Genomic DNA, 55404 nt, shown 5'->3' with positions numbered 1-55404 from the left:
GCAGCGCGCGCGGGTCTCCTCGTCCGGCCAGCGGGCGTACGCGACCCAGGTGCCGTCGTCCGCGCGGTGGAGCCGCGAGCCGTAGCTGCCGCAGTCCCGCAGGATCGCCTCCGTCACCCGGCGCCAGCCCTCGCGGAACTGTTCTTCCATGCCCGGCCGCAGCCGCCACCGGTATATCACCGCGAACACGTTTCCCCCGTTGCTGCCGTCAGGCGCCGCCGGTCACGCGGCCTTCCGGGCACAACCGTACGGTGCGGGGAGCCGGCAGCGGCTACGGCGTCACGCCCCGGTGAGCGGGGGCCGGCCGCCGCGGCGCCGGCGGATGCTCACCGCCGCCGCGGCGACGAGGAGGCCGAGCGGGACGGGCCCGGTGAAGCGGTCCCAGCTCCAGACGGGCACGCCGAGGACGGCCAGGGGCAGTGCCGCGAGGAGGACGGCGGGCGCCGTGCGCAGCCGGGCGAACGCCGGCCGCCCGGCCAGGGCCAGTCCGGCCACCGCCGGTACGGCGAAACGGAGCACGCCGGCCCAGTCCCCCAGGGGCCCCAGGGTCAGCGCCGCGGTCAGCAGCGTCGTCCACAACACGACGGCACCCAGCCCGGTCGCCGTACGGACGCGCAGCTGCGGGCGCAGGTCCGCGGGACAGAGCACGGCCGCCAGTGCGGCGAGGAACAGCGGAGTCCGCACGAAGAGCACGAGATCGAGGCCCCCGCCCAGCCGGAACACGTCGACCACCGCGGTCGCCGCGCAGCCCGCCAGCACGGTCCAGGTGCCCACGGCCCAGCGGCCGCTCAGGGCGATCGCGGCGCCCAGCACCATGACGAGGTGGGTCACCGCCAGGAGGACGAACGGGACGGCGATCTCCGCGGGCAGGGTGGATTCCCTGGCCGCCGGGAGCATCAGCCCGGCCCACCGGACCGCACTCGCCCCGACGGCCGCGACGGCGAACGGCGCCACCGCCGCCAGGAGCCGGCCGGGGCGGCCCGCCGAGCCGAGCCCGAGCCGCATGCGCAGCGCGTGCCCGGTGACGTCCAGCGCCTCCCGCGCCCGGGCCGCCCGGCCGGCGTCGCGGGTGGCCTCGTGGTAGGCCACGGCTATCTCGTCACCGAACTCCCGCCGGAAGCCGGCCGGGTAGAGCCTCAGCAGGGCGGTCATGCCGTCACCGTCCCGCCGGAGAAGCCGGGCAGGCCGGGCGCGGCCTGGACGCCGAGGCCGAGGCGCCGGGTGGCCTCCTCGGCGGTGCGGGCGATCCGGGCCGCCTCGGCGGCCAGGACCTCGCGGCCGTGGGGGGCGAGCGCGTAGCTGCGCCGCCTGCGGCCGTCGACCACCTCCTCGTCGTGGACGGCGATGAGCTGCTGTTCGAGGAGCCGCTCCAAGGCCCCGTACAGCGTTCCGGTACGCATCTTCGTGCGGCCTTCCGAGATCTTCTCGACCTCCTGGGCGATCGCGTACCCGTGCCGCGGGGCGTCGGCGATCGCGGTGAGGATGAGCAGAGTCGGCTCGCGCAGAGCTTGATCGTTCACGAGCCCCCCGATAGCTCGGACGCCGACATATGTCGATGACCGAGCTATACGGCGCCCAGCGGCAGCACCGGGAAGCCGTGGTCCCGCCAGATCAGGCGCGAGGGCTCCTCCGGGTAGGCGGCGACGGCCGGTTCCGCGCCGAAGACCCGCACGAGACGCCGGCCGGCGTCGTACGCGGGCCAGCCGGGGTCCCCGTGCGCGGCGAACGAGGTCCACGCGGCGCGCATGGCGGCCGACACGGCCTCCGCCTCGGGCGAGGCCGGGCCCTCGCCGATCAGCAGGGCGGGCTGGCCCCGGTCCAGGTTGCCGAAGACGAGCGGTACGTCCAGACCGTGGCAGGCGCCGAGGACACCGCCCATGCCCGGGGCCTGCCAGGTCAGCTCGTACACGTGCGCGCGGCCGCCCGCGCCCGCCTGGGCCTCGGCGAGGTGCAGCGTCGGCATGCGGAACAGCCAGTCGGAGCGCACCAGTTCGTACAGCTCGTCGGGGCCCGCCGAGGGAAAGGCGTCCCGGTAGCGGCGCGCGCCGTCCGGGCCGGGGGCGAAGGCCCGCAGGGCGTCGGCAGCCTGCTCCCCCGTCACCTGGCCGAGCAGACCGTCGAGCGCGGTGAGCAGGCGCTGCTCGTCGCGAGTGTGGCCGACGAGCAGCTCCACGCCGCGCCCCGCGCCGGCGCGCAGCGCCTGCCAGGGCGTGACGGCCAGGGTCTCGCCGTCGACGACGGGGGCGAAGGGGATCTTCGCGGGCGCGGCCCGGCCCCAGCTGTCCGCGCGCCCCTCGATCCCGGCGGTGAGCGCGTCCCCGGCGGCGGGCAGCCGGTGCGGGGCCACGCCGGACAGGTCGGCCGCGGTGGGGCGCAGCCCCAGCTCGGCGGCGCAGGCGGCGGCGATGTCGGCGGCGAGCTCCGGCGAGAAGAAGGTGCCCTGCGCGCTCTGGGCGACGGCCCGCCGGAAAAGCCCGGCCGCGGAGTCCATGGCCAGCAGCGCGGCGACCGATCCGCCGCCGGCCGACTGGCCGAAGACCGTGACGCGGCCGGGGTCGCCGCCGAAGGCCCGGATGTTGTCGCGCACCCATGTGAGGGCGGCGACCTGGTCGAGCAGGCCCCGGTTGGACGGCGCTCCCTGGATCTGCGCGAACCCCTCGGCGCCCACGCGGTAGTTGAACGTCACCACGACGACGCCGCCTTCACGGGAGAGCCGGCCGCCGTCGTACTCGGGGAGGCCCGACATGCCGACCGTGTACGCCCCGCCCTGGATCCACACCATCACCGGCAGTCCGGCGGCCGGCCCGGGTTCGGGCGTCCAGACGTTGAGCGTCAGCCAGTCGTCGCCCGCCGCGCCCCGGGCGGCGAGCGCGTCCATGCCGAGCGCCCCGGCCTGCGGGGGCGGCGGCCCGTACGCGAGCGCCTCCCTGGTTCCGCTCCAGCCCCGTACGGGCCGTGGCGCGGCGAAGCGGAGCGCGCCGACCGGCGGCTCGGCGTACGGGATGCCGCGGAACACCGCGACACCCGCCTCCCGGCCGCCGCGCAGCACCCCGGCCGCGGTGCGGACCTCGGGCCGGTACCCGGACGGATCGGACTCGGCGACGGCCATGAGGACTCCCTGGGCGGGGTGGGCGTGGGCGGCCGCGGGGGTTCGCGGCCCCCGGACACCGCGGATCCTGCCGCCCGGCGGGGATGGCGCGCCACCGGTTATCCGACGGGCGCCCCCTGGACCACCGCGCCGCCGGCCGGCGGCGCGGCGTCGGGGTGCGGGGCGGCCTCGGCCGCGGTGTAGGAGGAGGCGAAGGTGAACGCGCGGGGGGACGGGCCGTGCCCCCTGAGGTCGGCCAGCCGCTCCAGGGCCTCGCCGACGCCCGGGACGTGCCCGGCGGGGACCCACCACAGGACCATGTGCGCCTCGACGTGCCGTTCGAACCAGTCACGGCGGCCCCGCATCACCTCCAGGTGCCCGCTGCGGTAGGCGAAGTCCCACAGCGCCTCCCGGCTCTCCCACACGGACATGTTGACGATGACGTCCTCGCCCAGGGGGCGCAGGGCGGTGGCGTCGCCCTCCCCCTCCTCCGTGAGCCGCCACACGAACCCGGGCGCGGCATCGGCGGCGGAGTTGACCGGGTCGAGCATCTCGACGAACGGAGCCAGGCGCGGGTCTTCGAGGGGGTAGCGGAGCGTCGCGACGTTGAGCTGGGCCAGGTGGACGGCGGCAGGGCCGTGCGGGGATGCGGTCATGGCCTCATCCCAGCACGGGGCGCATTTCTATGTCAATGAGTATTGTTTTTAGAAGACTCCACCACCACGCAGCACTCCCCCGGCCGGGCGTCCATCCGGGCGCGGACGGGACCGTCCGCACCGAGCAGCCCCTCCAGCAGGGCGAGGTTCATTCCGCAGACGAGCGGCGGGAAGCGCTCGGCGACGGCATGGAAGGGGCAGTTGCGCATACGGACGACGGGCGCGGCCGCCCCGCCCTCCCCCGCGGCGTCCTCCAGGTGCGGTTCGTAGCCGCGGGCGGCCAGCACCTCCATCGCCTCCTCGAGCCCGCCGCAGGGCGCCGCCGGACCGCGCAGCGCCTCACCCCGGCGGCGCGCCGCCTCGCAGAGCCCGGCGTCCAGCCCCGCCCGCTCGGCGGCCTCGGCCAGCAGTTCGGCGGCGGTGCGGTAGTCGCGGGCCGGCAGGGACACCGACCACTCGGTCCGCGCCCGCGTGTAGACCTTGGCGGGACGGCCCGCCCCCGGCCCCGAGCGGCCGGTCAGCCGGCGGCTGCCGCTCTCCAGCAGGCCGGCCCCCGCCAGCCTGTCCAGATGGTGCGCGGCGAGGGTGCGCGCCACCCCGGCCGCCTCGGCGGCCTCGTTCCGGCCGACCTCGCGGCCCTGCGCCACCACGTACTCGTACAGCCGGCGCCGCACGGGATCCTGCAGCACCGCGATCGCATCGATGTCCTCCATCCCGCCATTCTAGGAACAACCGAGATTGGAGATAGAAGGCCGTGCGGTACCCCTGGGCGGATCTGACGGGGCGGAAGGTGACCGGGGAGGCCGGGAGGCGGTACGAAGGCGTACGTGAAGGAACACACCCAGGCCGCGACCGTCCGCGTCTTCATCGCCCTCGCCCCGCCCGACGACGCGAAGGAGGAGCTGGAACGGGCGCTCGCCCCCGCGTACGAGGCGCACCCGCGCATGCGGTGGAACCGCGTCGAGGACTGGCACATCACCCTGGCGTTCCTCGGGGAGCTCCCGGTCGGAGCCGTCCCGCCGCTGCGGCCCCGGCTCGCGGAGCTGGCACGGGCACGCCGGCCCCTGCGGCTGTCCCTGGAGGGCGGCGGGCACTTCGACGAGCGGGTGCTGTGGAGCGGGATAGACGGGGAGCTGGAGGAGCTGCACGTACTGGCCTCCGAGGTGCGCGCCGCGGTCAAGGAGTGCGGCATCGGCTTCGCGGACCGGCCGCTGCGGCCCCACCTGACACTGGCCCGGGCCCGGCGGAGCGATCCCCGCGCCGCACTGGAGGCCGCCGCCGGGCTCGCCGCGTTCAGCGGGCGGGAGTGGCGGGCGGAGCGCCTGCACCTGGTCGGCAGCAACATCGGCCGGGGTCCGGGACCGATCCACTACCGGGACATCGAGTCCTGGGCCTTCGGCGGCGGGAGCTGAGGAACGAAGGGCTCCACCGATCCGGAATTGCATGACCATGCGGCAGCATGCATAATCTTCCTATGTCTAAGGTCCTCACCTCCCTTCCCGCCGGCGAACGCGTCGGCATCGCCTTCTCGGGCGGCCTCGACACCTCCGTCGCGGTCGCGTGGATGCGCGACAAGGGTGCCGTCCCGTGCACCTACACCGCCGACATCGGCCAGTACGACGAGCCCGACATCGCCTCGGTGCCCGGCCGCGCGAAGACCTACGGCGCCGAGATCGCGCGCCTGGTCGACTGCCGAGCGGCGCTGGTCGAGGAGGGCCTGGCCGCGCTGACCTGCGGCGCGTTCCACATCCGCTCGGGCGGGCGGGCCTACTTCAACACCACCCCGCTCGGCCGCGCCGTCACCGGCACCCTGCTGGTCCGGGCCATGCTGGAGGACAACGTCCAGATCTGGGGCGACGGCTCGACCTTCAAGGGCAACGACATCGAGCGGTTCTACCGCTACGGTCTGCTCGCGAACCCGCACCTGCGGATCTACAAGCCGTGGCTGGACGCGGACTTCGTGACCGAGCTGGGCGGCCGCAAGGAGATGTCGGAGTGGCTGCTGGCCCACGACCTCCCCTACCGCGACAGCACCGAGAAGGCGTACTCCACCGACGCCAACATCTGGGGCGCCACCCACGAGGCCAAGACCCTGGAGCACCTGGACACCGGCGTGGAGACCGTCGACCCGATCATGGGCGTCCGGTTCTGGGACCCGTCCGTCGAGATCGCCACCGAGGACGTGACGATCGGCTTCAACCAGGGCCGTCCCGTCACGATCAACGGCAAGGAGTTCCCCTCCGCCGTCGACCTGGTCATGGAGGCCAATGCCATCGGCGGCCGCCACGGCATGGGCATGTCCGACCAGATCGAGAACCGGATCATCGAGGCCAAGAGCCGCGGCATCTACGAGGCGCCGGGCATGGCCCTGCTGCACGCCGCGTACGAGCGCCTGGTCAACGCCATCCACAACGAGGACACCCTCGCCCAGTACCACAACGAGGGCCGGCGCCTCGGCCGGCTGATGTACGAGGGCCGCTGGCTGGACCCGCAGGCCCTGATGGTCCGCGAGTCCCTCCAGCGCTGGGTCGGCGCGGCCGTCACCGGCGAGGTGACCCTGCGGCTGCGGCGCGGCGAGGACTACTCGATCCTCGACACCCGGGGCCCGGCCTTCAGCTACCACCCGGACAAGCTGTCCATGGAGCGCACCGAGGACTCGGCCTTCGGCCCGGTGGACCGGATCGGCCAGCTCACCATGCGCAACCTGGACATCGCCGACTCCCGCGCCAAGCTGGAGCAGTACGCCGTGCTCGGCCTGATCGGGACCGGCAGCCCCGCCGTCGGCGCCGCCCAGGCGGCCGCGACCGGTCTGATCGGCACCATGCCGGAGATGCCGGAGGGCGGCGCCGAGGCCATCGCCTCGCGCGGCGAGGTCTCCGCCGACGAGCAGATGCTGGACCGCGCCGCGATGGAGTTCGGCACGGACTGACCCCCGGCGGGCGGTACGACGCAAAGGACCGGTCCGGCGCCTCACAGGGGCCGGGCCGGTCCTTTGCGCGCGGGGTCTCAGTACACGAGCTTGTACGTCACGTCCTTCGGGACCGGGTGCGGTGCGGTGTCGGTGTAGAGCAGCCGGATCGTGGTGAAGCGCCGGACGTCGGGGCGCTCGGGCCAGGGCTGCGGCTTGCTCAGGGTCACCGTCACCGGGTAGGCGCGGAAGTGGCCCGCCGCGCAGTACGGGCGGCAGTCGTTGACCATGTCGGTCCCGGTCGCGGTCGCGGTGCTCGGCCCCCAGTTCTCCCAGCGCAGCCCGACGAGCCGGTTGTTGCCGTCGCCGCAGGCCAGCAGGTACTCCTCGGGGCGGACCTGGGGCTTCGCGAAGCAGTCGACCACGACGAGCGGGTCCGGGGCCGCGCGGGTGCGGGCGGCGGAGGCCGGGACCGCGGCCGCCGCGAGGGCCGCGAGCGCGCACAGCAGCGCCGCCCTGCGGGCCCCGTTCCGGCGTACCCGTACGGGCCGGGTCCCTCGCGAAGCTTCCATGGCTTCCATCAGCCCCTCCTCGCCAGTCCGTCCCGCCGCCGCGGCACTGCCCAGCTTTCCGCATCCGGCCGCACCCCGCACCCGCTGGGCGTACCGGGGCCGGGGCCCGGCGCTCAGATCCGATGGCGCCCACCCGCACCCGTCCGGAGAATCGGCGTCCACGGGGACGGACATACACGGCTTCGTGGAATGCGCGGACAGACGGGGCGGGGCTACCGCGTGGAGCGGATGACCCGGGGCGAGGCCGTGCCGCCCGACGGCGGGTGGAAGCCGGTCTGGACGGTGATGGGGACCCCCGCCGCGCCGCACGGCGACGACACAACGTCCGGCTCACCGTCCGGTTCGACTGCTGAACGGCTCCTGCCCGGCCCGCCCCGCGGCCCGGGCAGGAGCCGCTGGTGCTACGCCGTGCGGGGGGCGCGGCGCATGGCCCAGAGGGTCGGGCCGCCGCCCGGGAGCTCCACCTCGCCCAGGACCGTGAAGCCGAAGTGCTCGTAGACGGGCAGGTTGGACGGCTTGGAGGACTCCACGTAGACGGGCAGGCCCGCCGCGTCGGCCTTGGCCAGGCCCGAGCGCAGCAGTGCGGACCCGTGGCCCTGGCCCTGGCCGGCCGGGTCCGCGCCGATCAGCGCCAGGTACCAGTGCGGCTCCTGCGGCGCGTGCTGGGCGGCCAGCTCGACGGCGTCGCGGAACAGGTGGGCCCGGTCGCCGAGGATCTCCGTGAGCTCCCGGATGGTCTCCGCGTCGGGGACGGACTTCTCGTGCCCCTCCGGCGACACCCAGAAGGCGGCCGCCGCGTCGGTGCGCTCGCACACGCCGTGCCGGACGTACTGGCGCGTGTAGATGGTGCTGAAGTACCGGGTCAGGTTTTCCTCGCGCGAGTCCTCGGCGGGGAAGAACCAGTTCATCATCGGGTCGTCGTGGAAGGCGCGGGCCAGGGCACGGCTGATCGACGGGGCGTCGTCAAGGGTGGCCGGCTTCGGCAGGTTTGTCATCGACATACGGGTCATTCTGCATACGGATGATCTTGGGTCGGGCAGGGGGGGCCTGTTGACCGCGAGCCCCTACGTGCAGGTAACTTGATGGCCGCCCAGGAGGATCCGACCGGAGGGAACGCAAGACCCGTGGCAGATCACGACCTGACCGGCTTCACCAAGGGCACGTTCACGCACGACGGCACCACCCGGCGGCTGCTGCGCCGGGGCTCCGGGCCGGCGGTGATCGTCATGGCGGAGATCCCGGGCATCACCCCCAAGGTCCTGGAGTTCGCCGAACGGGTGGCCCAGGCGGGCTGCACCGCCGTACTGCCGGTGCTCTTCGGCGAACCCGGCCGGGACGCGGATCCCCGCACCGCCGGCTGGCCGAAGGCCGGGCGCTACGTGGCGTCGGCCATGCGGCAGGTGTGCGTGAGCCGGGAGTTCACGCTGCTCGCCACCGGGCGCGCGTCAAGGGTGGTGTCCTGGCTCCGGGCTCTCGCCGCGGCCGAGCACGAACGCTGCGGCGGCCCCGGGGTCGGCGCCGTCGGGATGTGCCTGACCGGCGGGTTCGCGCTGGCCATGGCCACCGACCCGCGCCTGCTCGCCCCGGTGCTGTCCCAGCCGTCGCTGCCGCTGGCCTGCACCCCCGGCCGTGCGGGCCGCATCGACATCTCCCCCGAGGACCTGGCGGTCGTTCGCGGGCGCTGCGAACGCGAGGGCCTCCAAGTGCTCGGCCTGCGCTTCCGCGGCGACCGGCTGGTGCCCGGCGACCGGTTCGCGTACCTGCGCCGCGAGCTGGGCGACGCGTTCGTGGCCGTCGAGCTCGACGACGCCGCGGCCAACCCCGGCAGCGCGCTGCCCCCGCGCTCCGTGCTGACGGAGCACCTCGTCGACGAGCCGGGACAGCCCACGCGGCAGGCGCTCGACACCGTCCTCGACCTGTTCCGGACCCGGCTGCTGGCGGCCGGGCCCCGCTGACCGCCCTCAGGCGTGCCGCCAGGCCGTTTCGCCCGTGCCGAGGGCGATCGTGACGCGGGGGCGCATCGGCCCCTCGCCCCGGCGGGAGAGCAGCACCACCTCATCGACGCGGGCCGACATGCCGCCCAGGCGGGCGGCGCACTCCGGGGCCAGCCGGCGCGGGTCGCGGGTGCGGCCGAGCGACAGGTGCGGGGTGAAGTGCGGGAACCGCCCCCGGCAGCCGGGGAACGGCTCCGCCATGGCCTCCTGGAGCGCCGTCCAGGGGCGTTCGCCCGCCGCCGCCGGGTCGAGCCACACGGTGGCGTACGCGCGGTGCCGGAAGGTCCGCACGCCGCTGAGGCGGACGGAGAAGGGCTCGCAGTGCGCTGCGGCCGCCGCCAGCAGCGGAACGGCCGCCGGGAACTCCTCCTCCGGCACGAAGCCGAAGAGCAGGTTCACGTGCGGCGGCCAGCGGCGGATCTGGGGGTCGTGGCCGGCCCGGATGTCCTGGATGGGCGGCCACAACCCGGGCGGCGGGAGCCACACCACGGCCGTCCGGGGCGTGGGGGCGACGTCCAGGAATCCGGGAACCCCGGCGGCTCGGGCGCCGGCGGCCGGAGGCGGGCTCACACCGCCATCATGCGCCCGGTCAGTCCCAGACGGGCGCCGGCGGCCTGATCCGGGACAGGTCCTGGCCGGCCAGCTCGGGGCGGGCGGTGAGCTCGGCATGGACGGCGCGCAGGACCGGGAGCCGGGCACCGGCGTTGTCCAGGGCCAGGAAGACGTCCTTGGCGGCCAGCGCCACCGGGAAGTGGGAGCCGTCCGCGAAGGCGCGGGCCACCGCTCCCGCCAGCGGGCCCTTGGCCAGTTCGCCGCGGACCAGGTCGGCGGGGAGCCCGAGTTCCCGGCCGAGGCGGAGGGCCTCGGACACCAGGGCCACACCGCCGATCACCGCGTTGACGAGGACCAGTTTGAGGGCGGCCCCGGAGCCGGGGGCGCCGCATTCGGTGACCTCTCCGAGCCGGGCCAGGACGGTGCGCACCGGGTCGGGGAGCGGTCCGCCCGCCAGGATCCCCAGCTGTCCGGCCGCCGCCCGGTCCACGCTGCCCATCACCGGCGCGTCGGTCAGCGAGACCCCCTCCGGGAGGCGGGCGGCCAGCTCGGCGATCGCGCCGGGGCCCACGGTCGAGGTGTCGATCCAGTGGGTGCCCGGACGCAGGGCAGGGAGGAGGGAGTCGGCCACGGCACGGGCGGCGGCCGGGTCGGCGAGCATGGTGATGACGACGTCGGCCCCGGCGACCGCCTCCCCCGGGCCGCCGGCGAGACGGGCGCCGGCCGCGACCAGCGGTCCGGCCTTGTACGGGGTGCGGTTCCAGACGGTCAGCGGGTGGCCGGCGGCGAGCAGGCGACGGGCCATGGGCAGGCCCATGGCTCCGAGGCCGAGGAATGCGATCTTCTCCATGGCCCCGACGCTAGGACCAGCCGAGACATGCGACAAGCGAATGTCTAGCATGGCTGCCATGTCCGATCCACATGGCTTGTACGAGGTGTTCCTGCGGGTGGCCCGGGACGGCTCCTTCACCGCCGCCGCCCAGGCCCTCGGGTACACCCAGTCCGCCGTCTCCCGGCAGGTCCAGGCCCTGGAGGAGGAGTGGGGCACAGCCCTGTTCGACCGGCTGCCGCGCGGGGTGCGGCTGACCGAGGCCGGGCGCGTCCTGCTCCCGCACGCCGAGGGCATGCGGGAGCGGATGCGGGCGGCGCGCGCGGAACTGACCGCGCTGCGCTCCCTCGGCGGCGGCACGCTGCGGATCGGGGCCTTCGCCGCCGCCAACGTGTCCCTGGTCCCGCGTGCCCTGGCCGCCTTCGGGGACAGGTACCCGGGCGTCACCGTCGTCCACTCGGAAGGGCCCACCGCCAAGCACGCGGCGCTGCTGGCCGAGGGCGGCCTCGACCTGGCCGTGCTGAGCACGCCCGCCGGGATCGCGCTGCCCGGACCGGAGTTGCACCACCTGCTGGACGAGCCGATGCACGTGGCGCTGCCGCGCGGCCACCGGTACGCGGGGCGCTCCGTACTGCACCTGTCCGAACTGGCCGACGAGGACTGGATCGAGGGGGACGTCCGCCCCGAACAGACCTTGCTGGCACCCGCGCTGGCGGCCGGCTTCCTGCCGCGCGTGGCGTTCCGGGTCAACGACTGGACCGCCAAGCAGGGCTTCGTCGCCGCCGGGCTCGGCATCACGGTGCTGCCGGAGCTGGCGGCCGGGGCGGTGCGGCCGGACATCGCCCTCGTCCCGGTCGACCCGGCGGACCTGCCCTGCCGGAAGGTGTACGCCGGCACTCCGCGCGGGCTCCGCCACTCCCCGGCGGTCGGAGCCTTCCTCTCTCTGCTGCGGTCCGCCGCCGCCGGGCGGACGGCCCCGGCCGAGGATCCGGCCGTCCGTCCGATGACCCGTCAGTGATACTTGTCCCGGGGCGAGTTGAACCGGGGGGCGGTCATGTCGGAGGACTCCGAGGCGGGCAGAACGACGGCGGGGGCGGCCCCGGCGGGCGGGGCGGCGGGCCACGCCCCGCCGAGGTGGGCCTGGTGGGTGGTCGGCGTCGTGATACCGCTGGTCGGCGTGCTGGCCACGGTCGTCGTGGCGCAGCAGCGGACGGCCCCGGCGGCCCCGGGCGGGCCGCCGTCCGACGTGAGGACGGGTGCCGCGGCGCCCCCCGCGCCGGCGCCGGCCTCCTCCCCCGCCGTGACGCCAGACGCGCCCGGCACCCCGGCAGCGGACCCGCGGGCCTCCCCGGCCGCTCCGCCCGCGGCCCCGCCGACGCCCGCGCCGTCCGCCACCCCGCGGCCGTCGGCCACGGGCGGCGGGGACGGGGACCGGGGTGCCGGGGCGGAGGGGGTCTCCGTGGGCGTGCCGGTGCGGATCGTGAACCGGAACAGCGGGTTCTGCCTGGCGGTGCCCGGAGCGAGCACCGAGGTCGTCGCGCTCAACCAGTTCGGGTGCGGGAACTTCCCCGACCACTTCTGGCGCGTCGAGCCGTGGGGGCGCGGCGGCGCCGGGCCGGTGTACCGGGTGGTCAACGACAACAGCGGCTTCTGCGCGGCCGTGCCCGCCGCGGACAAGGCCTCGGGCGTCGTGGTCAACCAGTTCCCGTGCGGCGACTACCCCGACCACCTGTGGCGGCTCGACCGCGACGGCTCCGACGACTCCGGACGGCCGCTGTACCGGTTCGTCAACGACAACAGCGGGCTGTGCCTGACCGTCGCCGGGGCGGACACCCGGCAGGCCGCGGCCGTCGTGCAGGCCCCGTGCGGGAGCCGGCCCGAGCGGCAGTGGCGGCTGGCCGCCCGCTGACCGGATCCAGGTCGCCGGCCGCCGCCAGCGCCGTCCCGGGGCGGGCGACCGTGAGCACGGCGGCAGCGACGGACGCCGTACGGGCCCGGCGGAGGCTTCCGAGCGGACCGGCGCTGGAGGACTTGTGCCTGCGGACGACTCCCTCGGGTGACTCCGGAGTGCGGTCGCGGGCGCCGGCCGGCTCGCGGAGGGCCGGGAAGCCGCGCCGGGGAGCGTAGGAGCCGGCGGCCCGCGCCCCGCCCCCGGGACACGCCGGTCCGGGCCGCGCCGGATCAGCCGATCGGCTCCCGCGCGGCCGCCGGGACACGCCGTGCGGCCGGCGCACGCCGCGCCGGACGCGGGCCGTCGCCGCGTGTCCCGGGGCCGGCCGTGACAGACTCCGCGCGGAATCCCGAGCCCCTTCCCCCACGGGAGGTCCCCCCGTGCCGCACCGCCCCGCCCCCGCGTACACCCGGACCGCCGCCCTCGCCGCAGGTTCCCTGGTCCTCGTCCTGGCCGCCGGATCCTCCCCCGCGGCGCCCGCACCCGCACCCCCGCCCCCGCCGGCCGCCGGAGCGCGGGCGACCGCCGTCGCGGCGGCGCCCGGGACCGGAACGGCCCTGGCCGGGTACGCGATCCAGTCGACGGCGAAGGTCGCGGACACCGCCGCCGCCGTGTCCAGCCCCGGCTACCCGGCGACGGGCTGGTACCCCGCCGGGTCCCGGTCCACCGTCCTCGCGGCACTGCTCGCGGCCGGGGTCCACCCCGACCCCTTCTACTCCACCAACCAGAAGCGGATCCCGGCCGGGGACTTCACCGTGCCGTGGTGGTACCGGTCCGACTTCCTCGTCGCCGACACGGGCGCCCGTACGTACCTGGACTTCAGCGGGGTGATCTCCGCGGCCGACGTCTACGTCAACGGACGCCGGATCGCCGACGCCAGCACCGTCACCGGCACCTACACCCGGCACGAACTCGATGTCACCGACCTGGTCAGGGCGGGCACCAATACGGTCGCGTTCCGGATCCAGCCCAACAACCCGCGCAAGCGCCTCACGATGGGCTGGCTCGACTGGCTGCAGCCGCCGCCCGACGAGAACATGGGGATCGTCCGCGACGTCACGGTGCGCCGGGGCGGCCCGGTCGCCCTGCGCGACGCGCACGTGGTGACCTCCCTGGCGCTGCCCTCGATGTCCTCGGCCGAGCTGACCGTCAAGGCCCGGGTACGCAACGACTCGGCGGCCGCCGTCACCACGACGGTCTCGGGCACCGTCGGCCCGGCCTCCGTCAGCCGGAGCGTCACCCTCGCCCCGCACGAGACCCGGACCGTGGTCTTCTCCCCCGCCGACCACCCGGGCCTGCGGCTGGAGTCGCCCCGCGTGTGGTGGCCCGCCGCGATGGGCGGGCAGCCCCTGTACTCCCTCGACCTGACCGCGTCCGTGGACGGCCTGCCCTCCGACACCGCGCACGAGTCCTTCGGCATCCGCGACGTGCGGGCGCCGCTGAACGCCGACGGGGCGCGCCAGTACGTGGTGAACGGCCGCCCGCTGCTGATCCGGGGCGGTGGCTGGTCCCCCGACGAGTTCCTGCGCTGGGACACCCGGTACGTCGAGGACCGGCTGAAGTACGCCGTCGACCTCGGGCTGAACGCGCTGCGCCTGGAGGGGCACATCGAGCCCGACGAGTTCTTCGACCTCACCGACCGGTACGGGATCCTCACGCTGCCCGGATGGGAATGCTGCGACAAGTGGGAGGGGGAGGTCAACGGCTCGGAGGCCGGGGAGCGGTGGGAGAGCGCCGACTACCCGGTCGCGAAGGCCTCCATGGCCGCCGAGGCCGCACGGCTGCGCCGGCACCCCAGCGTGGCCTCCTTCCTGATCGGCAGCGACTTCGCCCCGAACCGGACGATCGAGCAGGGCTACCTCGACGCGCTGCGGGACGCCGACTGGACGGCCCCGGTGGTCCCCTCGGCCTCCGCGCGGTCCTCGCCGATCACCGGGCGCTCCGGGATGAAGATGACCGGCCCCTACGACTGGGTCCCGCCGGGCTACTGGTACGCCAAGCGGGAGGGCGGGGCGACCGGCTTCAACTCCGAGACCAGCGCCGGGCCGGACGTGCCGACCCTCGACACGCTGCGCCGGATGATGTCGCCGGCGGAGCTGGAGAGCCTGTGGAAGGACCCCTCGGCGGCCCAGTACCACCGCTCGCCCTCGGCCACCTTCGCGACGCTCAGGCTGTACGACGCTGCCCTGGCGGGCCGTTACGGCGCGCCGACGGGCCTCGACGACTACGTGCGCAAGGCGCAGCTCGCCCAGTACGAGAACGTGCGGGCGCAGTTCGAGGCGTACGCCCGCAACGCGAAGGACGCCTCCGCGCCGTCGACCGGGGTCGTGTACTGGATGTTCAACAGCGGCTGGACCTCGCTGCACTGGCAGCTGGTGGACCGCTACCTCGACCAGGGCGGGGCCTACTTCGGGGCGAAGAAGGCGAACGAGCCCCTGCACATCCAGTACGGGTACGACAACCGCGCCGTGTCGGTCGTCAACAGCCGCACGTCCGAGGCCTCGGGCCTGACCGCGCGGGTGACCCTCTTCGACCCCGACGGCACGCAGCGCTACGACCGGACGGTGACGGGGCTGAACGTGGCGGGCGGCGGCGCGAGCAGCACCGCGCTGACCCTGCCCGCGTCGGTGCCGGGCCTCGCCACCACCCATCTGGCGCGGCTGCTGCTCACCGACGCCACCGGGCGGGAGGTGAGCCGCAACGTCTACTGGCTCTCGGCCCGGGCCGACGTGCCCGACTACTCCAGGAGCACCTGGTACCACACGCCGACCACCGCGTACGCCGACCTCAAGGGGCTGAACTCGATGCCGCGGTCGGCCGTGGCGACGACGGCCGCCACGGCCTCGGACGGCCAGGGGGTCTCGACGACGACGGTGACCGTACGCCACGCCGGTACGGGAACGGCCCCGGCCCTGCTCACCGACGTGCACCTGCTGGGCGCGGGAGGCGAGCCGCTGCTGCCCGTCCGGTGGAGCGACAACCAGATCACCCTCTGGCCGGGCGAATCGGCGACGCTGACGGCGACCTACCGCACGGCCGACCTCCGCGACGCGGCACCGGCCCTGCGGATCTCCGGCTGGAACACCCCGACGACGACGGTCCCGGCCGGCTGACGGCCGGGGCGCGGGGGCCGGGGCCCGGGGGCGAGTTCCGGGCGCAGGGGTGAAGACGTATCCATCATGACAGGTCAGAGGGGGTTTTCGTAGGACCGAAAGCACAGTCGAATGCCCTTGTTTGGGCACCCGTGCGGCTTTCAGAATCTCCCTCATGAATTCCTCGGCGCACATCAATCACGAAGCCGTCCTCCGGGCCCGGGTGGCCCTCCTCGGATCGGGGACCCTGCCGGTCCGTCAGGAGGTCGCCGCCTACCGGCTGCTGGTGCGGGTGAGCCCGCTGGCGTACCTGCCCCGGCTGGCGGAGGCGCTGTACGAGTACAGCCGGCAGGATTTCGCGCTCCAGCCGGCGACGGCGCTGGCGCTGCGGGCCGAGGCGGTCGACGCCGCGCGGCGGATGCACGCGCTGGAGCACGGGCGGGCGGGACTGGTGCGCACCGCGCTGGAGCGCTACCGGGAGCAGCTGGAGGTCATGGGGCGGCTGGATGAACTGGCGGTGGTGGACGTGGAGTTGGCTGCTCCGGGAGCAGGGGGCCGGTGAGGTCCGCGTCCGCCCGGGGGCAGGATCAGGGGCGGTCGTACCAGGAGAAGGCGGCGATGCGCCAGCCCTGGGGGGTGCGGACGAACTGGATCGTCTTGGTGCCGCCGCCTTCGAAGGGTTCGCCGTCCAGGATCCCGGACTTGCGGTACTCGCCGAAGCGGGAGGCGATGTCGCCCTCGATCTCGGTCCGTTCGGAGGTCTCCCATTCGCGGAACTCCGTCAGACGGCCCTCGGACAGCAGCCTGCGGCGGGGCTCGACGAACTCGTCGACGGTGTAGGCGGCGAAGTCCGGGCCGGTCTTGACGATCACTCCGCCCGGCAGCATCAGCCGGCCGATCTCCGCCAAGTCGGCTTTCCTGCCGCCCCGGTTGTCGAAGGCACCGAAGAACTCGGCGGTCACCAGGTCTATTTCGGTCTTGGCCATGGCGCCGACATTAACACCGGGATGTGCGGCCGTGGATGTACGCGGCGGCGGATGCAGTCCCGTGGGCCGGTTCGCAGGCCGCCACACCCGTGTCCTGACGGCCGGGCACCGCGACGGCTTCGCCCGCACCCGGCGGGCACCGGCCGGCCGGTGGTCCACTTTCTGGTCCGTGACGGCTCAGCCGATCCGTTCGAGCGCCGTCGTGGTCACCCGGCAGAGCTCCTCGTCCCGCAGGATGTCCGTGCCGTACCGGCGCTCGGAGGCGGTCACCGCCCCGAGCACCGGTACGGCCGCCGCCGCCGGCGGGCCGATCTCCCCCAGCACCCTGACGGCGCGCAGGAGCAGGGGTGTGGCCGCGTGGCCGGCCAGCGGGCGCAGCTCGGGCAGCAGGACGGCGACGGCCGTGGCCGCGTCGCCCGTGATCCGCCACCACGCCTCGGCCGCGCCGACCCGGCTCCACTCGCCCGGGCAGTCGAGCAGCGGCCGGACCGCGTCGGCATAGGCGGCGGCCCTCGGGCCGAGGTCGGCGAGGTACCTCAGAACGGGGCGGCCGAGTCCCGCGCGGGTCGCCGCGCCGACCACGCGCAGGGCGAGTTCCGGGTCGCCGGTGACGCGCCAGTGCGCCCAGGCGGCGGTCTGCCTGCCCCGCCAGCGGTGGGGTTCGCCGTCGGGGGCCCCGTCGTAGCGGCGTGGCCGCCACTCGCCCCGTGCGAGCCCGGCGAGTGCACCGGCACCGGGCGCGGCCGCCGGGCCGATCCTGCCCAGGGCTTCGGCCGCGGCCCGGGCGTACGGCGTGTCGAGGAGCGCGGCCAGCTCCGGAACGGCCGGTGCAGAGGCGGGGCCCCACCGGGTGAGGGTGGCGAGCACCTCGGGAACGCCACTGGAGGCACGGTCTCCCGCGAGCAGCCTCCGGCAGTCCGGGAGCAGCTGCGGCGCCCACCGTACGGGCAGCGGCTCGGCCCTGAGCCAGTGGTGGCCGCGCCGCTGCCGGTACCAGGGCAGGGCTCGGTCGTCGCCGACGGCGACCAGGGCCTTCACGGCGGCGTCGATCGAGCCGGTCCGGGCGGTCGGCCCAGCCCGTTCGACGAAGCGGGCCAGCCGGTCCGCGTACGGGGCCGCCAGCGGTCCGCACCCGGCGAGCACGTCCAGCGCCGCGCCGGCCACGGAGTTCTCGTCGTCGAGGGCGGTGAGGACGGTCTCCCAGAGTCCCGCCTCCGGCCTCCGCCAGTACCGCAGCTGGGTGCCCGCCAGCCGTACGGCCTCCCAGCGGAGGTCGGCGCTGCGCTGTCCGGAAAGCACCGTCACCTGGTCGGCCGCCTCCCGCGGGTGCCGCGCGCACTCCGTCATCGGCTTCAGGCCGTGGGGCCACCACCTCGGCACGCCCGGCAGCGGCTTGCCGCCGGTATCCGCCAACGCCAGGGCGGCCACCCGACCGGCACCCCGCGCCCGGCCCGGCGCGGCCGCCGCCAGCACGGCCGTCGCCGCGGCCAGCCGCACGTACGCGTGGTTGTGCTCCAGCCACGGGCGGAGCCACGACACCGCGTCGTCGCCGCGCCCCGAGAGCCGCCCCAGGGCAAGGAGCTGCGAGACCAGCGCTGCCGGGTCGCTCTCGACCGCGGCCTGGTCACGCAGCGCCTGCGGTGCCATCGGACCGGCGCCCGGGAACTCCCGCAGCAGCCAGGCCGCGTGGGCCCGTACCGCCGGAACCGGGTCCGCGAGCAGGGCGGCCGTGCGGGGCACGTACTCCGTGTACACGAGGAAGGCCGGCCGGTTCACCTCCCGGGGCGAGCTCACGATGTCGCGGGCACGGCGGGCGAGGAATTCGAGGACGTCCAGGCGGCCCCGCCGGTCCAGGTCCGGCAGCAGTTCGAACAGCCGGGACGCGACCGGTGCGAAGAGCGGGTCGCCGGGCCACCAGCCGAGTCGCCTCTCCAACTGCTCCCAGGAGCGACGCCGCTGTCCGGCCGTCACCAGGCCGCGCAGCAGGCCGGGTATCTCCTCGTGCCCTGCCCGCGCCCGTTCCTCGCCGTGCCAGGCCGCCCCGGCCCCCCGTCCGTCCATGATCCGCAGCTTAGACAGCCGGCCGGTCAGGGGCCACCTGCGGGTTCCTTAGCGGAACGTTAGATCTGGGTGCCGGGCCTTGTCCGGGTCCGGGGCCGGATCCATGCTCTGGGCACCCCCTCATCCGGGGCGTTCCCCCTCCCGTCAGGGACTTCCGTCTGGAGCCGCCATGTCCTCGTCCGCCGTCACGCCCGAGTCGCCGCAGCGGGAGGAGCGCGCCAGGCGCCGCCTCGCCCTGATCGGCGGGTCCCTCGGCAACCTCGTGGAGTGGTACGACTGGTTCGTCTACGCGAGCTTCGCGATCTACTTCGCCGACTCCTTCTTCCCCGGCGACAATCCGACCACCCAGCTGCTGAACACGGCGGGCATCTTCGCGGTCGGCTTCCTGATGCGGCCCGTCGGCGGGTGGATCCTCGGCCGGGCCGCGGACCGGCACGGGCGCAAGAGCGCGCTCACCCTCACCGTCACCATGATGTCGGTGGCGGCCCTGATGATCGCCGTCGCGCCGACCTACGGCCAGGCCGGGTACTTCGGCGCCCTGGTGCTGCTGCTCGCGCGCCTGCTCCAGGGGATGAGCATCGGCGGCGAGTACGCGGCCAGCGCCACGTACCTCACCGAGGCCTCGGCCCGCGGCCGGCGCGGGCTGGGCTCGTCCTTCCAGTACGTCTCGATGACCTGCGGGCAGCTGCTGGGCCTCGGCATCCTGATCACGATGCAGCACACGCTGACCGCCGCCCAGCTGTCGAGCTGGGGGTGGCGGATCCCGTTCGTCCTCGGGGCCCTGTTCGCGGTGGTGGTCTTCTGGCTGCGTCGGCGGCTCCAGGAGACCGACGCGTTCAAGGAGGAGTCCTCGGACGAGGGCGCCCACGACGACAGCCCGCGCGGCTCGCTGAAGGCTCTGTGGGAGCACCGGCGGCAGGCCGGGCTGGTGATGGCGCTGACCCTCGGCGGAACCGTGGCGTACTACACGTACACCACGTACCTCACCAAGTACCTGGTCGGCAGCGCGGGCATGGCCAAGACCACGGCGACGCTGGTGAGTTTCACCGCCCTCGCCCTCTTCGCCGTGCTCCAGCCCTTCGCCGGGATGCTGTCCGACCGGATCGGCCGCCGCCCGCTGCTGATCACCTTCGCGGTGGGCTGCACCGTCGGCACGTACCCGATCATGACGGCCCTCGGTTCGGCGAACTCGTACTGGTCGGCGCTGGGCCTGTCCCTGCTGGCCCTGGTGATCGTCACCGGCTACACCTCGATCAACGCGGCGGTGAAGGCCGAGCTGTTCCCGACCCGGGTGCGCGCCCTGGGCGTGGCGCTGCCGTACGCCGTCGCCAACGCGCTGTTCGGCGGCACGGCCGAGTACGTGGCCCTGTGGTTCAAGAGCGGCGGCCACGAGAAGATGTTCTTCTGGTACGTGTCCGGCTGCGCGCTGATCTCGCTGGTGACCTACCTCCTCATGCCGGACACCCGCGCCGTCGCGCTCAGCCGTGCCGAGGCGGCCGGGGCGGGGGCGGCCGAGGGGGACGGCAGGGCGGCGCAGGCCCCCGCCGGGGCGGCCCGCTGATCCCCTGAACGCCCCCGGTGGACCGGGACGGCGGCTCACGTAAGCTGCTGCCCCGGTTCACGGGCACCGGTCACGCGTTTTCGAGGAGCCGCCGTGCACGCACTGCTCGTCGAGGACGACGACCGCATGGCCCGCGCCCTGGGCACCGCCCTCGCCCAGCGCGGGCACACGGTCCGCCGGGCGGCCCGGGCGCTGGACGCCCTGCGGTACGTCCGCGAGGCCGAGTTCGTCCTGCTGGACCTGGGACTGCCCGATCTCGACGGGCTGGAACTGCTGCGCAGGCTGCGTACGGTCTGCGACGCGCCGCTGATCGTGGTGACGGCGCGCTGCGAGGAGCGCGACATCGTGCAGGGGCTGCGGGCCGGCGCCGACGACTACGTGGTCAAGCCGTTCCGGATGGCCGAGCTGATGGCGCGGATCGACAGCGTGCGGCGCCGGTCGGGCGGGCGTACGGGTGCCGAACCCGCGCGGTACGCCGGCGGGCCGGTGCGCAGCGGGGACGTCGAGGTGGACCCGGCGGGCCGCACGGTCACGGTGGCCGGCGCCGAAGTCCGGCTGACCCGGCGGGAGTTCGACGTACTGGCCTTCCTGGCCGCGCGTCCCGACGAGGTGCACTCCCGGGAGGAGATCCTGGACCGGATCTGGGGCGACGCCTTCCTCGCCGCCTCCCGCTCCCTGGACGTGCACGTCGCGGGCATCCGGGCGAAGACGGGCCGGTCCGGCCTCGTGCGCACGGTGCGCGGGTTCGGCTACCAGCTCGGTTCCCCCGCCGGGTGTGAGGACGGGGGCTCCGGCGCGTGAGGCGCAGGCTCCTCGCGGTGCTGATGGTGCTCATGGGGGCCGCCGCGCTGCTGCTGTGCGTCCCCCTGGCCGACGCGTACGCGCGCGGGCGGACCGAGCACCTGCTGCTGCAGCGGCGTTCGGAGGCCGTGCGCTTCGCCGACCTCGCCGACCGGACGGGTACGGCCGCCGACCGGGCGGAGCTGTCGGCCGAGATCGGCCGGTACGCGCAGCTGTACGGGGCCGGGGTGGTCGTGGTCGACGCGGCGGGCGCGACGGTGGCGCGGGCCGGAACGGGCCCGGCCCTGGAGGCCCTGACGGGAGCGGGGCCGGGCGGTGCGGCCGAGGCCCGGGACCGGGCGCTGACCGGGCGTTCCACCGACCGGCTGGCCACGGTGCGGCCCTGGGGGCCGGCGCGGGTGGTGCTCGCGGAGCCGGTGGGGCGGGACGAGCGGGTCAGCGGAGCGGTGCTGCTGGCGGTGCCGACGGACGCCGCCCGCCGGGACGTCGCGGTCCGCTGGTCGCTCATCGCGGCCGGGGCGGCGGCCGCCTTCGCCGCGGCGGCACTGGTGGCGGCGGGGATCACGCGCTGGCTGATGCGGCCGTTGCTCGACCTGGACCGGGCGGTGGAGGGACTGGCCGCCGGGAGCCTGCACGCGCGGGCGGTCTCCGACACCGGTCCGCCGGAACTGCGCCGGCTGCGGCGGCACTTCAACGTGATGGCGCAGGCCCTGGCCGAATCCATCGGCCGCCAGCGGGACTTCGTAGCCGATGCCTCGCACCAGCTGCGCAATCCGCTGGCGACGCTGGTGCTCCAGCTGGAGAACGTCGAGCCGCACGTCGCCCCCGGTCCCGGCCGGGCCGAGCACGGCCGTGCGCTGGAGGAGACGGAGCGGCTGGAGGAGCTGCTCGACGGGCTGCTGGCGCTGGCCCGGGTGGAGTCGGCGGCGCCGGAGCTGTGCGAGCAGGACGTGGCCCGGGCGGTACGGGAGCGGGTGCGCGCCTGGCTGCCGGTGTTCCGGGCCGCCGGTCTGGAGCTGGCGGTCTGCGGCCCGCCCGGGGGGTTGCCGGCCCGCGCCCTGCCGGACGCGGCGGGCCGGGTCCTGGACGCGGCCCTGGACAACGCGGTGAAGTTCGTACCGCGCGGCGGCCGGGTCGAGGTGTGCGCCCGGCGGGGCGCGGACGGCTCGGCCGTGGTGCGGGTCGCCGATGACGGGCCGGGCGTCCCCGAGGAGCAACTGGAGCTGCTGCCGCGGCGTTTCGCCCGCGCGCCCGGGCACCAGAACGTGCGCGGCAGCGGACTGGGGCTGGCCATCGCGGACGAGATCGCACGGATCAGCGGCGGCCGGCTCGGCGTCGGCGGCAACGTGCCGCGCGGGCTGGCGGTGGAGCTGCGGCTGCCGCCGCCGTGACGGCTCAGCCGTACACCGAGCGGTAGTGGGCGGCGGCGCCCGGGTGGAGGGGGACCTCCCCGGTCGAGATGGCGAACCTGGGCTCCAGCCGTACGCCCGCGGTCACTTCGCGCAGCAGGTCGCGCCACCGGTCGAACACCACCCGCAGCAGGGCGCTCGCGGCGTCCGCGGGCACTGCGTCCCGGGCCAGGAGGTAGTTGCCGACGCCGAGGGTGCCGACCGGCCCGGCCAGTCCGTACGCCCCGGCCGGGAGGGTGACGGCCGTGTAGACGGGGCCGTGGCGCTCGCGCAGCGGGCCCACGTGGCCGTCCAGCGCGAGGAAGCGCAGCGGTAGCTCACGCGCCAGCTCCGTCAGCGCGGGGGTGGGTACGCCGCCGGACCAGAAGAAGGCGGCGACGGCGCCCGTGCGCAGGGCGGCCACCGATTCGGCCAGGCCCAGCTGGCGTACGTCCGCCGGGGCCGGGCCCGCGCCGGCGCCGGTGAGGCCGGCCGCGCGCAGGATGCGTCCGGCGACGACTTGCACCCCGGAGCCGGCGGCGCCCGCCGCGACGGTGCGTCCGGCGAGGTCGGGTACGGCGTGCACGGGTCCGGCGGCGGGGACGAGCAGGTGCGTGTAGTTGACGTAGACCCGGGCCAGTGCCGTCACCGCGGCCGGCCGGGGGAAGGGCTCCCGCCCGAGGACCGCGTCCTCGGCGACGTCGGCCGTGGCCAGGGCCAGGTCCACGGAGCCCTCGTCCAGTCTCCTCAGGTTGTCCACGCTCGCGGCGGTGTCCACCGGCACGATCTCCAGCCGGCTCCCGCCGGCGGCGGCGGCCCGTGCCAGGGCCAGGCCGAAGGCGTTGTACGGGCCTCCGCGCGGCCCGGTCGCGAGCCGCAGCCGGCGCACCGGACCGGAGTCCGGCGCGCAGCCGGCGAGCGCCGCGGCGACCGCGCCGATCCCGGCCCGTAGCAGCCGCCGGCGGCCCGTCCGCGTATCCGTCACGGCGGAAGCGTAGCCACTCACCGCACGAAGTCGCGGCGGCGGCCCGCGCGCCGCTCCACCCGGCCGGCGGCGGGAAACGTCATGGTTGCGTGACAGGACTGCCACAACGGCGCAGCGCGGGAACTCCGGCGGGGCGGGGCGCCGTGTCCCTCCACGCGTGCCGGTGCGGGGCCGGCCGGGAGACACCGAGGAGCATCCCATGCAGTACACAGCAGGCCCGCGCCGCTCGGCGGCGGCGCTCGTGGCGGCCGCCGCGGCCACCGTCCTGATGACGGGCTGCGGTCCGGCCGACGACGGGGCGGCCGGGACGCCGCCGGCGCCGCCCGCCGCTTCGGTGCCGGCCAAGCCGACGCCCGCGGGCGGCTCCTCGTCCGGTGGTACGGGCGGCTCCGTCACCGGCGGCGGGGGCGGGACCGCGCCGAGCCCCTCGGCGTCCGCCCCGGGCGGCGGCGGGGCCAAACCCTGCACGATCGACGAGGTCAAGGTCTCGGACGCCGAGCAGGCCGCGGTCCGGCCGCCCGGTACGGGAACGGGGGCCGCCATCGTCTCCGTCACCAACACCTCGAAGCACGCCTGCACCCTCAACGGGTTCCCGACGGTGGCCGGGGCGGGCAACGGATCGCCGGGCAAGAACGTGCCCCTGGCCATCACCCAGAGCGGCAAGGCGTCGGCGGTCCCGCTGGCGCCGGGCGCCCGCGCGTGGACGAAGCTCACCTTCGTCAACGTCCAGGGCGAGGCGGACGGGTACTGCGTGTCCGGCGCCACTCCCGCCAGCTTCCCGACCATGGTGATCGGCGTCCCGGGCGCGGGCTCGCACCAGATCGCCATGACCGACGGCGTCTTCGCCGAATGCGACAACAAGGCGACCGTCACCGCCTTCTCCGCCGTCAAGCCCTCCTGAGGCGGGGCGCGGGGTGGTGCCCCGGCGGGCTCACGCCGATACTTCACGGGCAGCCCGGTCTGACCATGGAGGAGAAGCGATGAGGCTCGACAGGATGCTCCGCACCGTCTTACGGGGACCCCGCGCGGGCTTCGTGGCCGCGGCCGTACTGGCCGCGGCCACGAGCGCTGCGGCGTCGGGGCCCGCGTACGCGGCGGCGCGGTGCGGGGCCGTCGCGCCGGCGGCGGCGCCGGCGCAGGTCGCCCAGCTCCCGGACTGGGTCGAGTCGATCGCCGTCGACGGGCGGGGCCGGATGTTCGCCACCGCCTACTTCAGCGGCCGGGTCTACCGGATCGACGCGCCGGGCAGCACCCCGGTGGCCCTGACCGGGAACATCGGGGCCAACGGCGGGATCGTCGTCCGCGATGACGGGCAGCTCCTCGTCGGCACGGGCAACGACCTCGCGCACTCGCTGACCGGCGACCTCTTCCCGGTCTCGCGGCTGCTGCGGGTGGACCCGGATTCCGGTGCGGTCAGTACGTACGCCTCCGGCCTCGGCGGGATCGACGGGGTCGCCCTCGCGCCCGACGGAACCGTGTACACCACGACCCTGGGCGGCCGGAACATCGGCCGGGTCACCCCGGACGGCCAGGTGGACCCGGCCTGGGCCCGCGTCCCGCAGCCCAACGGGATCGCCGTGTCCCCGGACGGGAGCGAGGTCTACGTCGTGCAGACCACCGTGGCCCCCGGGCTGTACCGGATCCCCGTCGGCGATCCGGCGCACCCCCGGCTGTGGGTCTCCGCCGACGCCTCGGACGCCCTGGCCCTGCCGGACGGGCTGACCCTCGACGGCAGGGGCCGGCCGCTGATCGCCACGCACGCGGCGGGGGAGATCTGGCGGGTCGAGGACGGGCGGCTGTGCTCCGTGGAGTCGGGGCTCCACCTCTCCACCCAGATCACCTACGGGCACGGCGAGGGGGGCTTCCCGGCGGGCCGGCTCTACCGGGCGGGCGTGGACGGGAAGGTCTACGAGGTGCCGGGCGGCGCCGAGCCCGGTCACTGAGCCGGCCGCCGATCCGGCCCGGCCCCAAGGCGCGGCCCCGCGCGGGGGCCGCGTCAGGTCCAGGGGAGGGTGCGCCAGGGGCTGGCGGGGTCCGTGGCCAGGACGCGGTGGGTCCCGAGGGCGGTCTCGTACCACTCCCCGAACTCCTCCTCGTCGAAGTGGAGGCAGCGGCCGAGCACGTAGGCGGCCGAGAAGTCCTCCCACGAGCGGTAGTTGACCTGGACCAGGCGGCCCGCGCGGACCACCGCCGCCTCCGCCTCCTGGAGGGAGCACAGGCGGGTGGCGAGGCCCCAGCGGGCCATGGCGGAGGCCCGGCCGTAGTCCCACGCCTCGACGGAGCGGACGAACCCGCCGTCGGGGAGCAGGCCGTCGGCGCGGAAGCGCGCCTCGTAGCGGGCGATGCGGCCGATCAGCCGCTGTACGCCGGTGACCTGGCCCTCGGTCTCCGCCTCGGTGACGGTGCGGCCCCGGCTGACGCCGTCGGCCGTCAGCCGGGGCTCGGCGGCCGCCTCGGCGCGCCGGCGCACCACGTTGCCCGCGGCCTGGCGCCAGTGGTCGACGTCGACGGGGCCCGCGAAGTCCAGCGCCATGGAGCGGCGCAGTTGCAGGACGAACTCCCAGACGCCGCTGACCATGTCGGCGCGCAGCAGCCGCTCCTCGGTGTCCAGCCAGTCCTCCCGGGTGGTGACGCCCCACCAGCGCTCCAGCGCGCGCTTCTCGTCGAGGTAGCCGCAGCCGTGGTAGGCCATCGAGTTCCAGTAGCGGCCGTTGCGCACGTTGATGTGCGCGCCGGCCGCGAGGCCGAAGGCGACCTGGCCGCTGCGGGGGCCGCCGACCTCCAGGGTGTGGATGACGTCCTGGGCGAGTCCGGGCCGGTCCACCGGGGCGCAGTGGCGCTGCCACAGGGCGCGCCCCTCCGGTCCGGCCGGGAGCACGCCCTCGCACGGGCTGCCGGGGTTGACGACGAGGTAGGGCGGGTCGTCCGGGTTCCAGACCTCGGCGAACCAGCCCAGGTCATAGCAGTTGTAGACGGGGTCGGCGGCGGGCGGCGGCAGCATGCCGCCCGTGTAGACGGCCAGGCACATGGACCCGGTCTGCGGGTTCCAGTACGGGTGGAAGCGGGTGTTGCGCGGATTCGCGTCGACGTCCGCCCGCGACTGCATCATGTACAGGTCCGCGCGGGCGACGAGGTCGTAGTACGCGGGCCAGTCGCCGCGCGTCCTCGCCTCGTACAGCCCCCGCTCGACCGCGCTCGGTGCCTGCCAGCCCTGCGCCGGCGCCGTCGGACCGGGCGGGGCTCCTTGCTCGTGACCTGCTGTCAAACCCATGGGCCAACCCTAAACTCAGCCCGCCGGGCGGGGGTCGACGGGGGTGAGGACGCCGAGCCGGTCCTCCACCGCCTGGGCCGCGTCCAGGCACAGGTCCTCCCGGAAGGCCCGTCCGACGATCTGCGCCCCGCCCGGCAGCCCGCCGTACAGGCCGGTCGGCACGGCCACGGCGGGCACGCCCACGAAGCTGGTGGCCGCGCACAGCCGCATGGCCGCCGCGACGCGGTCCCGGCCGGCGCGGTCGCGGGACTCCAGCCCCGGCTCGACGGGCGGTTCGGTGAAGGAAGGGCCGAGCAACAGCGGGTACCCGTCGAGGAATTCGGCCCACGAGCGGCGGATGTTCAGCCAGGTGCCCATCAGCCGGACGAGCTCGTCGGCGGTGGCGGGCGGGGTCTTCTCCATCGCCATCTGGATGTAGCGGTCCCCGCCCTCGCCCAGGAGCGTGCGCACCATCGGCCAGCTCGGGGCGAATTCGGTCATGGTGATCCGGTCGTACGCCTCCAGCGTCTCGTCCAGCCGGGGCACGTCCGCCACCTCGCGCACGTCGTAGCCGGCGTCGCGGAGGGCGTCGGCCGCGTCGGCGACGGCCGCCCGGACCGCCGGGTGGACGCCGTGCCCGCCGGGGTCCGCCACCACCGCGACCTTCACGGGGCCGGGGAGCGGGGGCCCGTACACGGGGACGGGTACGGACCGGGGGTCGCGCGGATCGGCGCCGGCCAGCGCCTCGTACGCGAGCCGCAGGTCGGCCACGCGGCGGGCCAGGGGGCCGTCGGTGACCAGCGACTGGGACGCCGGCCCGGGGTCGTCGGGGCCGAGGACGCGGTGGTCGGCGGGGAAGCGTCCGGTGGTGGGCTTGAGCCCGGCCACACCGCAGAACTGGGCGGGGATCCGGATGGAGCCGCCGGAGTCGTTGCCGAGGCCGAGCGCCGCCATGCCGGTGGCGACGGCGGCCGCGTCGCCCCCGCTGGTGCCGCCGGGGGTGCGTGCGGGGTCCCACGGGTTGGCGGTGTCGCCGAAGAGTTCGCTGCGCGTGTGCATCCCGGCGAGGACCAGGGTGGGCATGTTGGAGTGCCCGATCGGTACGGCGCCCGCGGCGCGCAGCCGGGCCACCGGGGGCGCGTCGGCGGGCGCCGTGAGCCGGCGGAAGCGCTCGACGCCGAAGGTGGTCGGTACGCCTTCGACGGGGGTGGTCTCCTTGACCGTGAACGGCACGCCCGCCAGCGGGCCGAGCGGCTCGCCGGCGGCCCGGCGGCGGTCCGTTCCGGCGGCCGCTTCGAGCGCCCGGTCCGCCATCAGCTGGGTCACCGCGTTCACCGCCGGGTTGACCTCGTCGATCCGCTCCAGGTGGCTCTGGACGAGTTCCACCGCCGACACCTCGCCGCCGCGTACGGCGCGCGCCTGTTCGGCGGCCGGCCACCGCCAGAGGGCTTCCTGTGTGTCCCGCATGTCCGTACTCCCCTGCTCGTTCCTGATCTGATGCGCTTGCATCGGAACCATAGCCGAGGAACCGATGCGATCGCATCGAATAGAATGGGCCGCGCGCGCGGGTCCGTACGAAGGCCCGTGCGGCGGGCGGCCGGAGCGGGCCGGAACAGGAAGGCGGGTACGCATGCCCAGGCAGGTGGACCACGAGGGGCGGCGCCGTCTCATCGCCGAGGCCGTCTGCCGCCTCGCCGACGAACGCGGGCTGGAGGGCGTCACGCTGCGCGATGTCGCGGCCCGCGCGCAGGTGTCGATGGGCGCCGTGCAGCGGTGCTTCGGCACCAAGGAGGAGATGCTGCTCTTCGCCCTCGGGTACGTCGGCGAGGCCATCGGCGAACGCGTGCGGGCCCGGCTGGTCCGCAGCCCCGCCCAGTCGGCCGCGTCCGCCCTGGGCCACGCCGCCACCGAGGTCGCCCTGCTGCGCGAGGAACACCGGGCCGAGGCCCGGGTCTGGCTCGCCTTCGTCGCGCAGGCCGCCGTGAGCGCGCCGCTGGCCGAGACGCTGAGGGCGAACTACGCGGCCCTGCAGGCGGCGTTCGCCCACCTCATCGCGGAGGCCGGCGAGGGTGCGGACGGGCCGGCGCGCCTCGATCCGCAGCGGGAGGCCCGCGCCGTCCTGGCCCTGGCGGACGGCCTCACCACGCACGTCCTGATCGGGCACCTCGGCCCGCGGGAGGCCGAGGAGGTGCTCCACGCCCACCTGCGCGGCCTGTGGGAGGGGCCGGCCGACGGCCGGTGAGGCCGCCGCCGCGGGCCTGTGAAAGAGTGCCGACGGAGCGCGATCGACAGGACGGAAGGACTCCCCCACCATGCACACTGCCGACCGGATCGACCACGGGGCGGCGGTCGCGGCGGAGACCGCCCGCTTCGCGGCCCTGCTCGCGGACGCCGACCTGACGGTCCCCGTACCCACCTGCCCCGGCTGGACGCTGGCCGACCTGGTCCGGCACGCCGGCGGCGTGCACCGCTGGTTCTCGGTGCTGCTGCGGCAGCGGATCCAGCAGCCCCCGGCCGCCCGCGACGTGGACCTGCGACTGCCCGAGCGGCAGGACGGTTACGCCGAATGGCTGAGGGCCGGCGCCGCCGAGGCGGCCGAGGTGTTCGCCGGTACCGACCTGGACGCCCCGATGTGGGTGTGGGGCGCGGACGGGCACGCCCGGTTCTGGGTCCGCCGGATGCTGTTCGAGACGCTGGTGCACCGCGTCGACGCCGAGCGGGCGCTCGGGCTGGCCTCGGTCGTCGGCCTCGGGCTCGCGCGGGACGGCGTGGACGAATTCCTGGCCAACCTGCCCTTCGCCGCGCTGTTCGCGCCGAAGGTGGCGAACCTGCGCGGATCCGGCGAGGCCGTCCGGTTCCGCTGCACCGACACGGACGGGACCTGGCTGGTCCGGCTGCGGCCCGACGGTTTCGGCCTCGACGCGGACACGGTCCCGGCCCCCGCCGAGGCGGAGGTCCGGGCGGGGGCCGCGGACCTCCTGCTCCTGCTCTACGGCCGGCTGGACCGTACGGCGCCGGGCGTCGAGACCACCGGGGACGGGGAACTGCTCGACCGCTGGTTCGCCAACTCGGCGTTCTGACGGGCGGCGGCCGCGCGAAACGGGAAGTGCGGATCCCCGGCGGCTGTGTCAGCGTGGGGAAGGCACATGCCCCGCCGAAGGGATCCTCACGTGGCGTCTCCTGGTGACCCGCCGTCCGCCGCCGCCCTCGCGGCGCAGGCCCCTCCCCCCGCGGAACGGCCCCTCGGGCAGGCGCCGACCGAGCTGTGGGCGCTGGGTCTGGTGATGGCCGCGGCGCCGTGTTCGGCCCGCGAGGCGAAGCAGATCCTGCTGGCGGCGGCCGACCGGGCCCGGATCACCGCGGCGCAGGCCGCGGAGGCGATGGTGGCCGGGTCGCTGGGCCTGCCGGTGCCGGGGCGGGTGCAACGGGCCCTGCACAGGGCGGTGCAGGCGGCCCGCACCCCGCTGCCGCCGGGCGCCTTCCGGGGCGTCGGGATCCTGCCGAGCCGCCTGCGGACCGAGGAGGTCCTGTCACGTCTGCGCGGCTGCCAGGCCCGCCTCGCGGCCGCCCCCACGGACCCGGGCACGCTGCGGGCCATGGACGACGTGGCCTACACCCTGTGCGTCCTGATGGGCCGTCCCACCACCCACGAAGCCGTCCTGGCGGCCGAACGGCACCTCCGCGCCCCGGAGTAGGGCGCCCCGCCGGGTCCGGATCCGGTCCGCCGGGCACGCACCGGCCGGACCGGATCCGGAGCACCGGTCACCAGCGGACGGGGAGTTCCCGTACGCCTCGGATCAGCATGCCGGGCACCCAGGACAGCTTGGCCCCGTCGGCGTCGCTCCTGAGGTCCGGGAAGCGCTCCAGCAGGGAGCGGAGCGCGATGCGGCCCTCCATCCGGGCCAGCGGCGCGCCGAGGCAGTAGTGGAGCCCGTGGCCGAAGGCGATGTGGCCGCGCGCGTCACGGCGGATGTCGAAGCGGTCCGGGTCCTCGAAGCGCGCCGGGTCGCGGTCCGCGTCGGCCATGGCGATCAGGACGGCGGAGCCCTTGGGGATCACCACACCGCCCATCTCCACGTCCTCCAGGGCGAGTCGCTCGGTCGAGGTCTCCACCGGCCCGTCGTAGCGGAGCATCTCCTCGATGGCGCCCTCCAGCAGGCCGAGGTCCGCACGCAGGTCGGCGAGCTGCTCGGGGTGGGCGAACAGCGCGCGCATCCCGTTGCCGATCATGTTGACGGTGGTCTCGTGCCCGGCGATGAGCAGCAGGACGGACATGCCGATCAGCTCGGACGGCGAGAGCCGGTCGCCGCCCTCGTCGACGGCGTGGATCATCGCGCTGAGCAGGTCGTCGCCCGGTTCGGCACGCTTGGCGTCGATGAGCTCGGTCAAGTACCGGGTCATCCCCTCGTACGCGGCGGCCTCGGCCTCCGCGCTGGTACGGGCGACCGTCTCGTTGGACCAGCCACGGAAGGCCTCGCGGTCCAGCTCGGGCACGCCGAGCAGCTCGCAGATGACGGTCATCGGCAGCGGGAAGGCGAAGGCCTCCAGGAGGTCGGCCCGACGCCCCTCGTTCCCCTCCATGGCATCGAGCAGTTCGTCGGTGATCTGCTGGATGCGGGGGGCCAGCGCCTCGATCCGGCGCGGGGTGAACGCCTTGGCCACCAGGCGGCGCAGCCGGGTGTGGTCCGGCGGGTCGGCCATCAGCATGTGGGCGAGCGCGGGGTGGTCCTGTTCGACGTTGATGATCTGGCCGACGTCACCGGACCGGTGCCAGTCGCGGCTCAGCCGCGGGTCGGTGAAGGCCGCACGACAGGCGTCGTGGCCGACGACGAGCCACATGTGCTCGTCGTCGGGCGTCAGCACGTGGTGGACGGGCCCGCGCTCCCGCAGCGCCGCGTAGACCGGGTACGGGTCCCGTATGAAGTCCGGGCTGAGTTCCAGCAGATCGACGACGGCAGGCTGAAGTGCCATTCCATTCCCCCTGGGTCAAATGCGCCGCGGCGCCCCCGGCGCCGCGTGTTAACCCCAGAGTAGTCGCGGTGTCACCGCGGGCGGAGACCGGCCTCCCCGGCTCCGGTTCGACCGCCGACCGAGGCATTGCGGCGCCGTAAGTGGGAAGACGCCCAACGGAGATCGGAGAAGCCATGATCATTCTGGGTGTCATTCTGCTGATCGTCGGCTATGTCGCCGGCATCGCCATCCTGTGGACCCTCGGCATCATCCTGGTCCTCGTCGGGCTCGTCCTGTGGATCCTGGGATCCGTCGGGCACGCCATCGGGGGACGAAAGCATTACTGGTAGGGGTGCCGGGCCCGGCGCCGTCCGGCGCCGGACGGCCGTGCGGGCCGGAGGGTCCACCCCTCCGGCCCGTACGCCGACGCCCGGTCAGGCCCCGGCGCCGCGGTCCTCGGGCAGTCCCGTGCCGCCCATGCGCGTGAGCAGGGCGCTGAGGGTCTCGACCTCGGCCGGGGCCCATTCGGGTGCCGCGAAGACCTCGGCGGCGACCTGGCCGGCGGCCTTGAGGCACTCCGCCAGCCGTTCGCGGCCGGCGTCCGTCAGGGCCGCGTAGGCGACGCGGGCGTCGCGGGCGTCGGCCTCGCGCACCACCAGCCCGATCCGCTCCAGCGGGCCCAGCCCCCGGGTAACGCCGGAAGCCGTCAGCCCCAGCGCCCCGGCGAGGTCGACGCGCCGCATCCGGCCGCCTTCCGCCCGCCCGAGGTGGAGCAGGACCATGAAGTCGGCCAGGCTGACTCCGTACAGCGACCCCAGGCGGGAGTCGAACCGTCGCACCAGGGCCGTCTGGGCCTTCACCAGGCGCAGGGACACATCCAGCGCATCATTCATTGCTACCTCCTTGACTACTCAAGCATCTGCGAAAAAGCTTGAGCAGTCAAGGAGCTGTCGAGCATCTCACTCCGGGCCCGCAGCCGGTGGCGTATCGTCCTCCCGTTCCCGAAACCGGAGGCACCGACCATGGGGCTCGTAGGGCTGCTCCTGCTGAACGGCTTCGCCCTGGCCGCGTTCGCCTTCGGCCGCCTGGCCGTCCGGCTGGTGCGCCGCGCGCCCGTGTGGGCGTACGCCGCCGCCCCGCCGCTGGCGGTCGTCGCCGCCGGCTGGGCGCTGGGATGGCTGATGTGGCCCTCGTACGCGGCGGCCCCGGCGGTGCTGCTGTGGTGGCTGGGCGGGCTGACCGGCGCCGTCACCTGGTGGACCTGCCAGGCCCGCACCCACCGGCGCAGGCACTGAGCCGGGACCCCGGGGCCGCCGGACACCCGCCGGCCCCCGCTCCCTAGGCTGGGCCCGTGACGACGGACGCGGAGACGGTTACGGGCGGCGGGCGGCTGCTGTACGGGTGCATGGGGCTGGGCGGGAGCTGGGATCCCGGCCCTTACGGCCCCCGGGACGTCGACGCAGCCGAGGAGGCCGTACGCGCCGCCCTCGACATCGGGATCACCGTCTTCGACCACGCCGACATCTACCGGCACGGCAAGGCCGAGGCGGTCTTCGGCGAGGTGCTGGCCCGGACGCCCGGACTCCGGGAGCGCATCACCCTCCAGACCAAGTGCGGCATCCGCCTGCCCGGCCGGGACGGCGGCCCCGGCATGTACGACCTGCGCGGCCCGAGCATCGTCCGGCGGGTCGAGGAGAGCCTCGAACGGCTGCGGACCGAGGTCATCGACGTGCTCCTGCTGCACCGCCCCGACCCCCTCGCCGACCCCGACGCGATCGCGTCCGCCCTGATGTCCCTGCACGGCCGGGGACTGGTGCGCGCCTTCGGGGTCTCCAACACGGGCGCCGCCCAGATCGCCCGCCTCCAGGCGCGCCTGGACGTACCGCTGGTCGCCAACCAGCTGGAGATGAGCCTGCACAGCCGCGCCTGGGTGGAGTCCGGGGTACTGCTCAACACCCCCGAGGGCGCCGGACACGGCTTCCCCTCCGGGACGCTGGAGCACTGCCTCGACCACGGCATCCGGCTCCAGGCCTGGGGCGCGCTCGCCCAGGGCCGGTTCACGGGACGGCAGCGCACACCGGCCGAGCACGCCACCGCCGCCCTGCTCGAAGAACTGGCGCGGAAGAAGGGCACCACCCCGGAGTCGGTGCTGCTGTGGTGGCTGACGCGGCACCCGGCGGGCATCGCGCCGGTGATCGGCACGGCGCGCCCCGACCGGATCCGCGCCTGCCGCGACGCGGCACTCGGCCCGCCGGACCTCACGCACGAGGAGTGGTACGGGCTGTGGACCACCGCTCGGGGCGTACCGCTGCCCTGATCACTCGTCCCTCCGGCCGGGGGCGAGGTGGGCCACCACCTCGGCCAGGTCCTCGCACACCTCCTCGATCTTCAGACGGACGTTGTTCTGCTCGGTGACCATGGCCGACAGCAGCAGCCCCGTGAGGGCCGCCGCCCCGTTGAGCGCCTGGAGGTTGACCATGACCTCCAGCAGGCTGTGGCGGGCGAAGGGCCCGGCCTGGTCGATCGCCGCTCCCACGGCCACCACGGACACCAGCAGGGCGCAGGGTGCGCTGCCGGCCAGCTGGAAGCGCACGGCGGCCCAGATGAGCAGCGGGAAGACCAGGAAGAGCAGCGACAGGCTGCTGTGGGTGGCCACCGCCGTCACCACTCCCGCCGCCGCCATCAGCGCGAGCGCCTCGGCCACCCGGTAGGGGTCCCGGGGCGGCCGGGCCCCGCGCAGGACCAGCAGCAGCGGAGTCACCAGCAGCACCCCCATGGTGTCCCCCGCCCACCAGGCCGACCACACGCCCCAGAACTTCGCCGACGGCAGGTCTCCCGTGAGCAGCAGCGTCCCGGCGCCGCCGGTGGCGCTGATCAGCATCGGCAGCAGACCGCCCGCGAAGACCAGCGCGAGCCCGTCCCGCAGCCGGTCGAGCTCGGGCCGGAAGCCGACGCGGCGCAGCAGGGCGTACGCGCACAGCGGGGCCAGGGTGTTCCCCACGACGATGAGGAGGTCGACGGGGCGGAACGCGCTGATCCCCTCGATGGCGAGGTACGTGCCGAGGGCGATGCCCGGCCAGACCCGCGGTCCGAACCAGAGCAGGGCCGCGAGGGCGATGCCGGTGGGCGGCCACAGGGGTGTGACGACCGATCCCTCGACGACCACCTGCCGCAGCAGGCCGAGGCGGCCGCTCAGGTAGTAGGCGGCGGCGACCCCGAGGATCCGCAGGAGCGCCTCGGACGGACCTCGCCATTGCACGGTGCGCACCACAGCATCAGACAACAGCCCGGCCGCCGGGGCGGGGCGTGACACGCCCGGCGGGGTTCAGGGGCCCGCCGCGTCGTGGCTGAGGACGAGCACCGCGGCGTCGTCGGCGTGGCCGGTGGAGTCGGCCACCTTCATCACCTCGGCCGCCAGTTCGTCGGGGTCGCCGCCCGCCGCCTCCCTGACGATCCGCAGCACCCGCTCCAGGCCCACCTCTATCGGGAACGCCGGGCCCTCGACGACACCGTCGGTCAGCAGGACGATCGAGCCCGCCTCCGTCAGCCGGCGCCGGGTGACCGAGTACCGTGCCCCGGGGACCGTGCCCAGGGGCGGACCGCCCGCGTCCTCGGCGACGCCGTACCGGCCGGCGGCGGTGGCCCAGACGGTCGGCACGTGGCCGGCCCGGGCGCTGGCGAGGTCGCCGGTGCGCGGGTCGTAGCGGAGCAGGGTGCACGTGGCGAACAGCTCGCTGTCGAGGGAGAGCAGTACGTCGTTGGCCCGGCCGAGCACCTCGCCGGGGTCGGTGACGACGGCCCCCACGGCGCGCAGGCAGACCCTGACCTGCCCCATGAAGGCGGCGGCGGCCACGTCGTGCCCCTGCACGTCGCCGATGGAGAAGGCGAGGGCGTCCCCTGCCACCCGGAACCCGTCGTACCAGTCGCCGCCGATCTCCAGGCCGTGCTGGGCGGGCGCGTAACGGGCCGCCGTGCGCAGCCCCGGCAGGACGGGCAGGGAGGAGGGCAGCATCTCGCGCTGGAGGGCCTCGGCCAGCTCCACCCGGGCGTGCTGGAACCGCGCCCCTTCCCGTGCCTGGGCGCTGAGCCGGCCCAGCATGCTCAGCAGGTCGGCGCTGTCGGGCCGGTGCGGCTGGCGCCGGGGGGTCACGGACCCCTCCGGGGTATGTCCATGGTCTCCCTGCTCCCGCCGGGCGAAGATGCAGGCCAATCATATTTCGGCGCGGGGAGTTCCGCCCGCAGGGACGGGGAGTCCTGGGGCGGCCCGTTCTCGCTGGTCAGGGGCAGTGGGACGATGAGGGGAGCGGACCGGTACCCGGCCCTGACACCTGAGGAGGTGTGCCATGCGTGGACGAACCCTGTGCGTGGCCCTCACCGGATTCCTCGCCGTCCCGCTCTACGGCCCGGCCGCTGCGCGGGCCGAGGCCCTCCCGGCGGACGACCACAACATCACGTGCCCGAAGAGCTCCTACTACGAGTACAAGGACTGTGCCGATGCCAGCTTCTTCCTGAGGCCGGGGTACGGCATTTCCGTGCACACCACGCGGGGTGGGGAGGACCTCGTGAGCGCCACCTTCGCGCTCTTCGAGGCGGACCCCCCGCACCACCTCCTGGTCGAGCGTGAGTACGTCGAGGCCACGCCCTGGAAGCACCTGTGGACGAACAGGGGGGACCAGGTCGAGTTCGTCGACGTGAAGGCCATGCCGAGCTTCGCCGCGGACCACGACAAGACGATCAGCGCCGTTGTCCGTGTCGTTCCCGTGGACGGCAAGCCGCCCGGCTCCGCCAAGCCCTCGGACCTGAAGCTGCGGCAGCCCGTCAAGACGGTGAAGCAGAACGGCCGTGTGGTGGTGCCCGTCCGGGACCTCGCCTCCGGCACCGGTGATCTGAGGATCGGCAAGCTGGGCACGCCCAAGCACGGCCTGGTGTCCGCCGAGAAGGGACGCAAGGAGCTGGTCTACAAGCCGTTCAAGAACTTCAAGGGCGTGGAGAAGCTCCAGTACAGCGTGAACCTGTACAACCCGCAGGACCGCGGAAAGTGGGTCACGGCCACCGGGGTCATCACCTTCAACGTGGTGAGGTGACCCCGCCGGACACCCCCTAGCGGAGCACGAGGGCGCCGGGGGCCCGGCCCTCGAAGACGTCCACCAGCCAGTCGAAGACCGTCGGGCCGCGGCCGTCCCGTGCCGCGGCCAGCTCCTGGGCGACCCGCTCCCGGTTCGTGGGGTGGCAGCGGAGCAGCCGGTCCTCCAGGACGCGGGCGGTCTCCGCGTGTCCCAGGGCCTGCCGGGACCGCCCGTGTTCGTGCCACTCCACCGTGAAGGAACCGTCCTCCGGTGTGCCGAAGCCGCCGCGCAGGCAGTCGTTGAGGGCGTCGAGGTTCTTCCCGAAGTAGCCGCCGGGGCCGTTGACGGCCTCCCCCATCACCCGCCAGAAGTCGTCCAGGGTGAGGATCCGTTTGCCGTCCAGCACGTAGGTCGTCGCCACCCGTCGATCCTACGGGGCGTCAACACGCCCTGCCCTCCCGCACAGTGACGTCACCTCGGCGGGAACCGTGATGACCGGCTTTGCGTGATCTTGCGTAAGCTCTTGATCGACTCGGACCGGCGGCCCGCCCCTCTCACCGTTCGGCAGGCGGCCCGTCCTGGTCCCGGGAACCGCACCGACCGAGTAAGAGGAACAACGTGCCCCTGCCCTTGAACCGCCGCCTGGCCGTCAGCGCCGCACTGCTGGCCACGGTCGCCGCCGTGGTGCCCGCCACCGCCGCCCAGGCCGCGCCGGCCGCCTTCCCGCAGGCCGCCGGGACGGCCGCCGCGGCCACCCTGCCGGAGCCCGATCTGGAGGCCGTGGCCCAGGCGTTGCGCAACACGGCCGCCGCCGGGGCCCCCGGCGCGCTGGCCCGCATCGGCGACGGGAAGAACACCCTGGTCGAGAAGGTGGGGGTGCGCGACAAGGGCACGGGCCAGGCCATGGACCCCCAGGCCCGCTTCCGGATCGGCAGTGTCACCAAGACGTTCTCGACGGTCGTGCTGCTCCAGCTCGTGGACGAGAAGAAGATCGAGCTGGACCAGCCGGTCAACCGCTACCTGCCCGGGCTGCTGCCCGACGACCGGATCACCGTGCGGCACCTGCTGAACCACCGCAGCGGGCTGGCGGACTACACGAACGCCATGTTCGACAAGACCGTTCCCGGCTTCGAGGCCGTACGGAACAAGGTGTTCGGCTACGACGAGCTGGTGAAGCTCTCCCTGGCCGAGCCGCGTACGACGGAGCCGGGTGTCGCGTACAAGTACTCGAACACCAACTTCGTGGTCGTCGGCATGCTCATCGAGAAGGCCACGGGCCGGCCGGTGGCCAAGGAGTACGAGCGCCGCATCATCAAGCCGCTGAAGCTGCGCAACACCTCGTACGTGCACCCCGACGCGCGGATCAAGGGACTGCACACGCACGGCTACCTCACCCCGGACGAGGCCGGCGCCCCGCTGGTCGACTCCACCGAGCAGACGGTGTCGTGGGCCCAGTCGGCCGGCGCGGTGATCTCCAACCCGGCGGACCTCGGCACCTTCATGTCCGCGCTGGTGAGCGGGAAGCTGGTGGCGCCCGCCCAGCTGGACCAGATGCTGACGATGACGCCCACCGACGCGACCAACACCCGCTTCTACGGGCTGGGCCTGCGCCGCTACGACCTGTCCTGCGGTACGTCGGTCTACGGGCACACGGGGACCGTGCAGGGCTTCTACACCTACGCCTTCGCCACCCGCGACGGCTCCCGCACCCTCACGGCCATGGCGAACACCTCGAACCAGGGCGCGGCGAACACCGCCCTGGGCGGCACCCTCGAAGGTGCCTTCTGCGGCAAGAAGCCGGTGAAGGCGAGCGCCCGCGGCTTCGCGGCGGCCCCGGCCGACGTGGACCTGCCGGAGCGCAACGCCCGATGAGGGCGGGCCGCCGCGGGCTCCGGCCCGCGGCGGCCGTCCGGCACCGGCCCGCTAGGGGGTGTCCGGCACCGGCTCGCTAGGCTCGGGCCGCGAACGACCGTCACGTCCAGGGGGTTTCCACCGATATGACCATCCACCGCCCCGGCCTGCCCGGGGACCTGCCGCCCGCCGAGGTGCTGTGGTCGCACTGGGCCCTGATCGCGGTGCTGGAGGCCACCACCGAGGCGGAGGGCCGCGGCGTCCACCGCACCGGGCACTGGATCGACGAGCAGGGGCTCCACCTCGACGACTGCGGCTGCACCTGGTGGACCTTCGCCCCGATGGGAGCGGGCCGGTACGCGCTCTACGGCGAGGACGAGTCGAGCGCCGTCAAATGGCACGAGCCGGCCGTGGACATGCTGGCGGGCGCCCCGGACTGGCTTCCGCACGAGGCCCTGCGCGACCTGGTCGGCAGCTGGGAGCTCGGCTGCGTCTACTGGTCCGAGGGCGGCTCCTGGGCCCGGGCTTCCTACCCGGAGGATCTGGACGACGACGGCCTGGACTGCGGGATGAGCCGTTTCACGGAGCGCCCAAAGCTCCTGGGCCTGCTCGACGGGGTCTGGGACGGCTGCCGCTGCGCCCCGGCCGCCGACCGCATGGAGACCGCGGCGGGGATGCTGGACGCCGCGGTGCGCCGCGAGCTCGCTCCCGGGGCGCTGGAGGAACTGACCGCCGGCTGTTCCTGCGGCCGCTGGGACCTGCCCGCCATGCTGCGCGCGCTGGACCTCTCCGGGCTCTCCCGTCAGAGCGTGATCCAGTAGCGGCGCTTGGGGCCGACCAGGGTCTCCCGTACGTCTTCCAGGACGCCGCCGCCCCGCTCGATGGTGCGGGCGGAGGCCTCGTTGCCGGGGTCGCAGGTGAGCAGGACCCGGTCCATGCCGAGCAGCCGCGCCTCGTGCAGGGCCTCGCCCAGGGCCCAGGTGGCCAGGCCGCGCCCGCGTGCCGAGGGGCGGACGCTGTAGCCGATGTGGCCGCCCGCGTCGAGCAGGAAGGCGTTCAGGTAGTGGCGCAGGTCGATGGCGCCGAGGTAGGTGTCGCCCTCGGTGATCCACCAGTGGGTGGCGTGGACCCGGCCCTGCTCGACGGGTGCCGTGCGGTCGGCCTGGCGGCGCAGCCTGTCGGTCCAGTCGGCGAAGCCCTGCGGGGTCGTGATGTCGTCGGCGGAGCCGAGCCCGGCGCCGTCCATGTGGGCGTCGGGTCCCCATTCCTCCTGCGCGGAGAGCCAGGAGGAATGCAGGCGGGGAGTGGGGGCGACCAGTTCGGGCATGCTCCGGACCGTAACAGTCGGATGATCCGACCCCGCAATCCGGCTCCGCCCGGCCGGGAGGCCCCGGCCGCGGGGCCCGGGCCCGTCAGCGGACCGGAGCGGATCCCGCCCACCGGCTGATGCCGAAGCCCTCTCCCTCCCGGCGGACCTCGACGGCGCCCCCTCCGCCGAAGTGGGCGGGCACCACCAGCTCCCGCAGCTCCGCGGCCCGGCCGAGGACCTGCCGGCGCGTGGCCGCGGCCTGCCGGGGGTCCGCGCAGAAGCAGCTGTTGCAGGAGGGGGCGAGGATCTGGACCGGGCTGTGGACGAGGTCGCCGACGAAGACGGCCCGGTCGGTGCCGGAGGCCAGCCGCAGCACCGACGAGCCGGGGGTGTGGCCCGGGGCGGCCTCCAGGGTGAGGTGCTCGTCGATGCGGTGGGAACCCTCCCAGAGCACGGCCCGTCCGGCCCGGTGCACGGGCGCGACGCTGTCCTCGTAGATCAGCCGGTCGTCCTCCCGCGCCCCCTTGGCGTACCCGCCGCGCGGGCCGAAGTGGTGGTCGTCGGCGGCCGGGATGAGGTAGCGGGCGTTGGGGAAGGCGGGTATCCACTCCCCGGCGGCATCGACGGTGTTCCAGCCGACGTGGTCGGCGTGCAGGTGCGTGTTGACGACGTAGTCGACGTCCCGCGGGTCGACGCCGGCCCGGGCCATGGCTCCGAGGAAGTCTCCCTCCCGCCGGTGGAACAGCGGGGCGCCGGGGCGCTCGCGCCCGTTGCCCACGCCGGTGTCGACCACGACGGTGGTGCCGCCGCTGCGCAGCACCCAGGTCTGCAGGGCCATCACCGCCCGGCCGTCCTCCGCCCGCATGTGGTCGGGGGCCAGCCAGTGCTCGTTGTCCTTCCACATCCGCTCCCCCGCCTGGGGGACCAGGTCCGTCACGGGGCCGAAGGGCCCCTGCCACTCGATCACCCGGATGACCTCGACGTCGCCGAGCACCATGCTGTTCCCGTTCGCGTTCTCCATGATCATCACTGTACGAAGACCCCGGTGAGCGGCTCAATGCTCCGGACGCTCTTCGGAATACGCGAGCGGCTCACCCCGAGCCCCCCGGATAGGCTGGCGCGGTGGATGTGGTGAGCGACGCGATCTCGGCCGTACGGGTCGGCAGGCCCTCGTCCGACCGGATGCGGGTGGACGGCAGCTGGTGCGCGCGGTTCGCCCCGTACGACGGCGCCGGCTTCCACGTCGTCCTGGAGGGCGCCTGCTGGCTGCTGCCCGACGGCGGCCCGCCCGTGTCGCTGGGCGCGGGTGACGCGGTGCTGCTTCCGCACGGTACGGGCCACGTGATCGCCGACGCCCCCGCCGACGCGCGGGCCGTGGCGCGGGCGGTGCCGTTCGAGTCGGTCAGGGCGGCGTGGCAGCGGTCCGGGCCGCGGGGCGGCGGCGCCGGCACGGTGGAGATGCTGTGCGGCAAGTACCGGCTCGACCGCAGCCGGGCGCATCCGCTGATGGCGGAGCTGCCGCCGGTGGTCCACCTGCCGAACCGGGTGGGCAGCCACCCCGAGCTGCGCTCCGCGATCGATCTGCTGGGCCGCGAGCTGGGCGGGCAGCGGCCGGGGGCCGGTGTCGCGGTGCCCAGCCTGCTCGACCTGCTCCTCGTCTACATGATCCGCTCCTGGCTGACGGCGGAGGGCACTGCGGGCAGCTGGCCGGCCGTGCTGGGGGACCCGGTGGCGGCCGCCGCGCTGCGGGCGCTGCACGCCGACCCGGCCGCCCCGTGGACCAACGAGCGGCTGGCAGCCGAGGCGGGCGTGTCCCGCCCCACGCTGGCGCGGCGGTTCACGGCCCTGGTGGGGCGGCCTCCGATGGCGTACCTCACCTGGTGGCGGCTGAACCTCGCCGCCGCCCTCCTGCGCAGCACCGAGGATCCGCTGGCCGCGGTGGCGCGCCGGGTCGGCTACGGCACGCCGTACGCCCTGTCGCACGCCTTCAGCCGCGAGTTCGGTACGACTCCGGGCCGGTACCGGGCCCGCGAGGCGGGCGGCGCGGCGCCCGCCGGATAGCGGGCGGCCCCCGGGGAGGACCGGCCGGAATCCACCCCTACACTTTGTCCTTCGTTTACCCATGCCCTCCGAACCGCGCAGGAGCCCACGCATGCCCCACCTCATACGCCGCCCCGTCCGGGCAGCGGTCCTGGCCGCCGCCTCCTTGCTGGCGGTCCCCGCCCTGGCGGCCTGCGGCAGCGACGCGAAGGCTCCGGCGCAGGCGAAGCCCTCGGGGTCGGCCACCGCCACGGCGCCCGCCCCGCTGCCCGCGCTGCCCGCCGCCCTGACCGGGCAGAAGCCCCAGTGGCGGAGCTGCCCGGCGCCGTCGGCGGCCCAGGGCGGCGGCAAGGCCCCGGGCGCGGCCTGGGAGTGCGCAAGCATGAAGGCACCGCTCGACTACGCCAAGCCGGCCGGCGAGACGATCGACGTGGCCCTGATCCGCAAGAAGGCCACCGACGCCGGCAAGCGCCTCGGCTCCCTGGTCTACAACTTCGGCGGCCCCGGGGCCTCCGGCGTCCAGACGCTCCCGCAGGCGGCGGACGAGTACAAGAAGCTCGGCGCGGTCTACGACCTGGTCAGCTTCGACCCGCGCGGCGTGGGCAACAGCGCCCCGGTCCTCTGCCTGGACGACAAGACGCTCGACGAGGACCCCGGCTCCGGCAACACCCTCGACGACATCAAGAAGTTCACCGACGCCTGCAAGCAGAAGTCCGCGAGGCTGCTCCCCCACGTCGGGACGGCCGACACGGCCCGCGACATGGACCTGATGCGCCAGGTCCTCGGCGACCAGAAGCTGAACTACTTCGGCATCTCGTACGGCACCCAGCTGGGCGGCGTCTACGCCCACCTGTTCCCGAAGAACGTCGGCCGCACCGTGTTCGACGCCGTCGTCGACCCCACCGCCGACGAGGCCCAGGTCAGCCTCGGCCAGGCCAAGGGCTTCCAGCTGGCGCTGGAGCACGCCATGAAGTACTGCCGTGACAAGTACACCGCCAACTGTCCGACCGGCCCGAGCGACACCGAGGGCAACAAGCGGATCGTCGAGCTGCTGGAGAAGCTGAAGGCGAAGCCCGCCGCCACGGACAGCGGCCGCAAGCTGACCTCCGACCTCGCGCTCACCGGCATCGCCGCCAGCCTCTACGACAAGGAGGCCTGGGAGTACCTCGTCCAGGGGCTCGGCGAGCTGCGCCAGCTCGGCACGGGCAACCTCCTGCTGCTGCTCGCGGACTCCTACAGCGGGCGCGGCGAGGACGGGCGCTACAGCAACTCGAACGCGGCCCAGGCGGCGGTCAACTGCGTCGACACCAGCCGCCGGTACACCGTCGAGGAGAAGACGGCGCAGGAGCCCGCCTTCCGCGCGGCCTCCCCGGTGTTCGGGCCGGAGATGGTGGAGGGGCTGCTCGGCTGCTCGCAGTGGCCGGTCCGCGGTACCAGCGACAAGCCGCAGGTCTCCGCCGAGGGCGCGGCCCCGATCGTGGTGATCGGCAACACGGGCGACCCGGCCACCCCCGTCGAGGGTGCGAAGCGCATGGCGGACTCGCTCGGGCGGGGCGTCGGCGTCAACCTCACCGTGAAGGGTGAGGGGCACGGCTCCTACGGGAAGAACTCCTGCGCCACCAAGGCCGTCGACGCGTTCCTCGTCGACGGCACCGCTCCGGCGGACGGGACCCAGTGCTCGTGAGCGCCCATCTCCGCCCGTACCGACCTCTGTTCGGCTGCCGCCAGGCCGCCGCCTACACTTGTGCCGCCCGGCCCGCGGTGCCGGCTTCAGGGGAGTGAATCCTAAGTGAGCAGCACCAGCAGTGATGCGCCGATCTACGCCCAGCTCGTACGCGAGCGCGGCGACGTACCCGGTCAGGTCCGACGGGAGGCGGAGGAGATCCTGCGCCACCTGGCACAGGTGATGGCCTGGCGTCCTTCGTCGGCCGGCCTGCCGAACTGGCGCCCCCACCAGTAGGAGGTGCGGCCCGGGGTGCGCGAACCGCGCCCCGGGCCGGCCCGTAGTGGTGCCCGCCGCCACGGCGCGGCCACCGAGTGTGGCGGCGGCGCACATCGGCACGGGGTGGCGCACGTCCCTAACCTTCGGGGCATGACCAGCGAGATCAGCACCTCATCCGGTGGAACGGCGTCCGTCCTGGCGGGACGCGTGGCCCTGGTGACCGGCGGCGGCAGCGGCATCGGGCGGGCCTGCGCGGTGGCGCTCGCCGGCGCGGGGGCCTTCGTACACGTCGTGGACGTGGACGCGCGGGCCGCCGGGGCGGTGGCGGAGCTCGTCGGCGGGCGGGCCCACACCGCCGACCTCGCCGACCCGGACGCGATCGGCCGGCTGCCCGCCGAGGCCGACGTCCTCGTCAACAACGCCGGGCTGCAGCACGTGGCGGCCATCGAGGACTTCCCGCCCGAGCGGTTCGAACTGATCCAGAGGGTCATGGTCACCGCCCCGTTCCTGCTGCTGCGGCGGACCCTGCCGTACATGTACGGGCGCGGCTGGGGGCGGGTGGTCAACATCTCCAGCGTCCACGGGCTGCGGGCGAGCGCCTTCAAATCCGGGTACGTGACCGCCAAGCACGCGCTGGAGGGGCTCAGCAAGGTCACCGCCCTGGAGGGCGCCCCGCACGGGGTGACGAGCAACTGCGTGAGCCCCGGCTACGTGCGCACCCCGCTGGTGGAGCGGCAGATCGCCGCCCAGGCCGAGGCGCACGGCATCCCCGCCTCCCGGGTGGTCGCCGAGGTGCTGCTGCGGGGTTCCGCGATCAAGCGGCTGATCGAGCCCGAGGAGGTGGCGGCGGTCGCCCTGTGGCTCTGCGGCCCGCACACGGGCCATGTCACCGGCACCTCGGTGCCGATGGACGGGGGCTGGACCGCCGCCTGACGGGCCGGCTTCACCACCGGCGGGTGAGACGGGACGCGGCACGGCGCAGGATCCGCCGTGCCGCGTTCCGCGCGTGCCCGTCCGCTCCCTCAGGCGACCACGAGGGTCAGGGCGGCGGGCGGCCGGTCCGGCCGGGGCACGGAGATCCGGCTGGTGCCCGGGCGCACGGCCCGGATCTCCCAGTCCCGGTGGCCGGAGCGCGCCAGGTTCTCGACCGGGATCAGCAGCACGGATCCGCCGCTGAGGACCGGCTGCCGCTCTTCCCGCCCGGGCAGCCGCAGCAGGGCCGTCTCGCCGACGGCGAGCCGTCCGGTGAACCCGTCGTCCGCCGGGCCGAGCACCCGGCCGCGGGCCGGAGCGGGTGAGTCGGGGGTGGCGCCCGTGCCCGTCACGGGAGTTCCCGTCCGCGCGGCCTCCGGCCCGCCGCTCCCGCACCCGGTGAAGAGTGCGAGGGCGGCGAGGCAGGCCAGGCGGCGGTCAACCGCCGTCACGGACGTTGAACCGCTGCAGGGTGTCCACCTGCTTCTGCAGCTGGAGCCGGGTGGCCGCCGGGTTGTTGTAGACGGCCTCGGCCGCGGCGACGGCCGCCCCGAAGGCCGAGTCCGGAAGCCAGTCGCCGTCGGTGTCCACCCGGGTGGTCAGGTCGTACGACCCGTTGGCGAAGTTCAGCCAGGCCGCCAGCAGTTGCTGGGACAGCAGCTTCCTGGGCTCGGGCGAGCCGTTGGCGAGGACCGCGTACGCCTTGGTGCGGGTCAGCGGGCCGTGGACCGTGCTCATGAACGAGGCCACGTCCAGCAGGCACTGCTGCTGGGCCGGGGTGAAGTCGTCGGGTGCCCGGCCGTCGTACTGCTTCATCCAGTACGCCTGGTTGTGGGCCTGCCCGGTGTTGCCGGTGGTGATGACCGCGGCGGTGTCGGAGGCGCTGCCGCCGTCGTCGTCCCGGCTGGTGAGGGTGAGGGTGGACAGGCACGCGGCCGCGTACGCGTGCGACTTCTTCGCCGTCAGGGCGCGCGGCTGGACCGAGGGGCTCGGGTCCGGGTCGGTGGCCGGGGGGTTCACCAGGGAGACCGGGTCGTCCGAGGAGCCGTCTCCCCAGTTCCAGGTCAGGGTCAGGTCGTCGCTGCCGGGGTCGGCCGAGGAGCCGGTGACCTCGACCGGGACGCCGGCGTGGGCGACGTAGGCCTTCTGGCCGTTGTACGTGGTCTGGCCGTCGGGGGCGATGACGGCGGTCGGGGCGGTGTTGCCGATCACCACGTCGGTGACGGCGCAGCTGCGGGTGTCGTCGTCGATGCCGCACACCTCGATGCCGAAGGTGCCGTCGTCCCCGTACGTGTGCGGGGGCGTGAGGGTCAGCGTCGCGTCGGGGCGGGTGTTCTCCAGCGTGCCGTCCAGGGGCTGGGGACCGTTGCCGTCACCCCAGTCGACGGTGGCGGTGAGCGGGTCGAGCCGGCCCGGGTCGGTGATCTTCCCGGTCAGGGTGATCCGGGCGTTCTCGGCGGCCGGGGGGACGGCCTGGAGGACGACCGACGGTTCGACGTTCCTGACGGTGACCGTCGTGGAGCCGGTGCCGGTGTTGCCCGCGCCGTCGGTGACCTTCAGGCCGACGGTGAAGACCCCGTCGCGGCCGACCCGGCTGAAGGGGACGCTCACTCCGGTGGCGTCGTCGTACTTCCCGTCGCTGTCGAGGTCCCACGCGTACGCCGTCGGGGCGCCGGCCGACGGGGCGGTCCCCCTCGCCGAGGCGGAGGCGTCGAGCGTGACGTCGGTGCCCTCGTCCGTGGTGTACGGTCCGCCGGCGTCGGCGGTGGGCAGGCAGGCGGCCGGGACGGCGCTGTTCGCGGTGACGGTCCTCTGGTCGGTGCTGGAGGCGGCGTTCGCCCCCATGCCGCGGCCCGCGAAGACCCGCCACAGCAGGCACTGGTCGGCGCCGCCGGTGTTGGTCATGTCGGCGGCCATGATGCCGTCGCGGGCGTCGAGGTAGCTCGGCCGGTGGACGGTGTTCTTCATGCCGTCGATGACGATCTGCTGGGTGTAGGCGATGCCCTTGGCCTCGCGGATGTCGTAGACGGTGGCGGCCCAGACCTCGCCGTTGCGGTGCACGCCGCGCGCCGGGTTGAAGCTGCCCCAGCCCTCGGTTGAGGTGTCGTAGGCCTGCGAGCGGATGCCGGTGCGGGTGTTGCCGGTGACGTACTCGCCGACGATCGCGTCGCCCCACTTGAGGAAGGAGATCGTGTCGCTCCAGCCCTCGCCGAGCGCTCCGGTCTGCGGGCCGCCGCCGAGGTTGCCGCCGCCGACCAGGCGGTTGGAGACGCCGTGGCCGTATTCGTGGGCGATGACGTCGCCGTCGAGCGAGCCGTCGCGCCACGGGTAGCCGGGCTGCCACACGAACATCTGCATGCGCGGGCTCGCGCCGTCCGGGGGCGTGCCGAAGTTGGCGTTGTTCAGGCAGCGGATCCGGTTCGGCGGTGTGGCGTCGTCCTCGCAGCCGAAGTCCCAGCCGTCCTGTGCCTCGGCGAGCACCGCGTCGCCCTGCGCGCCGCCGCGGCCGAAGTTGGAGGCCTGGAAGTTGCGGGAGGCCTCGTCGAAGCCCAGGCCGTAGAGGTAGTCGTGCATCACGTTGCTGTAGTAGAAGAGCTGCGTGATGACGGGGTCGACGTCGGCGTCGAGGTTGGCCTGGGTGGCGGCGGCGTTGGTGCGCCAGACGTCGCCGAACGCGTAGTCGAAGTGCTGGTGGGCCGGGTCGCCGCCGGGCGGCGACTGCGGCCGCCGGGCGTCGTTTCCGGTGTCGGGGACGGCGTTGTCCCCGTCCTCGTCCCGGTAGGCGTTGACGTTGTTGCCCTGGGTCAGCCGGCCGGCCACCCAGGAGCCGTCCTGCCCCGTGAAAGCGGTGACCGTACGGGCGGCGCCCGCGACGTCCGGGTGCTGCGCGGTGAACACCCGGCCCTCGGCGTCGTGGTGGTAACGGCTCTCCCGGCTGAGGATGTCGCCGTCCTCGGCGTCCACCAGCGTCTGGTACCAGGAGGTGCCGGAGGCCTCGATGTCGGTGAGCCAGGCCGGGTGCAGCTCGCGGCCGGACCCGCTCGGGTACCAGACCAGTTCGGCGGTGACGTCGTTGGGCTTCTTCAGCTTCTGGGCGTAGAGGTTCGCGAACTTCTGCCTGCCCTTGTCCCTGTTGTCGGAGCCCTTCAGCTCGCGCCGGACGCGTACGCCCTGGGCGTCGGCCGCCGCGTCCAGGGCGTCCTGCGCGGTCAGTTCGACGCTGCCGGCCGGTTCACCGGTCGCCGCGGCCCCGCCGATGATCACCAGGCGGCCGCGCTTGTCGACGGTCGCGGTGAGCAGGCCTCCGTGGACGCGCATGCCGTCGATGCTCTGGCCGATGGTCACCTGGCGCGCGCCGTTGTGCCTCGTCGGGTAGGAGGAGGAGATGACGAGCTGCTCGACCTGTCCCTCCGACAGGCCGAAGAGCTCGCGGTGTTCGCGTACGTAGCCGAGTGCCACCTCCTCGGGCGGCGTGGCGGCGGGTTCGGTGAGGTATCCGCCCGACGTGAAGACCATCCGGGCGTGCCCCGTGGCCGGGTCGCGGCGCACGGTGGGATCCGCGGGTCCCTCGGCGCCGGGCCGCGCGGCGGCGGCCATCGCCGGGACCAGGGTGAGGAGTATGGCCGTCGTGGTCGCCCCGGTCAGCAGCCTGTTGCGCAAACGCCTGCTGGTCATGGCCTGGGCCTCCCGAGAGCCAACGCGTCCCCCGGGTCCCCAACCGGGACCCGCGAGTTGACCAGTGGAGTAGCGCACCCGGGAAGCCCAGGTCAAAGAGGCTCTCCGGGGGGGTACGCGGCTTCGCGTGCCGAAGGGCGCGCCGGTACTCCGGCCGGGTGACGGTCCCTTTCCTGAGGCCGTCCTTTCCGCCGCCTTAAGCGGAACCTAAGGTTCGCCGATGACGCCCCGAAGCGAACGAATGTCCGTTTCCGGGCGGCTAGCGTGCTGCCCCGTACCCAACTCCCCGGTCATACGAAGGCAGGCACTCCATGGGCAGCAGCACGGGCGGGCACCGGCGCAGGGCGAGCGGCAGGGCGAAGGCCGCGGGGGCGGTCGTGGTGGCGGCGGTGCTGGGCGGCGCGGCCTTCGCGTTCACCGGCACGGCCCAGGCCACGTCCGTCGGCGCCGTGTACACCAAGTCCAGCTCCTGGAGCGGTGGTTACACCGCCCAGTACGTGATCACCAACGGCACCGGCCGGGAACTGGCCGGCTGGACGCTCCAGTTCGACCTGCCGGCGGGGGTGCGGGTCGGCTCGCTGTGGAACGGGACCCACACGGTGGACGGGCAGCGCGTCACGGTGAAGCCCGCCGCCTGGAACGGGGTGCTGGCGCCGGGCGCGTCCGTCACCGTCGGGTTCGTGGGGAGCGGCACGGGCGCGGGGACGCCGGGCGACCCCACCCGCTGCCTGATCAACGCCGTGAAGTGCTCGGTGGACCAGGGTGCCACGCCGCTGCCGAGCGGCCGGCCGACGACCGCGCCGACCGCGGCGCCCACCACCGCCCCGACGGCCACCGCGACCGCCACCGCGACTGCGGTGGTCCCGCCCTCCCCCACGCCGACGGCCGCGCCGACCGGCGCCCCCTCCGGCGGCGCGCGGTTCGCTCCGTACGTGGACACCTCGCTGTACCCCGCGTACGACCTCCTCGACACCGCGGCCAGGACCGGCGTCAAGGAGTTCCACCTCGCCTTCGTCACCGCCGGCGGCGGCTGCTCGCCCCTGTGGGGCGGGGTCACACAGCTCGCGGACGACAAGGTCGCGGCCCAGATCGGTGGGCTGCGCAAGGGGGGCGGCGACGTGCGGGTGTCGTTCGGCGGCGCCGCCGGGCGCGAGCTGGCCCTGAACTGCGCCACCGTCGACGAACTGGCCGCCGCGTACGGGAAGGTGGTCGACGCGTACCGGCTCACCAAGGTCGACTTCGACATCGAGGGCGCCGCCCTGCCGGACACCGCCGCCAACACCCGCCGCGCACAGGCGATAGCCCGGCTGCAGAAGTCCCACCCGGGCCTCGACGTGGCGTTCACCCTGCCGGTGATGCCGGAGGGGCTGACCCAGCCGGGCGTGGCCCTGCTGGCGGACGCCGCGAAGAACGGCGTACGGATCGGCGCCGTGAACATCATGGCGATGGACTACGGGCCGGCGTACTCCGGGGACATGGGCCAGTACGCGGTCCAGGCGGCGACGGCGACGCAGGCCCAGCTCAAGGGCGTGCTCGGGCTCTCGGACGCGGCGGCCTGGAAGGCGGTGGCGGTCACCCCGATGATCGGGGTCAACGACGTGGCGAGCGAGGTCTTCGGCGTGGCGGACGCGACGGAGCTCGTGCGCTTCGCCCAGGCGAAGGGGATCGGGCGGCTGGCGATGTGGTCGTCGGCGCGCGACCGCCAGTGCGCGGCGGGCGCCCTGGGCCACGCCGACGCCACCTGCAGCTCCGTCCTCCAGGAGCCGCTGGCCTTCACGAAGGCGTTCGCCGCCTACCGCTGAAAGCCCGCCGGAGGCCCGCCGGAGGCCCGGTGGAGGCCCGGTGGAGGTCCGGTGGATCTCCGGGCCGGGCCGGGCGGGGCGTCAGCCGGCGCAGGACGGGCACAGCCCCCGGTAGGTGATCTCGGCCCCGGACACCGAGAAGCCGAAGCGCTCGCCCGCCGGGAGGTCCGCCAGCGGGTTCCCGGCGGGGCGGACGTCACGGATGAGGCCGCAGCCGGAGCAGACGAGGTGGTGGTGCGGGTGGTGCGCGTTGGGGTCGTAGCGCTTCGCCCGCCCGTCGGTGGAGACCTCCGCCACCTCCCCGAGCGCGACCAGCTCGCCCAGGGCGTTGTATACGGTGGCCCGGGAGATCTCGGGCAGCCGGTCCACGGCCCGGGCGTGCACCTCGTCGGCGGTGAGGTGCACGTGGTCGCCGTCCAGGACCTCCGCGACGACGCGCCTCTGGGACGTCATCCGCCAGCCGCGCCTGCGCAGCCGTTCCAGCAGGTCGCTCATGTCGGCTCACCCTCTCAGGTTCGACGGGCCGCCCGGGGCCCCGAAGGCCCTCCTGGAACCAATGGGATCCGGGCTTGGTCTGCTTCTTGACTTGGACTGAGTCAATCGTAGGATCTGACGCGTTGATAGCCAAGGGTTGAGAAGACCGTTCCTGAACAGCGTGATCCGCCTGGTCCGGAAGGATTTGCATGTCTGAGAACCATGACGCAGTCGTCGCCGACGCCGAAGCGCGGGGTGCGGGCGGCTGCCCGGTCGCGCACGAGCGCGCCCCCCATCCCACCCAGGGCGGCGGAAACCGCCAGTGGTGGCCCGAGCGCCTCAATCTGAAGATCCTCGCCAAGAACCCCGCCGTGGCCAACCCGCTCGGCGAGGGGTTCGACTACGCCGAGGCGTTCAAGACCCTCGACCTGCCGGCCGTGAAGCGGGACATCGAGGAGACCCTGACCACCTCGCAGGACTGGTGGCCGGCCGACTTCGGCCACTACGGCCCGTTCATGATCCGGATGGCCTGGCACAGCGCCGGCACCTACCGGATCAGCGACGGCCGCGGCGGCGCCGGCGCCGGCCAGCAGCGCTTCGCCCCGCTCAACAGCTGGCCGGACAACGCCAACCTCGACAAGGCCCGCCGGCTGCTGTGGCCCGTGAAGAAGAAGTACGGGCAGAGCCTGTCCTGGGCCGACCTCCTCATCCTCGCGGGCAACGTCGCCCTCGAGTCGATGGGCTTCGAGACCTTCGGCTTCGCCGGCGGCCGCGCCGACGTGTGGGAGCCCGACGAGGACGTCTACTGGGGCCCGGAGACCACCTGGCTGGACGACCAGCGCTACACCGGCGACCGCGAGCTCGAAGGCCCGCTCGGCGCCGTCCAGATGGGCCTGATCTACGTCAACCCCGAGGGCCCGAACGGGAACCCGGACCCGCTCGCCGCGGCCCGCGACATCCGCGAGACGTTCCGCCGGATGGCGATGAACGACGAGGAGACGGTCGCGCTGATAGCCGGCGGCCACACCTTCGGCAAGACGCACGGCGCCGGCCCCGCCGACCACGTGGGCGCCGACCCCGAGGCCGCCCCCCTGGAGGCCCAGGGCTTCGGCTGGCAGAGCACGTACGGCTCCGGCAAGGGCGCCGACACCATCACCAGCGGCCTCGAAGTCACCTGGACCACGACGCCGACCCGGTGGAGCAACAACTTCTTCGAGAACCTCTTCGGCTACGAGTACGAGCTGACCACCAGCCCGGCCGGCGCACAGCAGTGGGTCGCCAAGGACGGCGCGGGCGCCGGCACCATCCCCGACGCCCACGACCCGTCCAAGAGCCACGCGCCGACGATGCTGACGACGGACCTGTCGCTGCGCTTCGACCCGGCCTACGAGCAGATCTCGCGCCGGTTCCTGGAGAACCCCGGCCAGTTCGCGGACGCCTTCGCCCGCGCCTGGTTCAAGCTGACCCACCGCGACCTGGGTCCCGTCGTGCGCTACCTCGGCCCCGAGGTCCCGTCCGAGACCCTGCTGTGGCAGGACCCGCTGCCGGCCCTCGACCACGAGGTGATCGACGCCGCGGACATCGCCGCCCTCAAGGAGCGGATCCTCGGCTCGGACCTGACGGTGTCCCAGCTGGTCTCCGTGGCCTGGGCGGCGGCCTCGTCCTTCCGCGGCAGCGACAAGCGCGGCGGCGCCAACGGCGCCCGCGTCCGCCTCCAGCCGCAGGCCGGCTGGGAGGTCAACGAGCCCGACCAGCTCGCCGCGGTGCTGCGGGTCCTGGAGGGCGTCCAGGAGTCCTTCAACTCCGCCCAGACCGGCGGCAAGCGGGTCTCCCTCGCCGACCTGGTCGTCCTCGCCGGCACCGCCGCCGTCGAGCAGGCCGCCAAGGACGCGGGCCACGAGGTCGAGGTGTCCTTCACCCCGGGCCGCGTGGACGCCTCCCAGGAGCAGACCGACGTCGAGTCCTTCGCGGCGCTGGAGCCCGCCGCCGACGGCTTCCGCAACTACCTCGGCAAGGGCAACCGCCTGCCGGCCGAGTACCTGCTGGTCGACCGGGCGAACCTGCTGAACCTGTCCGCCCCCGAACTGACCGTCCTCGTCGGCGGCCTGCGCGTCCTGGGCGCGAACCACCAGCAGTCCAAGCTGGGCGTGTTCACCGACGCCCCCGGCACGCTGACCAACGACTTCTTCGTCAACCTGCTCGACCTGGGCACGACGTGGAAGCCCGCCTCCGCGGACCAGAACACCTTCGAGGGCCGCGACGCCGCGACGGGCGCCCTCAAGTGGACCGGCACCCGGGCCGACCTCGTCTTCGGCTCGAACTCCGAGCTGCGGGCGGTGGCCGAGGTGTACGCGAGCGACGACGCCGCGCGCAAGTTCGTGGAGGACTTCGCCGCCGCGTGGAGCAAGGTCATGGACCTGGACCGGTTCGACCTGGCCTGAGCGGCCACAGCGGTCTGATCACGACGCCCGGGCCGGCCGGCCCGGGCGTCGTGCTGCCCGCGGCGGCCACCGGGCCGCCGTGCGGTCGCCGGGGCCGGAGGTGAGCCGCCGCAGCCCGGGGACGGCACGGGCCGCCTCGACGGGGCCGCCGGACCGCGCCCGCGGGCCTCGGCCAGGTCGACGGGCTCCGGAAGCGGGAAGTCCGGGTGGTCGCGCCCAAGGGGCTTGGAATCGTCGGGGATCGCTACTGAAGTATCGGGCCCCGTCCGGTAGGTTTCTAGAAACTCATTCCAATTCTGACGGGGCTGACGTGTTAGAGCTGAGGGGAAGCGGGGCCGAGCCGCTGGAGGCGGACGACCCGCGGCTGATCGGGCGCGCCGCACTGGCGGGCCGGCTGGGCGCCGGCGGGATGGGGCGGGTGTACCTGGGGGTCCTGGACGGGCGGTACGTCGCCGTCAAGCAGCTCCTCGCCTCGGTCGTCGGCGAGGACGAGGACTTCCGGCGCCGCTTCGGGCACGAGCTCGACAACCTCGCCCGGCTCCCGGAGAAGGCCACCGCCCCGCTGCTCGACAGCGACCGCACCGCGAACCCCCCGTGGTTCGCCACGGCCTACATACCCGGGCTCACCCTGCGCGAGGCCCTCGCCCTGCACGGCGGGCCGCTGCCCGCGCGGGCGCTGTGGCTGCTGCTGCGGGAGGCCGCGCAGGGTCTGGCGGCGGTGCACGCGCTGGACATGGTGCACCGGGACCTGAAGCCGTCCAACGTCATGCTGACCCCCGACGGCCTCACCCTCATCGACTTCGGGGTCGCCCGGGCCGCCGAGCAGAGCCAGCTGACCCGGACCGGGATGGTCGTGGGCACCCCCGCGTACATGGCCCCCGAACAGGCCTCGGGGGCCAAGGCGTTGAGCGGCGCCACCGATGTGTTCGCGCTGGGTTCGGTGCTGGCGTACGCGGCCTGCGGCCGGCCGCCGTTCGGCGAGGAGTCCGGCCACGGGGTGCTCTACCGCATCGTCCACGAGGATCCCGGCCTGGAGCCGTTGCGGGAGCTCGACGCCGGCCTCGCGGAGGTCGTCGCCGCCTGCCTCGCCAAGGACCCCGAGGACCGGCCGACCGCCGCCGAGCTGCTCGAAAGGGCCTCGGGACACGGGCCGTTCGAGGCACCGCTGTGGCCCGGGGCGGTCGCCGACCGGCTGGCCGAGCGGGCCGCGTTCGCGGCGGACGTGCAGGAGCTCGACGTACCGACGCTCCCGCTGGGCGGCGGGAAGCCCGCCCCGGAGGCGCAGACGCCGGCCGGTGCACCGGCCGTGCGGCCCGAGCGGCGCCGCCGGACCCGGGTCCTGCTCGCCGTGCTCCCGGTCGTCGTGGTCGCCGGCGGTACCACCATCGCCGTCCAGTACCTCCCGCACGTGACCGCGCCGTCCCAGGCGGGAGCGCAGCCCTCCGGGTCCTCCCCGGCTCCCGGCGCGGCCCAGGCCCCGGGCCCGGCCCCGTCGTCCGTCCCGTCCGGCCCGCAGCCGTCCGCGCCGGGCGGCAGCCCGTCCGGACCGGCCTCGGCGTCGCCGGGGCAGCAGCCCCCGGGCCAGGGGCCGGGAGCGCAGCCGGCCCCGCCCGCCGCGAACACCGGCACGGGCCCGGGCACGGTCCCCGGCACGGGTACGGCTCCCACGGCCGGCCCCCCGAACGGCCCGGGCGGCTCCACCGGCACGCCCGGTGGCGGGGGCACCCCGCCGAAGCCCACCCCGCCCCCGGCCTCCGGCACCCACCGCTACGGCAACGGCGACAACGGCCAGTGCATCACCCAGGTGTTCGGCGCCGCCGACTACGGGAGCTGCTCGGACCCCACGGCCCGCTGGACGGTGCAGAGCCTGGGCGACGGCGGCTTCAAGCTGGTCAACCGGCAGTCAGGCGGCTGCCTGTACGGCAACATGCTCGGCCAGGCCGTCTTCGTGGGCGACTGCGACCAGGACCTCGCCCGGACCTGGCGCACGGGCTCGGGCGGCACCCTGCGCAACGACTGGAACGGCGGCTGCCTCGACCTGGGCATGAGCAGCGGCCTGGTCACCAGCTCCTGCAACGGCAACGCCTCACAGCGCTGGTCCCCCCAGTAGCCTCAGCCGGAGACCCGGCGCGGGGGGGGGGGGGGGGGGGGGGGGGGGGGGGGGGGGGGGGGGGGGGGGGGGGGGGGGGGGGGGGGGGGAGAGAAGGG

General features: G+C 74.6%; 53 protein-coding genes (1 of these 53 cut by a window edge). 28 read left to right on the top strand and 25 right to left on the bottom strand.

Annotated features, from left to right (window positions below; translation table 11 throughout):
- The 6 genes from ACZ7IF_RS07205 to ACZ7IF_RS07180 form a co-directional block, all read right to left on the bottom strand.
- Positions 1 to 189, bottom strand: the 5' portion of a protein-coding gene (locus ACZ7IF_RS07205) for an antibiotic biosynthesis monooxygenase family protein (protein ID WP_470964408.1). 150 nt of this gene lie to the left of the window's left edge; 189 of the gene's 339 nt are visible here — the first part of the coding sequence; it begins with the start codon at positions 187 to 189; the stop codon falls past the left edge of the window.
- 90 nt (positions 190 to 279) lie between these two features.
- On the bottom strand, positions 280 to 1152 hold the full coding sequence (locus ACZ7IF_RS07200; RefSeq protein WP_470964404.1) for a hypothetical protein: 873 nt from the start codon (positions 1150 to 1152) through the stop codon (positions 280 to 282).
- Positions 1149 to 1520 (bottom strand): PadR family transcriptional regulator, encoded by a 372-nt coding sequence (locus ACZ7IF_RS07195; protein WP_470964401.1) that lies wholly within the window; start codon positions 1518 to 1520, stop codon positions 1149 to 1151. Before ACZ7IF_RS07195 ends, ACZ7IF_RS07200 begins: the two co-directional genes overlap by 4 nt.
- A gap of 44 nt (positions 1521 to 1564) precedes the next feature.
- A complete protein-coding gene (locus ACZ7IF_RS07190; RefSeq protein WP_470964398.1) occupies positions 1565 to 3109 on the bottom strand; it encodes a carboxylesterase/lipase family protein in 1545 nt (514 codons plus the stop codon).
- 98 nt (positions 3110 to 3207) lie between these two features.
- The gene (locus tag ACZ7IF_RS07185; protein WP_470964395.1) at positions 3208 to 3744 is read right to left on the bottom strand and encodes a DUF3291 domain-containing protein; all 537 of its coding nucleotides are present in this window, start codon (positions 3742 to 3744) and stop codon (positions 3208 to 3210) included.
- Between the two features lie 32 nt (positions 3745 to 3776).
- Positions 3777 to 4457: a helix-turn-helix transcriptional regulator gene (locus ACZ7IF_RS07180; RefSeq protein ID WP_470964392.1), complete on the bottom strand. Its 681-nt coding sequence runs from the start codon at positions 4455 to 4457 to the stop codon at positions 3777 to 3779.
- 114 nt (positions 4458 to 4571) lie between these two features.
- On the opposite strand from ACZ7IF_RS07180, the gene thpR reads away from it, so the two are divergent.
- Together thpR and argG are read left to right on the top strand one after the other, a co-directional pair.
- Entirely contained in the window at positions 4572 to 5156 is a 585-nt protein-coding gene (gene thpR / locus ACZ7IF_RS07175) for an RNA 2',3'-cyclic phosphodiesterase (protein ID WP_470964389.1), read from the top strand.
- Positions 5157 to 5218: 62 nt separating this feature from the next.
- On the top strand, positions 5219 to 6673 hold the full coding sequence (argG, locus tag ACZ7IF_RS07170) for an argininosuccinate synthase (protein WP_470964386.1): 1455 nt from the start codon (positions 5219 to 5221) through the stop codon (positions 6671 to 6673).
- 77 nt (positions 6674 to 6750) lie between these two features.
- On the opposite strand, the gene ACZ7IF_RS07165 is transcribed toward argG, so the two are convergent.
- Positions 6751 to 7224: a hypothetical protein gene (locus tag ACZ7IF_RS07165; RefSeq protein ID WP_470964630.1), complete on the bottom strand. Its 474-nt coding sequence runs from the start codon at positions 7222 to 7224 to the stop codon at positions 6751 to 6753.
- 401 nt (positions 7225 to 7625) lie between these two features.
- On the bottom strand, positions 7626 to 8234 hold the full coding sequence (locus tag ACZ7IF_RS07160; protein ID WP_470964383.1) for a GNAT family N-acetyltransferase: 609 nt from the start codon (positions 8232 to 8234) through the stop codon (positions 7626 to 7628).
- Positions 8235 to 8348: 114 nt separating this feature from the next.
- On the opposite strand from ACZ7IF_RS07160, the gene ACZ7IF_RS07155 reads away from it, so the two are divergent.
- Positions 8349 to 9179, top strand: a complete 831-nt coding sequence (locus tag ACZ7IF_RS07155; protein WP_470964381.1) for a dienelactone hydrolase family protein — start codon at positions 8349 to 8351, stop codon at positions 9177 to 9179.
- Positions 9180 to 9185: 6 nt separating this feature from the next.
- Here ACZ7IF_RS07155 and ACZ7IF_RS07150 read toward each other — a convergent pair whose 3' ends face one another.
- A complete protein-coding gene (locus ACZ7IF_RS07150; protein ID WP_470964379.1) occupies positions 9186 to 9788 on the bottom strand; it encodes a 2'-5' RNA ligase family protein in 603 nt (200 codons plus the stop codon).
- 19 nt (positions 9789 to 9807) lie between these two features.
- On the bottom strand, positions 9808 to 10620 hold the full coding sequence (locus tag ACZ7IF_RS07145) for an NAD(P)-dependent oxidoreductase (protein WP_470964376.1): 813 nt from the start codon (positions 10618 to 10620) through the stop codon (positions 9808 to 9810).
- Positions 10621 to 10678: 58 nt separating this feature from the next.
- On the opposite strand from ACZ7IF_RS07145, the gene ACZ7IF_RS07140 reads away from it, so the two are divergent.
- The 4 genes from ACZ7IF_RS07140 to ACZ7IF_RS07125 all read left to right on the top strand — a co-directional run bounded on the left by ACZ7IF_RS07140 (position 10679) and on the right by ACZ7IF_RS07125 (position 16204).
- On the top strand, positions 10679 to 11617 hold the full coding sequence (locus ACZ7IF_RS07140) for a LysR family transcriptional regulator (RefSeq protein ID WP_470964373.1): 939 nt from the start codon (positions 10679 to 10681) through the stop codon (positions 11615 to 11617).
- A 36-nt stretch (positions 11618 to 11653) separates the two neighbouring features.
- The gene (locus ACZ7IF_RS07135; protein WP_470964370.1) at positions 11654 to 12508 is read left to right on the top strand and encodes an RICIN domain-containing protein; all 855 of its coding nucleotides are present in this window, start codon (positions 11654 to 11656) and stop codon (positions 12506 to 12508) included.
- 422 nt (positions 12509 to 12930) lie between these two features.
- Positions 12931 to 15663, top strand: a complete 2733-nt coding sequence (locus ACZ7IF_RS07130; protein WP_470964367.1) for a glycoside hydrolase family 2 protein — start codon at positions 12931 to 12933, stop codon at positions 15661 to 15663.
- A 154-nt stretch (positions 15664 to 15817) separates the two neighbouring features.
- The gene (locus ACZ7IF_RS07125) at positions 15818 to 16204 is read left to right on the top strand and encodes a hypothetical protein (RefSeq protein WP_470964364.1); all 387 of its coding nucleotides are present in this window, start codon (positions 15818 to 15820) and stop codon (positions 16202 to 16204) included.
- Between the two features lie 25 nt (positions 16205 to 16229).
- Here the strand turns inward: ACZ7IF_RS07125 and ACZ7IF_RS07120 are convergent, their stop codons facing one another.
- Together ACZ7IF_RS07120 and ACZ7IF_RS07115 are read right to left on the bottom strand one after the other, a co-directional pair.
- The gene (locus tag ACZ7IF_RS07120) at positions 16230 to 16628 is read right to left on the bottom strand and encodes a nuclear transport factor 2 family protein (protein ID WP_470964361.1); all 399 of its coding nucleotides are present in this window, start codon (positions 16626 to 16628) and stop codon (positions 16230 to 16232) included.
- Positions 16629 to 16805: 177 nt separating this feature from the next.
- On the bottom strand, positions 16806 to 18689 hold the full coding sequence (locus ACZ7IF_RS07115) for a hypothetical protein (protein WP_470964358.1): 1884 nt from the start codon (positions 18687 to 18689) through the stop codon (positions 16806 to 16808).
- 169 nt (positions 18690 to 18858) lie between these two features.
- Between ACZ7IF_RS07115 and ACZ7IF_RS07110 the strand changes: the two genes are divergently transcribed.
- The 3 genes from ACZ7IF_RS07110 (at position 18859) to ACZ7IF_RS07100 (ending at position 22442) form a co-directional block, all read left to right on the top strand.
- Complete coding sequence (locus tag ACZ7IF_RS07110; protein WP_470964355.1) at positions 18859 to 20250, top strand: MFS transporter; 1392 nt, start codon at positions 18859 to 18861, stop codon at positions 20248 to 20250.
- A 93-nt stretch (positions 20251 to 20343) separates the two neighbouring features.
- Entirely contained in the window at positions 20344 to 21051 is a 708-nt protein-coding gene (locus ACZ7IF_RS07105; RefSeq protein WP_470964352.1) for a response regulator transcription factor, read from the top strand.
- Positions 21048 to 22442, top strand: coding sequence for a sensor histidine kinase (locus ACZ7IF_RS07100; RefSeq protein WP_470964349.1), 1395 nt, complete (start codon positions 21048 to 21050; stop codon positions 22440 to 22442). The genes ACZ7IF_RS07105 and ACZ7IF_RS07100 overlap by 4 nt, the downstream gene beginning before the upstream one ends.
- A 4-nt stretch (positions 22443 to 22446) precedes the next feature.
- On the opposite strand, the gene ACZ7IF_RS07095 is transcribed toward ACZ7IF_RS07100, so the two are convergent.
- A complete protein-coding gene (locus tag ACZ7IF_RS07095) occupies positions 22447 to 23424 on the bottom strand; it encodes a TAXI family TRAP transporter solute-binding subunit (RefSeq protein WP_470964346.1) in 978 nt (325 codons plus the stop codon).
- Between the two features lie 199 nt (positions 23425 to 23623).
- On the opposite strand from ACZ7IF_RS07095, the gene ACZ7IF_RS07090 reads away from it, so the two are divergent.
- Both ACZ7IF_RS07090 and ACZ7IF_RS07085 read left to right on the top strand, forming a co-directional pair.
- The gene (locus ACZ7IF_RS07090) at positions 23624 to 24325 is read left to right on the top strand and encodes a DUF4232 domain-containing protein (RefSeq protein ID WP_470964343.1); all 702 of its coding nucleotides are present in this window, start codon (positions 23624 to 23626) and stop codon (positions 24323 to 24325) included.
- A 79-nt stretch (positions 24326 to 24404) separates the two neighbouring features.
- Complete coding sequence (locus ACZ7IF_RS07085; protein ID WP_470964340.1) at positions 24405 to 25367, top strand: SMP-30/gluconolactonase/LRE family protein; 963 nt, start codon at positions 24405 to 24407, stop codon at positions 25365 to 25367.
- A 53-nt stretch (positions 25368 to 25420) separates the two neighbouring features.
- On the opposite strand, the gene ACZ7IF_RS07080 is transcribed toward ACZ7IF_RS07085, so the two are convergent.
- Positions 25421 to 26695, bottom strand: a complete 1275-nt coding sequence (locus ACZ7IF_RS07080) for a DUF1266 domain-containing protein (RefSeq protein ID WP_470964337.1) — start codon at positions 26693 to 26695, stop codon at positions 25421 to 25423.
- Positions 26696 to 26710: 15 nt separating this feature from the next.
- A complete protein-coding gene (locus ACZ7IF_RS07075; protein ID WP_470964334.1) occupies positions 26711 to 28141 on the bottom strand; it encodes an amidase in 1431 nt (476 codons plus the stop codon).
- Between the two features lie 163 nt (positions 28142 to 28304).
- On the opposite strand from ACZ7IF_RS07075, the gene ACZ7IF_RS07070 reads away from it, so the two are divergent.
- The 3 genes from ACZ7IF_RS07070 to ACZ7IF_RS07060 all read left to right on the top strand — a co-directional run bounded on the left by ACZ7IF_RS07070 (position 28305) and on the right by ACZ7IF_RS07060 (position 30369).
- Complete coding sequence (locus ACZ7IF_RS07070; RefSeq protein WP_470964332.1) at positions 28305 to 28916, top strand: TetR/AcrR family transcriptional regulator; 612 nt, start codon at positions 28305 to 28307, stop codon at positions 28914 to 28916.
- Between the two features lie 70 nt (positions 28917 to 28986).
- On the top strand, positions 28987 to 29754 hold the full coding sequence (locus tag ACZ7IF_RS07065) for a maleylpyruvate isomerase family mycothiol-dependent enzyme (RefSeq protein WP_470964329.1): 768 nt from the start codon (positions 28987 to 28989) through the stop codon (positions 29752 to 29754).
- Between the two features lie 90 nt (positions 29755 to 29844).
- Positions 29845 to 30369 carry a DUF5133 domain-containing protein gene (locus tag ACZ7IF_RS07060; RefSeq protein WP_470964325.1) on the top strand — a complete coding sequence of 175 codons (525 nt, stop codon included), beginning with the start codon at positions 29845 to 29847 and terminating at the stop codon, positions 30367 to 30369.
- Positions 30370 to 30436: 67 nt separating this feature from the next.
- On the opposite strand, the gene ACZ7IF_RS07055 is transcribed toward ACZ7IF_RS07060, so the two are convergent.
- Positions 30437 to 31645 (bottom strand): cytochrome P450 family protein, encoded by a 1209-nt coding sequence (locus ACZ7IF_RS07055; protein WP_470964322.1) that lies wholly within the window; start codon positions 31643 to 31645, stop codon positions 30437 to 30439.
- 173 nt (positions 31646 to 31818) lie between these two features.
- Between ACZ7IF_RS07055 and ACZ7IF_RS07050 the strand changes: the two genes are divergently transcribed.
- On the top strand, positions 31819 to 31974 hold the full coding sequence (locus tag ACZ7IF_RS07050; RefSeq protein ID WP_470964319.1) for a DUF6131 family protein: 156 nt from the start codon (positions 31819 to 31821) through the stop codon (positions 31972 to 31974).
- Positions 31975 to 32058: 84 nt separating this feature from the next.
- Here the strand turns inward: ACZ7IF_RS07050 and ACZ7IF_RS07045 are convergent, their stop codons facing one another.
- Positions 32059 to 32517 (bottom strand): MarR family winged helix-turn-helix transcriptional regulator, encoded by a 459-nt coding sequence (locus ACZ7IF_RS07045; RefSeq protein WP_470964316.1) that lies wholly within the window; start codon positions 32515 to 32517, stop codon positions 32059 to 32061.
- A 129-nt stretch (positions 32518 to 32646) separates the two neighbouring features.
- Here ACZ7IF_RS07045 and ACZ7IF_RS07040 point away from each other — a divergent pair, with 129 nt between their 5' ends.
- Both ACZ7IF_RS07040 and ACZ7IF_RS07035 read left to right on the top strand, forming a co-directional pair.
- Positions 32647 to 32919 carry a hypothetical protein gene (locus ACZ7IF_RS07040; RefSeq protein ID WP_470964313.1) on the top strand — a complete coding sequence of 91 codons (273 nt, stop codon included), beginning with the start codon at positions 32647 to 32649 and terminating at the stop codon, positions 32917 to 32919.
- 56 nt (positions 32920 to 32975) lie between these two features.
- Positions 32976 to 33941: an aldo/keto reductase gene (locus ACZ7IF_RS07035; RefSeq protein WP_470964311.1), complete on the top strand. Its 966-nt coding sequence runs from the start codon at positions 32976 to 32978 to the stop codon at positions 33939 to 33941.
- Here ACZ7IF_RS07035 and ACZ7IF_RS07030 read toward each other — a convergent pair whose 3' ends face one another.
- Together ACZ7IF_RS07030 and ACZ7IF_RS07025 are read right to left on the bottom strand one after the other, a co-directional pair.
- Positions 33942 to 34895 carry an MASE1 domain-containing protein gene (locus ACZ7IF_RS07030; RefSeq protein ID WP_470964308.1) on the bottom strand — a complete coding sequence of 318 codons (954 nt, stop codon included), beginning with the start codon at positions 34893 to 34895 and terminating at the stop codon, positions 33942 to 33944. It abuts the gene before it with no gap.
- Between the two features lie 54 nt (positions 34896 to 34949).
- Complete coding sequence (locus tag ACZ7IF_RS07025) at positions 34950 to 35774, bottom strand: PP2C family protein-serine/threonine phosphatase (protein WP_470964305.1); 825 nt, start codon at positions 35772 to 35774, stop codon at positions 34950 to 34952.
- Positions 35775 to 35967: 193 nt separating this feature from the next.
- Here ACZ7IF_RS07025 and ACZ7IF_RS07020 point away from each other — a divergent pair, with 193 nt between their 5' ends.
- Positions 35968 to 36708, top strand: coding sequence for a hypothetical protein (locus tag ACZ7IF_RS07020; protein ID WP_470964302.1), 741 nt, complete (start codon positions 35968 to 35970; stop codon positions 36706 to 36708).
- Positions 36709 to 36724: 16 nt separating this feature from the next.
- Here ACZ7IF_RS07020 and ACZ7IF_RS07015 read toward each other — a convergent pair whose 3' ends face one another.
- The gene (locus tag ACZ7IF_RS07015; RefSeq protein WP_470964299.1) at positions 36725 to 37111 is read right to left on the bottom strand and encodes a barstar family protein; all 387 of its coding nucleotides are present in this window, start codon (positions 37109 to 37111) and stop codon (positions 36725 to 36727) included.
- 197 nt (positions 37112 to 37308) lie between these two features.
- Here ACZ7IF_RS07015 and ACZ7IF_RS07010 point away from each other — a divergent pair, with 197 nt between their 5' ends.
- Positions 37309 to 38562, top strand: a complete 1254-nt coding sequence (locus ACZ7IF_RS07010; RefSeq protein WP_470964296.1) for a serine hydrolase domain-containing protein — start codon at positions 37309 to 37311, stop codon at positions 38560 to 38562.
- 125 nt (positions 38563 to 38687) lie between these two features.
- Entirely contained in the window at positions 38688 to 39362 is a 675-nt protein-coding gene (locus ACZ7IF_RS07005; RefSeq protein WP_470964294.1) for a hypothetical protein, read from the top strand.
- On the opposite strand, the gene ACZ7IF_RS07000 is transcribed toward ACZ7IF_RS07005, so the two are convergent.
- Together ACZ7IF_RS07000 and ACZ7IF_RS06995 are read right to left on the bottom strand one after the other, a co-directional pair.
- Complete coding sequence (locus ACZ7IF_RS07000; protein WP_470964291.1) at positions 39344 to 39868, bottom strand: GNAT family N-acetyltransferase; 525 nt, start codon at positions 39866 to 39868, stop codon at positions 39344 to 39346. The genes ACZ7IF_RS07005 and ACZ7IF_RS07000 overlap by 19 nt on opposite strands.
- A gap of 85 nt (positions 39869 to 39953) precedes the next feature.
- A complete protein-coding gene (locus ACZ7IF_RS06995) occupies positions 39954 to 40871 on the bottom strand; it encodes an MBL fold metallo-hydrolase (protein WP_470964288.1) in 918 nt (305 codons plus the stop codon).
- 101 nt (positions 40872 to 40972) lie between these two features.
- Here ACZ7IF_RS06995 and ACZ7IF_RS06990 point away from each other — a divergent pair, with 101 nt between their 5' ends.
- The 4 genes from ACZ7IF_RS06990 to ACZ7IF_RS06975 all read left to right on the top strand — a co-directional run bounded on the left by ACZ7IF_RS06990 (position 40973) and on the right by ACZ7IF_RS06975 (position 44765).
- Positions 40973 to 41911, top strand: coding sequence for an AraC family transcriptional regulator (locus ACZ7IF_RS06990; RefSeq protein ID WP_470964285.1), 939 nt, complete (start codon positions 40973 to 40975; stop codon positions 41909 to 41911).
- Between the two features lie 91 nt (positions 41912 to 42002).
- The gene (locus tag ACZ7IF_RS06985; protein WP_470964282.1) at positions 42003 to 43574 is read left to right on the top strand and encodes an alpha/beta hydrolase; all 1572 of its coding nucleotides are present in this window, start codon (positions 42003 to 42005) and stop codon (positions 43572 to 43574) included.
- A gap of 105 nt (positions 43575 to 43679) precedes the next feature.
- On the top strand, positions 43680 to 43850 hold the full coding sequence (locus ACZ7IF_RS06980) for a hypothetical protein (RefSeq protein WP_007262051.1): 171 nt from the start codon (positions 43680 to 43682) through the stop codon (positions 43848 to 43850).
- Between the two features lie 132 nt (positions 43851 to 43982).
- On the top strand, positions 43983 to 44765 hold the full coding sequence (locus ACZ7IF_RS06975; protein ID WP_470964279.1) for a 3-hydroxybutyrate dehydrogenase: 783 nt from the start codon (positions 43983 to 43985) through the stop codon (positions 44763 to 44765).
- A gap of 89 nt (positions 44766 to 44854) precedes the next feature.
- Here the strand turns inward: ACZ7IF_RS06975 and ACZ7IF_RS06970 are convergent, their stop codons facing one another.
- Positions 44855 to 45256, bottom strand: a complete 402-nt coding sequence (locus ACZ7IF_RS06970; RefSeq protein WP_470964276.1) for a hypothetical protein — start codon at positions 45254 to 45256, stop codon at positions 44855 to 44857.
- Positions 45243 to 48479 (bottom strand): M36 family metallopeptidase, encoded by a 3237-nt coding sequence (locus ACZ7IF_RS06965; protein ID WP_470964273.1) that lies wholly within the window; start codon positions 48477 to 48479, stop codon positions 45243 to 45245. The genes ACZ7IF_RS06970 and ACZ7IF_RS06965 overlap by 14 nt, the downstream gene beginning before the upstream one ends.
- Before the next feature lie 311 nt (positions 48480 to 48790).
- Between ACZ7IF_RS06965 and ACZ7IF_RS06960 the strand changes: the two genes are divergently transcribed.
- Positions 48791 to 50281: a cellulose binding domain-containing protein gene (locus ACZ7IF_RS06960; protein ID WP_470964270.1), complete on the top strand. Its 1491-nt coding sequence runs from the start codon at positions 48791 to 48793 to the stop codon at positions 50279 to 50281.
- Between the two features lie 81 nt (positions 50282 to 50362).
- On the opposite strand, the gene ACZ7IF_RS06955 is transcribed toward ACZ7IF_RS06960, so the two are convergent.
- Positions 50363 to 50776 (bottom strand): Fur family transcriptional regulator, encoded by a 414-nt coding sequence (locus ACZ7IF_RS06955; protein WP_470964267.1) that lies wholly within the window; start codon positions 50774 to 50776, stop codon positions 50363 to 50365.
- 188 nt (positions 50777 to 50964) lie between these two features.
- On the opposite strand from ACZ7IF_RS06955, the gene katG reads away from it, so the two are divergent.
- On the top strand, positions 50965 to 53196 hold the full coding sequence (katG, locus tag ACZ7IF_RS06950; RefSeq protein ID WP_470964264.1) for a catalase/peroxidase HPI: 2232 nt from the start codon (positions 50965 to 50967) through the stop codon (positions 53194 to 53196).
- 310 nt (positions 53197 to 53506) lie between these two features.
- Positions 53507 to 55306: a serine/threonine-protein kinase gene (locus ACZ7IF_RS06945; protein ID WP_470964261.1), complete on the top strand. Its 1800-nt coding sequence runs from the start codon at positions 53507 to 53509 to the stop codon at positions 55304 to 55306.
- Positions 55307 to 55404 lie beyond the last annotated feature (98 nt).

This window comes from Streptomyces sp. NPDC037421, from assembly GCF_055602105.1.
The sequence above is the reverse complement of the archived record's forward strand: the minus strand, read 5'-3'. Positions and strand labels throughout refer to the sequence as shown.

Bases quoted from the DNA above. Each gene is read 5' to 3' on its own strand.
- ACZ7IF_RS06995 (WP_470964288.1), bottom strand. From the start codon at position 40,871: ATGGAGAACGCGAACGGGAACAGCATGGTGCTCGGCGACGTCGAGGTC.
- ACZ7IF_RS07040 (WP_470964313.1), top strand. From the start codon at position 32,647: ATGGGGCTCGTAGGGCTGCTCCTGCTGAACGGCTTCGCCCTGGCCGCG.
- argG (WP_470964386.1), top strand. From the start codon at position 5,219: ATGTCTAAGGTCCTCACCTCCCTTCCCGCCGGCGAACGCGTCGGCATC.
- ACZ7IF_RS07190 (WP_470964398.1), bottom strand. From the start codon at position 3,109: ATGGCCGTCGCCGAGTCCGATCCGTCCGGGTACCGGCCCGAGGTCCGC.
- katG (WP_470964264.1), top strand. From the start codon at position 50,965: ATGTCTGAGAACCATGACGCAGTCGTCGCCGACGCCGAAGCGCGGGGT.
- ACZ7IF_RS07200 (WP_470964404.1), bottom strand. From the start codon at position 1,152: ATGACCGCCCTGCTGAGGCTCTACCCGGCCGGCTTCCGGCGGGAGTTC.
- ACZ7IF_RS07070 (WP_470964332.1), top strand. From the start codon at position 28,305: ATGCCCAGGCAGGTGGACCACGAGGGGCGGCGCCGTCTCATCGCCGAG.
- ACZ7IF_RS07120 (WP_470964361.1), bottom strand. From the start codon at position 16,628: ATGGCCAAGACCGAAATAGACCTGGTGACCGCCGAGTTCTTCGGTGCC.
- ACZ7IF_RS07185 (WP_470964395.1), bottom strand. From the start codon at position 3,744: ATGACCGCATCCCCGCACGGCCCTGCCGCCGTCCACCTGGCCCAGCTC.
- ACZ7IF_RS06985 (WP_470964282.1), top strand. From the start codon at position 42,003: ATGCCCCACCTCATACGCCGCCCCGTCCGGGCAGCGGTCCTGGCCGCC.
- ACZ7IF_RS07020 (WP_470964302.1), top strand. From the start codon at position 35,968: ATGCGTGGACGAACCCTGTGCGTGGCCCTCACCGGATTCCTCGCCGTC.
- ACZ7IF_RS07080 (WP_470964337.1), bottom strand. From the start codon at position 26,695: ATGGGTTTGACAGCAGGTCACGAGCAAGGAGCCCCGCCCGGTCCGACG.
- ACZ7IF_RS07005 (WP_470964294.1), top strand. From the start codon at position 38,688: ATGACCATCCACCGCCCCGGCCTGCCCGGGGACCTGCCGCCCGCCGAG.
- ACZ7IF_RS06975 (WP_470964279.1), top strand. From the start codon at position 43,983: ATGACCAGCGAGATCAGCACCTCATCCGGTGGAACGGCGTCCGTCCTG.
- ACZ7IF_RS07085 (WP_470964340.1), top strand. From the start codon at position 24,405: ATGAGGCTCGACAGGATGCTCCGCACCGTCTTACGGGGACCCCGCGCG.
- ACZ7IF_RS06960 (WP_470964270.1), top strand. From the start codon at position 48,791: ATGGGCAGCAGCACGGGCGGGCACCGGCGCAGGGCGAGCGGCAGGGCG.
- ACZ7IF_RS07000 (WP_470964291.1), bottom strand. From the start codon at position 39,868: ATGCCCGAACTGGTCGCCCCCACTCCCCGCCTGCATTCCTCCTGGCTC.
- ACZ7IF_RS06955 (WP_470964267.1), bottom strand. From the start codon at position 50,776: ATGAGCGACCTGCTGGAACGGCTGCGCAGGCGCGGCTGGCGGATGACG.
- ACZ7IF_RS07115 (WP_470964358.1), bottom strand. From the start codon at position 18,689: ATGGACGGACGGGGGGCCGGGGCGGCCTGGCACGGCGAGGAACGGGCG.
- ACZ7IF_RS07145 (WP_470964376.1), bottom strand. From the start codon at position 10,620: ATGGAGAAGATCGCATTCCTCGGCCTCGGAGCCATGGGCCTGCCCATG.
- ACZ7IF_RS07140 (WP_470964373.1), top strand. From the start codon at position 10,679: ATGTCCGATCCACATGGCTTGTACGAGGTGTTCCTGCGGGTGGCCCGG.
- ACZ7IF_RS07125 (WP_470964364.1), top strand. From the start codon at position 15,818: ATGAATTCCTCGGCGCACATCAATCACGAAGCCGTCCTCCGGGCCCGG.
- ACZ7IF_RS07090 (WP_470964343.1), top strand. From the start codon at position 23,624: ATGCAGTACACAGCAGGCCCGCGCCGCTCGGCGGCGGCGCTCGTGGCG.
- ACZ7IF_RS07065 (WP_470964329.1), top strand. From the start codon at position 28,987: ATGCACACTGCCGACCGGATCGACCACGGGGCGGCGGTCGCGGCGGAG.
- ACZ7IF_RS07160 (WP_470964383.1), bottom strand. From the start codon at position 8,234: ATGACCCGTATGTCGATGACAAACCTGCCGAAGCCGGCCACCCTTGAC.
- ACZ7IF_RS07165 (WP_470964630.1), bottom strand. From the start codon at position 7,224: ATGGAAGCTTCGCGAGGGACCCGGCCCGTACGGGTACGCCGGAACGGG.
- ACZ7IF_RS07180 (WP_470964392.1), bottom strand. From the start codon at position 4,457: ATGGAGGACATCGATGCGATCGCGGTGCTGCAGGATCCCGTGCGGCGC.
- ACZ7IF_RS07055 (WP_470964322.1), bottom strand. From the start codon at position 31,645: ATGGCACTTCAGCCTGCCGTCGTCGATCTGCTGGAACTCAGCCCGGAC.
- ACZ7IF_RS07135 (WP_470964370.1), top strand. From the start codon at position 11,654: ATGTCGGAGGACTCCGAGGCGGGCAGAACGACGGCGGGGGCGGCCCCG.
- ACZ7IF_RS07045 (WP_470964316.1), bottom strand. From the start codon at position 32,517: ATGAATGATGCGCTGGATGTGTCCCTGCGCCTGGTGAAGGCCCAGACG.
- ACZ7IF_RS06965 (WP_470964273.1), bottom strand. From the start codon at position 48,479: ATGACCAGCAGGCGTTTGCGCAACAGGCTGCTGACCGGGGCGACCACG.
- ACZ7IF_RS07110 (WP_470964355.1), top strand. From the start codon at position 18,859: ATGTCCTCGTCCGCCGTCACGCCCGAGTCGCCGCAGCGGGAGGAGCGC.
- ACZ7IF_RS07050 (WP_470964319.1), top strand. From the start codon at position 31,819: ATGATCATTCTGGGTGTCATTCTGCTGATCGTCGGCTATGTCGCCGGC.
- ACZ7IF_RS07075 (WP_470964334.1), bottom strand. From the start codon at position 28,141: ATGCGGGACACACAGGAAGCCCTCTGGCGGTGGCCGGCCGCCGAACAG.